Raw genomic sequence first — 49474 nt, 5'->3', positions numbered from 1 at the left:
TAGCGCGCTGGTTTGAAACACAATTTTAAAACGGTCCTCACTGTAAGAAGCTTGGTTACTTGTGGTTGCAAATGATGCTAAAAACGCTTGTGAAGTAGCAATTTCTGTTTGCGTGTTTAAGAAAGTATCTACTAAATATGGTGTTAAAGCTGTGTCAAAATTAGTCGTTTGAATTTTAAACGTATAATTTTTATTTGCGCCTAAACGCATAGTTTTCATCGCTAATTCATCTGAAGTAGTTACTGGTGCCGCTGCATCAATAGCTAGTTTAGTATTGTTTCTAAACCACGCAATGTTTTCACCTGCTGCTTCTAATTTTGTAGCATCACCAAGACCTAATTCGTTTGAGTACTCTGAACTAAAAACAGCTTTTGTAGCATCAATAGGATACCCGCCAATTGCCAATTCATTAGGATCATATAACGCTACCCCCAAACTAGGAGTATTTGCGGTTCTAAATACATTAGCACTAGTTGTCGCTTTATCTGCTTCTTCAAAGGTTAATATACCTGCACTTGAACCTGTATTCTTTACGAAAAACGCCTGACCAGGTTGAATGAATTGACCTACTGAGCCTCCACCACTATTACCTGTTGAAACATTATAAGCTACATAATTACCTCTCGCAGTTCCTGTTCCCATATTTGGAGCCCAGGCATAATAAGTTTCCTCAATACCTGTTTTAGTAACTAAATGCCAATCTACAGCACTTTGATAGGGGTTGCCCACTAAACTATGACCATTAGTAATTGTATTTGCTGTATTATTTATTGATGGTGTGCTGCCTGAACTTAAGGCAACAGTTCCTGTTTTTAAGGTTCCTGTAGCGCTTAATGTAATGGCTGCATTCATATTATCAGCTGAAGCTGAAGTGATGTTTGCAGGCGTTTTGTCTCCTCTAATTAAAACTCTATATCCTACTCCTGCAATTAAATTTGTATTATTGGTGTTGGCAATTGGTGTCCAACCGCTTACACCCTGTGCCGCTTGGTTGTCATAGGTATACATAGATGGGTTATTGGTTTCAGTAACATCAAAGCCGCCTGAAGCACCACTCGTACCCGTAATGTGTGTAGCCAATTGCCAGTTTTGTGAAATATTGTTGCTAGTGGTTACCGCCGGACTTAATAATCTAAAAGCGCGTTTGCCTAAAGGGATGTAACGTTCTACGGTAACACTGGTTGCACCCGCAAGGGTTCCTGTTGTTAATGGACCTAACATAGCTGTTCCTGTGGCATCTGATTTAAAGGTTACTGGTCTTGCTCCAAAATTAGCGGTTCCTGCTATAGTTAATACTTTACCTGGCGCAATATTTAATGTTCCTGTACCGCTTACTGTTAAACTTTTTCCTGCAGGAATAGTAACATCTACATCCATAACCGGTGCATTTGAACCGTTTGAAGAAATTAATACATCATCTGAAGAAGTTGGTACCGTACTTAATGACCAGTTACTTGCTGTGCTCCAAGAATTACTTGTGGTACCTGTCCAGGTGTTTGGAGTAAGTATTATTGAAATATTATCAACATATAAGTCCTCCATATCTGTATCAGAAAAAGCATTGAAGCCAAAATAATAAATACCGGTAGTGCTTGGAGTAAAATCTACAGTACTTGAAGGCGCCGAATTCGTTAATATATTAGTATGAGTTGCTAATGTTGTTGTCATACTAGCACTTGACGCAGCAACTCCATAAGCTACTTTTAAATTTTCTGGGTAAGAAGTTGTTGAACTACTACCATAATTATAGGAAATTCGATATGAAGTACCTGCCGTTAAATTAATTCCTGCTGTATAAAACCAAGCGTTAGCAGGATTATTGCCATTATATGAATAATTTAAACATTTAGTAGTAAAACCATATAATCCTGGACTGGCTGTTTTCCAATTATTACCTGTTCCTGCATTTTCAATACTGGTACAAATAGGTAACGCAGGAATAGTTACACTTTCAAAATCTTGAGAATAGGGTACTGAAACAGGATTACATTGTGTTGTAAAACTTGCACTTGCAGCCCAAGTACTTAAATCCCCAGAACCACAATTAGAACGTACCCACGAGTAATAAGTGGTACTTGCTGTTAATCCAGTAAAAGCATAATTAGTTCCTGACGACACATTGGCAGTTGGGCTTGTTCCAGCTATTGGCGCAGTATTCGTCGTACTGTAATAAACATCATAACCACTTGCTGGTGCAGATGCAGGAGCTGTCCAAGATAAATTTGCCGCCGAATTCGTGATTGAAGAAATTGAAAGTGATGTTGGAGCAGAACATGTTGGGGATAACTCTAACTTAAAATCGTCAAATGCTAAATAACTATAAGGAACATATGACGAAGTTATTCTAATTCCAAAATAATAAATACCCGAAGTTGAAGGAACAAAAGTTCTAGTAATTTGTGAATAATTAATAGCAGTAGTAGACGCTGTAGAACTGGTAATAAAAGAAGTCCCTAAAACTGTTTCACCTGAAGCTAATGCAGATGTATTATAAACTATGTCTCCTGTCCAACCACTGTAACCATCACCAACAAAATATGTACTAAAATCATAGGATACTCCTGCTGTTAATTGAAAACCAGGTGTCCAAATACGATCATTTGTACCTCCATACATACATCCAATATAATAATTTCCTGTTCTTGGGTCGTTATATGATGAAGTAGATGCACTTAGTGAACCCCAATTTATACCCGTTCCTTCTAGCCAACAGCTTGGAAATGTTGTTGTGCTTACGCTTGACAACCCTTCAAATCCTTCAGTCCAAGGCAAAGAGGAAACAGGATTACACGATGTTGTAAAACTAGCACTTGCTACCCATAAACTTACATCACCAGAACCACAATTAGAACGTACCCAAGAATAATAAGTGGTACTTGCTGTTAATCCACTAAACGCATAAGTTGTTCCTGAAGGCACATTGGCAGATGGGGTTGTCCCAGCAGTTGGCGCAGTATTCGTTGTGCTATAATACACATCATAACCACTTCCTGGAGCAGATGCAGGTGCTGTCCAAGATAATGAAGCACTATTGTTTGTAATAGATGATAAAACTAATGTGTTTGGAGATAAACAAGAGGGTATGGCTTCCACACTATAATTATCAAATGCTAAATAATAATCGCCACTTGTTCTATTTCCAGTAAGACGAATACGAATGTTTTGACCGACATAAGCACTTAAATTAAGTATATATTCTTGCCATCCAGCAACAGCATTGTTTGCAATAGTTTCAACATCTGTATAACTTGAGCCATTATCTGTAGAAATAGCGACGATAAAATTACCACTTCCACTTGCTGGAGGAGCATACGGAGAACTATAATTTGCTAATTTATACTTTACTACAAAACGGTAATTTGATGGCATTGAACCAATGATTGGCGTAGTAATAGCAGCTACAGGTTGAGTGCCATATAAATTTACATAGTAATAATTGGAGCTTAACGCTGGATTTACAGCTGTGATTGTTCCTACAGAACCAGCTGTTACTAGCCAGTTTGGAAAGGTAGCTACTCCTGTTGCGAAACCTTCTGACCAAGGTGTTGGAGAAATACTTGACGTTGACACTGAAATGGCGTTAGTGCCAGAAATTGCGCTGTAATAATAATCATAAGGAGCAGCACCACATCTTGTATATTCAAAAACTTTAACATAATAGGTAGTACCTAAAGTAAGACCTGTTACTGAAACGCTTGTTCCCGTTCCGTCATAGACAATTTGTTGGCCACTTCCTGTATAAACCGTATTTGCTGTATGCACTGCTGCACCTGTTGCATTTGAAGGATCAACGATGGCTGTATCGCTTAAATACACCACACGTCTGTTTCCGTTACCATTTACCCATGTAGTGGTAAAACCTGTATAACTAATTGAAGAAGCTACTGCATTGGTAACCTGTGTTACTGGATTAGCGGGCGGATTAATTGACACAGAGGGTGTTGCCGCAGCACCGCCACCATTAGCACACGTTACATTGCAACGGTAGTAAATAGTTGTACCTGCAAAAGCAGGTGGCGTATAAGTGGCTGTTGTTGCACCAGTACCAGTAGTAACATTAGCCCAAGTAGCATTATCTGTAGATTGCTCCCATTGAAACGTAATTCCAGTAACTCCTGAAGAAAAACCTGTATTCACTAGATTTGGTACGGTTGCACCGCTACACAAATATTGATTTGCTGTAGAAATAGTACCTGCTGTTGGCGTACCTGAACAAGGTGTTGGTGGTGCTTCAACTTTAATATCATCAACGTACATATTATTTCCATATGCACCAATTGCTTTAAAAATAACATATGTTGTAGCACTTGTTGTAGTAACATCATAAAAGTATTCATACCATCCATCTGAACCAACAGTAGGAGCTAAACTTCTTGATCTGTTTATTGTACCTAATAATGTAGCACCTGTTAAATTAGCACTAGTGTTTGTATAAATTTCAATTTTATCAGCATCAGTAGGATATCCATTATCTCTATACATCCAAAATGTTATACGTTTTGTTCCAGCAGTAGAAAAATCTAATACAGGCGTTATTAAAGATCTTACTCCTGTACCTGGACTAGAATATGAATTAAACATTGCCATACCTGTTCCTGAACGAGGAGAACATGTTGGATATGTTCCTGATGTAGCTCTTGTCCAAGTATTTGATCCTGAAGTAAGTAAATTAGTCCAACTAGAAGGCACGAATGTTGTCCCATCAAATGATTGATTAGCCAAATAGACCTGCCCCCAACCCATACTTGAAAAAAGTAAGATGAGTAAACAAGTAAGGTGTTTGATTGGTTTAATACAACTTATAGGATAGCTGTTTAAGTTACGCACTAGATTTTTAGTGCCTTTTTGTGTAATTGATTTTATCATAAATGCAATAAAATAGGTTAATAAATAGGGTATTGTTAGCTTTAAATTAATATAATCTACAATTTTACAATTAATTAATTTTATTTTTACATTATTTTCGATGAAGGGTTTATTTATTCGATGAAAAGCTGTTTAGGGGAGATAGGTGATGGGTGATGGGTGATGAATCAATTTAACAATTTGGAGATTTGAAGATTTGAAAATAAATTGGAATAACGAAGTTAAAATAATTTTTTTTTAGCGTATACCCTATACCTTTTTACCAAATAAAATAAAAAAACCGCCTCATATTGAGACGGTTTTTGTTATTTATTTAACCAGTTTTCTTTTATGAATTAGCCAATATGCTATTCCTATTGCTGTTATAAAAAGCAATGGTAAATAATCATCTACCGGAACGTCTTGTGTGTCATCTTGAAAAGGTTCTTGTGCTTGCAGTGTGAAAGTAACTAACACTAAAGCGATACTGTATATTATTTTTGCTGTATTTTTCATTTTGCTTCGTATTATTATTCTACAATCCATTTTACTTGTTTGGTTACGCCTTGTGAAGTAATGCTTACTAAATACACACCCTTACTTAAACTAGCACTTGGTGTTACCTGAATGGCATTTCCTTGGCTCATTACCGTTACCGGAATGTTTTGTCCTACAACATTGTATACTGAAACTGTTGCTTCTGTAATGCCATCAACATAGAAACTACCTCCTGCTTTTGCTGGGTTAGGATATAATTTGATGTTTTTTACAAAATCATCCGTAGTTAATGCGCTGGTTTGAAATACAATTTTAAAACGATCCTCACTGTAAGAAGCTTGGTTACTTGTCGTTGCAAATGATGCTAAATATGCTTGTGAAGTAGTAATTTCTGTTTGTGTGTTTAAGAAATTATCTACTAAATAAGGTGTTAAAGCTGTGTCAAAATTAGTAGTTTGAATTTTAAACGTATAATTTTTATTTGCTCCTAAACGCATAGTTTTCATCGCTAACTCATCTGATGTAGTTACTGGTGCCGCTGCATCAATGGCTAGTTTAGTATTGTTTCTAAACCATGCGATGTTTTCACCTGCTGCTTCTAATTTCGTAGCATCACCAAGTCCTAATTCGTTTGAGTAATCAGAACTAAAAACAGCTTTCGTTGCATCAATAGGATACGCTCCTATTGCTAGTTCGTTAGGATCATATAACGCTACCGCCAAAGTAGGAGTATTTGCGGTTCTAAATACATTAGCACTAGTTGTCGCTTTGTGCGCTTCTTCAAAGGTTAATGTACCTGCACTTGAACCTGTATTCTTTACGAAAAACGCTTGACCAGGTTGAATGAATTGACCTACTGAGCCTCCACCACTATTACCTGTTGAAACATTATAAGCTACATAATTACCTCTCGCAGCTCCTGTCCCCATGTTTGGAGCCCAGGCATAATACGTATCCTCAATACCCGTTTTAGTAACTAAATGCCAATCTACTGCGCTTTGGTATGGGTTGCCCACTAAACTATAACCATTAGTAACTGTGTTAGTTGTACTATTAATTGATGGTGTACTACTTGAACTTAAGGCAACGGTTCCTGTTTTTAAGGTTCCTGTAGCGCTTAATGTGATGGCAGCATTCATATCATTAGCTGAAGCTGAAGTGATATTTGCAGGCGTTTTGTCACCTCTAATTAAAACTCTATATCCTACTCCTGCAATTAAATTTGTATTATTGGTGTTGGGAATTGGTGTCCAACCGCTTACACCCTGTGCCGCTTGGTTGTCATAGGTAAACATCGACGGATTATTGGTTTCAGTAGCATCAAAGCCTAAACCAGTTGCACCTAAACCACCAGTAATATGGGTTTGTTCTTGCCAGTTGCCTGAAATAAACGTTGTGGTGGTTACCGCAGGGCTTAATAATCTGAATGCGCGTTTTCCTAATGGAATGTAGCGTTCTACTGTTACGTTGCCGGTTATTGCTCCAGTAATTGGTGGTACGTTTGCGGTTCCTGTTGATGATGATTTTAAAGTTAAGTTATCACCAGTAGTTAAAGTTCCACCAATTAGTGATAATCTATTTGTAACATTCACAGCGCCGCTCAACGAGGTGTTTCCGGTTACAACAAAATCTGTAAAAGTTCCAGCGCCGATAGTACTTCCTGCAATACCTAATCTAGAATTGCTATTTCTTAAATAAATGTTTGCATTAGTAACTGTTGTATAATCTGTGCTGTTAACACCCGTATCAGCACCATCTATTACTCTTCTTAAACCACCATCTACTAGTGGTGTTGAAGCAGGAGTACCTTCAGAAAAAGTTCCTCCAGTTAAAGTCCCATATCCAACAGCATCAATAATTGTATTGTCTGAAACGCGCTGTATGGCTATTTGACCACTCGCCCCGGCAAAACCTGCCGTAAAAGAACCATCTCTAGTTAAGTTACTAGTAAGACCTGTTGTTATAGTAGTATCTGGCGATAATAACCAAAAACTATATGGTGCTAAACTACCTGATAGAGTTGCTCCAGCGGTCCCTGAACTTCCAGAACTTGATTGGTATGATAATTTAAGAGTAGACAAATCGATGGTATTCCCTGTTTTATTAACTATTTCAACATATTCATTTGATCCACCTGAATAATCTGGACTAAACTGATTAATAACCACATCACCAACAGCAATATCTATTCTAATAGTTTTTACCCCCCCTGCAGTTGAAGGATTGTCTCCTAATTTGTTACCCGCTGATAAAGTAATATTTGTAAAAGGGGTAGACGTAATATTTATATTATTTCCTGGAGTAGCTCCAGACGCAACATCCACAGTTAGTAATAAGAAGCTAGTTCCAATATTTAACTTTTGTGTCAAACCTGAAAATGTTATAGTATTTCCAGTAGAAACAATCCCTTGTCCTGATCCTAGTTGTGTTGCACCCGATAAACTATTTACGGTATTGTACCAAAGTTTAAAACCATTTGCTGTTAAATCACTAGGTACATAAGTACCGGCAGTAGTTAAAGTTAAACTATTAATATCTGTTGCATTATCAGCAGTTACAAGACTTAATTGATATAATATTTGATTGTTTATATTATTAATAATGTTCCCAACCGTTGGACCCACCTGTGAAATAGTTACGTTTGGCGAAACAGTTGTGACTGTATGGTCATTTCCAGCAACTACTGGGTCAGCTCCTGTTTTGTTACCAGTTGCAAAAGTAATATTGTTAAATGCAGTTGAAGCAGTTGATAAAGTTCTTCCATTAACTGCATTGTACGCAACATCAGCAGTAAACCATAAATAACCAGTAACACCTGAATTAATGATTTGACTTAAACCTGAAAACGTAATAGTATTACCTGAAGCAACAATTGCTTGAGCCGAACCTAGCTGAGTAGCAGCGGAAAAAACATTGGAAGTGGTGTAATATAATTTAAAACTTGAAGCCACTAAGTCACTAATTTGATAGGTACCGCCAGTAGTAATTGTAACGCTATTTAAAGAGGCATTAGCAGTAGTAGCAGCCAAAGCAATCGAACCAAAAACTTGGTTGGTTGCATTCTGATTAATACCAGATGCTGTTGGGTGATTACTTGAAATAGCAATATTTGGTGTAACAGCAACAAATGTTTGTGCGCCTGATGCCGAAATGGAACCTGTTGGTGAACCTGAAGCAAAAGTAAACGTTGGGTTTGCAGCAATACTTACAGTTTGAGCGGCTGTAGCATTTGCATCAATATCTGCTGTTATCCAAAAATATCCTATATTACCATTTGTAATTGTTGTATTAAGAGAACTAAATGTAATTGTACCTGCTGAAGCTACACTTGGTTGAGTGGTTCCTATTTGGATTGCTGAACCAAATGTATTTGATGAAGCGTTGTACATTAATTTATAATTACTAACGTGTGAACTTGTAGAATAAGTTCCATCTGTTACTACTGTCATAGCATTTAAACTCGCATCTGCAACTGTAACTGCAGCTTGGAAATTTGATAATATATGTGATGTAGCCCCTTGATTTACATTACCTGCCGCTATCTGAGAAGGTGATGAGAGTGCAATAGATGGGGTTGCGGTAGATGCTGTTGTTCCATTAAGCTGAACATTAACTATATTTGAACCAACATCAAAGCCACCACTACCACTAGTTGCTGTGGCCCCATAACCATAAATACGAAAGGTTGTAGCTGTTGTTAAACTCGTTAACCCAGAAATAGTAATAGTATTCGATGTACCCAACGCAGCTGCAGTTGATATAGTTCCTAAGTCTGCAGCAAAAGCATCAGCTGAAGAGCGCAAGGTTAAACTTTTTGGTCCAGTCCCAGATTTATCCCATTGAAAAACAAAAGAGGTTGGTGTAAAACTAAAACCTGAATTTGGAGTAACAATAAATTGTATGTAATCATTTCCCGCTATAGCTTCTGACAAAGTATTACCTGCTGCAGTTGCAGTATTTCCAGTATTGAACCACCCGGTACCTCCAAATCTGTTTGAATTTGAAGCAGAAGTAATAGTCCCCTGAGTAAGGTTAGCTGCTGAAATATTTGCATTATTGAATATACTTGGTTCAGTTGTTTCAGTACCTGTATTCGCAAAAGTATTCCATTGAAGCAGTTGCCCCCAACTCACACCCATTCCCAACACCGTCACCACTAGTGCTAGCAGATTCTTCAACCGTATTGCCTTTTTTTCTGAGTTGCTTGATGCCAAAGGGATTAAAAAATTAAATGGTAGTATGTATTTCATAAAATTGTTGTTTAAAAAGTTATCTATTAGGGATTTATTATTCTTTTTCAAAAATAATAAAATAATCATCGATAAAAGCAAAAAAGTATTAACAAATTGTTAATAAATGTGGGAGTGTTGGGTGATGGATGATGGGTGTTGGGAGTGAGAAGTTTTTTAAACCACAAAGAACACTAGGAAGGCACTAGGAGCGCAAAGGTTTTTTTAATTAAACATATAAGGAAGTAGCCATGAAATATGGTAAAGTAGGTTGTAAGTCTGTTTTCGGTTGTCTGTTCTCTGTTGTCGGTTGTCAGTTATCACTTTTTACTTTTCACTCTTCCCTAATCCCTTTTCCCCTCTATAAAACGATCCACATCAAAAGGCATGGGAACTAGCGTGAAAAAAATAATTTGGACGTCCATACTAATAGTGCGATTTTCTGCATACCATTTGTTTATTCGTACTTTGTCTGGCCAGATGACCTCATCGTTGTAGTGTTGTGGGTGAGTTTGTTGCGCTAAGATGTGTTCTTCGTTGCGGTATTTTAAGGAAGCTAAACCGGTGATGCCTGGTTTTAGGTTTAAGATAATACGGTCTGCACCCTCTAATTTATCGGCATAGCCAGCTACATCTGGACGAGGTCCTACTAACGTCATTTCGCCTTTTAAAATATTAAGAAGTTGCGGAAGTTCGTCTAACTTGGTTTTTCGTAACATTCTTCCCCACAAGGAGGTTTTATTTGTTTTGACATGTAGGGTTCGTAACTTATAAATCAGAAATGATTTTCCGTATTGCCCTATTCGCTCTTGTGTAAAAAAACCATTTGATTGTGTGTCAATTGCTGTGATAGCTATCACTAAAAGTAAAAAAACAAAAGCAATTAACAGAATTACCATACTAGAAGTTTAACGGGTCTATTCTTGAGGTGTATGAATAAATTCGGGTACTAATTCGGTAAATGCTTCAATTAATTCCGCTTTATTTTCAAACGTGTTGTTGTTTAATTTGAATAAAAATTCCTCTACTTTTTCGTAACAAAATATTGGATCTTGTGCAATTAAGATTTTTGGATGATACGTAGGTAGCGTTTTTGAAGTATCAGCTAAGACTTCTTCATATAACTTTTCACCTGGACGTAAACCGGTATAGATAATGTCAATGTCGTCATAGGGTTCTTTTCCGCTTAAGCGAATCATTTTTTCTGCTAAATCTTTGATAAAAATGGGTCTACCCATATCAAAAATATAGATTTCACCCCCTGCTCCCATGGTTCCTGCTTCTAAAACTAACTTACAAGCTTCTGGAATGGTCATAAAGAAACGGTTAATTTCTGGATGCGTTACGGTTATGGGTCCGCCCTCCTTAATTTGTTTTTCGAATAAATTCACCACAGAACCGTTAGAACCTAACACATTACCAAAACGTGTGGTGATGATTTGTGTTTTATCTGAACTTTTTTGGTTATGAAAACGCGCCTGCACCATTATTTCTGCAATTCGTTTTGAAGCACCCATAACATTTGTTGGGTTCACAGCCTTATCCGTAGAAATGAAAACCAATCGGTTGGTTTTAAATTCTAAAGCAGCATCTAGTATATTTTTCGTGCCAAAAATATTTACTTTTACCGCTTGCATGAAATTAGTTTCTAAGACTGGAACGTGCTTGTATGCTGCAGCATGAAAAACAATATCGGGTTGGTATTTTTGGAACAGTTTTGTAACTTCTGCTTTATTGGTGACATCTACTAATTCATAGTTACAAATCAAGTTTGGAAAAGCTGCTGAAATGGTAAGTTGAATGGAATTCAACGGCGTTTCTGCTTGATCTAAAATAATAATTTGATTGGGATTAAAATTGGATAGTTGGTTGACAATTTCGCTTCCAATAGATCCAGCTCCTCCTGTTACTAATATGGTTTTACCATTAAATGTATTGATGACGCTTGGGTTGTTAATGCTTATTGTGTCGCGAAACATCAATTCATCAATGGTGTATTTTTTAAGGGATTTTAAAGTGTTTGCATTGGAATCAAATCCGCTCATTAATTTAGGGTTGTAGACATTAATTTTAAAGCGCAAACAATCATTTAATAATTCTACTTCTTCATTTTCTGGTAAATAATTCTTAATTAAAACCACATGTTTTATTTTGTTGTAACGTAAAATAGCAATGATTGAATTGGTTTTGGCTATAACGGGAATTCCCAATACTTTTTTATCGTTTAGGAATTTATTTTTGTCAATAAAAAACTGCAACTTGTATTGCGAATTATCATTAACAAATACTTCTGCCATTGCAATTGTAGTACTGTTAACTCCAATAAATACAATGTTTTCAATTACAGAGATTTCTTCGTTTCCGGTGAAATATTTAAAAAGTGTTTTAATTAAAATTCGGAAAGAAACTAATGAAAAAAAGATGAAAAGTGCGGAGAAAAAAACAGTTAATATTACAAACACGTGTTGCCCTTGTATAAAAAAATAACCGTAATCTAGTATAGCTATAGTGACGAAAGAAGAAAAAACTGCTTTGAAAATTCGGGCAGCATCCCCCACACTAGAGTAACGAATGATTCCTTTGTAGGTTCTAAAAATAAAGAAATAGAAACCATAGGTAAAAATTAAGAATGCTAGTCGAACTTGGACAGAAAAGGCATTGTGGAATTTTACCCCTATTTTCTTAAAAATAAAAAAGGAAATAGTGCCAATTATAAAAGAAATAACTATATCAATTAATAAAATAGACCATGAGGGTAAAAAACTAAGTTTTTTTAAATTTATGAAGGTTTTAATTTTAGATTGCATACTTGGGGAATTATTATACACAAAGTTATACTTTTTTTGACTAAAAAAAATATAAGATTGGTTTTTTTCAGTTCTTGTTGAAAATTTAAATACTTATATTTACCAAAATTTTAAATATGAATCGTTTTTTGGTTGTTTGTTTTGTGTTGTTTTTTAGTAATGTTTTTGGGCAACAACGGGTTCATGTGAATGCGGCTACTACGCTACTTGGCTTTCCTTCAGTAGGTTATGAAAAAGGCTTGGGCAAACGATTTAGCTTTCATATTGATGCTATTGGTTCCGTGTTCAATAGTTATAACGGTATGCCCTTGCGCTTTTTAATTGTTACCCCTGAAATTCGTTATTATTCGAAGCCCGAGCTAACCGGTTTTTATGTGGGAGGACATATTGGAGGAAGTACGTTTAATTTGCAAAAATATGGTTATGAAAATACTAATTATTATCAGAAAGGGTATAATTATATGGCCGGTATTAGTATTGGTTATGTGTATGCCATAACCGAGAAGTTTGCTTTAGAAGCTTTTGTAGGTGGTGGTACGATTCAAAGTTTTTATAAAGGATACGATAGCACAACTGGTGTGCGTTATGAAGATGCCGATAAATTTAATAAAAGTGGCGAATGGTTGCCTTATCGTGGTGGGGTGAATTTGATTTGGAAAATTTGAGGGTAATTAGTCAATGTGCCAATGAGCTAATGTGCCAATTAGTGAATTAGATATTTAGATTGTTAGATTGATGAAGTGGAAATTTGAGATTTACGATTTGGGATTTACGAAAAGCTAACGGCTGATTGCTGACAGCTTATGCTTTAACCGCAAAGTTCGCGAAGTTTTACGCCAAGCGCGCTATGAGAATTGTATAAAGCGTGTTTTGGATGTTGAAGTGTGACCATATAAGGCATATAAGGAAATATAAGAAAATGCTTCGCATTCAATAGCACAAATAAGCGATTTTAAAACATTGAGGCATTAAGAGCATTAAGATTTTATTTATTTCAAATTAAATAGTAATAATTGCTGAAAACTGAATGCTTTAACCGCAAGGTTCGCGAAGTTTTTCGCAAGGAACGCAAAGGGAATTAACTTATACGTGAGTTTTGAAATAAAAAATGAAATAGACAATAAAAAAACCGCCATCTGGCGGTTTTTTTATTGGTGTTTGAAAATAGTATGTATTGCTTTTTTTATTCGGGTGCGATCCTCATCAGTAAGATTAGAACCGGAAGGCAAACACAATCCCGTTTCAAAAAGTGTTTCGGCTACCTGCTTTCCGTAATACGGGTAGTTGAAGAAAATGGGTTGTAAATGCATGGGTTTCCACAACGGACGGGATTCAATATTTTCAGCATCTAAGGCTAACCTAAGTGTTTCTCTTGTGATGCCTTTGGTTTTGTTTTCGTCAATGGTAATGGCACTTAGCCAATAATTAGCATAATAGTCTTCAGTTGGAGAAGAAAATACTTCCACGCCTTCAACTCCTGCAAATACTTCTACATAAAAATCGTGCATTTGTCTTCGTAAGGCAACATGCTTGTCTAATACTTCCATTTGCCCTCGTCCAATACCTGCACAAATGTTGCTCATGCGGTAGTTGTAACCTATTTCACTATGTTGGTAATGCGGTGCGTTATCTCTAGCTTGTGTAGCATAGAAAATGGCTTTTTCTTTTAGTGCTTCCGTTTGCGTGACTATTGCTCCACCACCAGAAGTAGTAATGATTTTATTACCATTAAATGACAAAATACCAATATTTCCAAACGTACCACATTTTTGTCCTTTGTATGTGCTGCCTAATGCTTCTGCACTATCTTCAAGAATTGGAATTTGATACGTATCTGCTACGACTCTGATTGCTTCAATTTGATAAGGCACTCCGTATAAATGTACTGCAATAATCGCCTTTGGTTTCTTTCCTTTTTGGATTCGAGCTAAAATAGCTTCTTCTAATGCTACGGGACAAAGGTTCCAAGTTTGTGTTTCGCTATCTACAAAAACAGGTGTGGCACCAAGATATAAAATTGGGTTTGCCGATGCTGAAAATGTCATGCTTTGGCAAATTACTTCGTCACCCGGTTGTACACCTAATAAGATTAAACCTAAATGAATAGCAGCTGTGCCTGAACTTAATGCGCCTACGTGAGCATTATTCCCCAAATAGTTTTCTAAGTCTTGTTCTAATCCGTTTACGTTTGGACCTAAAGGCGCCACCCAATTGGCATCAAAGGCTTCTTGTATGTATTGTTGTTCGGTTCCTCCCATGTGTGGCGAGGAAAGCCATATTTTTGAGTTATTCATTTTCTATAGAATTATATTTTATAATTTTTCCAGGATTTCCAACAATCACAGCATAATCAGGAACATCATTTAGCACAACTGTTCCTGCGCCAATGGTTGCCCATTTTCCTATTTTAACACCTTGGATAATGGACGACCCAATTCCTATATGAGCGCCTTCTCCTATGGAAACATTTCCAGCCAAAGCGGCATTTGGTGATAGGTGTACAAAATTATCTAAAACACAATCATGTTCTATAACCGCGCCTGAATTAACGATACAATGTTTCCCTACTTTAACATTGGGATTTAAAATTGCACCCGCCATAATAACGGTGCCTTCTTCTATAGTTACATGAGTAGCTATAATTGATGTTGGATGAATTGCTGTTAGATAATTAGTGAATATTTGACTCACTATCTTTTGTCTTGTTTTATTATTCCCGATTGAAATAATTAAAGATTTATTATGAAAAAAATTTGTTTCTGGTGTCTTAATAACTGGAATGTTGAAAATTTTATCGACAATTGGTTTGTCATCAATAATACCTTCAATTACATCTAAATTTGATTTTTGAATGATATCAATTACCACTTTACAATGTCCGCTAGCTCCAAATAAATACATATTAGTTTCCTTTAAATGTTTCTGCTGAAACTGAATTTTCAGCGGTTATTCCTTCTCGTTTAAACACTTTTTTAATTGTTAAAAATAAAATTTTACAATCTAATACAAATGACATATTATCCACATACCATGTATCGTATTCAAATTTTTGTTGCCAACTGATAGAATTTCTTCCGTTTACTTGTGCCCAACCCGTAATACCTGGTTTTACCTCATGTCTTCTATTTTGCGATTCGTTATATAAGGGCAAATATTCGGGTAACAAAGGTCTTGGCCCTATCAAACTCATGTCTCCTTTTAGTACATTTAATAATTGTGGAATTTCGTCTAAAGAAGTCTTTCGGACAAAAGCACCAATTTTTGTTAATCGGTTTGCATCCGGAAGTAAATTTCCTTCATTATCTTTTTTATCGTTCATAGTTTTGAACTTTATTATTTTAAATATTTTGCCGTTTTTGCCCGGTCTTAGTTGAAAAAAGAACGGTTTTCCTTGATTTGCAATAATCAAAAGTAAAATAACTAGTAACAAAATTGGAAAAGATATACTAAAAACAACTAAAGAAAAGATGAAATCTATTAAGAATTTTAAATAACTTCTATACATTATGCTGCTTATTTTCAATTAACAAATTATTATATTCATTTAATAAAGCATCCCAAACTAATTGTTGTTCAAAACGAGATACTATTTTGTCTCTTGCATTACTAACTAATTGATTTCTCCATGATTTGTCATTGAGTATTTTGAGCATTGACTCAAATAAAGAATCAGCGTCTTTTAAAGGTATTATAGTTCCATTAATGCCTTCTTCAATAATTTCATTACAACCATTTATATTTGAAACTATGCTTGGCAATGCCATAGCTCCTGCCTGCATAACAACATTAGGAAATCCTTCCCGATAGCTAGGAAAAACCAAACAATTACTTACAGCAAAATAAGGGCGTACGTCTCTTTGAAAACCAACTGAAATAATATTTGAATTTTTATCGATTTCATTAATTGTATGTTTAAATAAAGGATCTAAATCAGGTTCAAGCCCGCCGACTAAAAGTAATTTTACATTACAATCTTTTATTTTAGAAAACGCATCAATTAATTCATTAATTCCTTTATCTCCTACCAATCGTCCAACAAAAACAAAAACAAAATCTGCTTTTTGAATGTTTAATTTAGTTCGTAATTCGCGCCTTTGTTCTTCTGAAATTCTTTCTGAATCGAAATAAGTTGTATCAATTCCATTAGAGCTTCCATTTGCAATAACTTTCATTTTTACAGATGATCCTAATTCTTGATTAACGATAAATTCATACAACCCTTTTGAATTAGGATAAACTTTTGTGGCACAAGCATAAGTAACTTTTTCAACAAAATTTAATACTTTGCGTTTCATTCCTGTAGCTTCCATTAAGGGCAATCCGGCAACTGTATGTAATCTGATAGGTACATTTGCCAACTTTGCGGCTAACATTGAAACTATACCCGCTTTAGGCGTATGGGAATGAACAATTATTGGTTTTTCTTTTTTAATTACTTTGTAAAGATGATATACAGAAAAAAAATCGTTAATTGGAGTAATTTTTCTACTCATTTCAATCTCAATTACTCTAATTTCTTCTTCTTTACTTACTTCGTGCAATGTACTGCCAGCGCTTGAAACTCCAATCACTTCAAATCCGTTGGTTGACATAAATTTGTGCTGCCCTTTCAATAATATTTTAAGAGATTCCGGTACTGTTGTAACTCGTAATAATTTAGGCTTCATACGTATTTTTATACCATTTTTGAAAACAATAATAGGTCCAAACTCTAAAAGTATTGTCCATTTTTGAACTCAAGTGATCTTCTACCATTTTTGAAATAACATCAAATTGAAATATATTTTGTTTGATGACAAATACTTTATCAATATACGATAATAATTCTGAACGCAACTCAGAACGTAACCAATCGCCAACAGGCACGCCAAACCCTTTTTTGGATTTATTTAAAAAATCTTTTGGAAAATAATCTTTAAACGCTTCTTTAAGTATGTGTTTTTTATCCCAACCATTTATAAGATAGGAATCTGGTAATTGATTGGTAAAATCCCAAAGTTTCTTATTTAAAAACGGCGCTCTACATTCTAATGAAGCCAACATACTAGTTCTATCCACTTTAACCAACATGTCTCCTTCCAAACTCAATTGTTTGTCAATGGCTCTAAAATTAGTTATTGAATTGTTTTTAGAATTTATTAAATTTTTATAATAATTTAAGGTTTTTGGTTTATAAACATTTGATTGTAATATATCTTTTATCTCAACTTCATTAAATCCTAACGAAATTATATTATAATAAAAATCACCTTCATAGTTTATTGACTTAAGCAATCTACTAGCTTTAAATCTAAGTCCTCTTGAATCCTGTTTAGTGCTTAACAATTTATTTACTATTTGCAAACTACTGGTATGCAATTTTTGTGGAATTAGGGACGTGTATTTTTGATTTAACCTACCCATGTAGTATTTATTATACCCTCCAAAAACCTCATCGCCGCCATCACCTGTTAAGGCTACTTTAACAAAATCTTTAGTTTTTTTTGACACCAAATAAGTAGCCAATGCAGAAGAATCGGCAAAAGGCTCATCAAAATTTAATATAATTTCGTCAATATTAGCTGTTAAATCTTTTTCAGAAATAATAAATTCGTGATGATTACTATTAATTAATTTTGATACCAAACGCGATTTGTCTGACTCATCAAATGATTTTTTTTCAAAGCCAACAGAAAAGGTGTCTATTTTTTTTTCTTGTTGTTGTGACAAACACAAAGACACTACAGAAGAATCTACACCACCCGATAAAAAAGTACCAAGCGGAACATCGGAGATAGCTCGTGTAAGCACACTGTTTTGAACTAAATCGTGTGTTGTTTTTGTTGCTTCTTTTTTTGATTGTATAGTAAACTTATTGATTGGCTTTTCAATTTCAACTATTAAATAAGAATTTTCATTACAATCCAATTCAATAAAATGATTGGCTTGTAATTTATGAATTCCTTCATAAATAGTAAACGGTGCTGGGATATATGTCAATTGAAAATATAATGACAAACCAGTTGTATCAATTTCTGGCTTGCTTGGTAATGTTGCTATTATCGATTTTAATTCGGAAGCCCATATAAAACCATCATTTGTTTGTGAATAATATAACGGCTTCTCTCCAAAAAAATCTCTAGCTATAAGGACTTTTCCAATAGTTTTATCATAAATACTAAAAGCAAACATTCCGTCTAACTTTCCAAAAGATTTCACGCCTTCTTTTTCATAGAGTTTTAAAATTACTTCTGTATCCGAATTAGTTTTAAAATTGCAGCCTTGTTCGATTAATTGCTCCTTTAGTACCTTATAATTATAAATTTCTCCATTAAAAACTATAACTTTAGATTGATCTTCTGAATAAATAGGTTGATTACCCGTGCTTAAATCGATTATAGACAGCCTACGCATACCCATCGCAATGCCAAAATGATCCTCCATAGCAACAAATTCGCCATCAGCATCTGGACCTCTATGAATAATTAAGTTATTCATTTTCTCCAATTGCTCCGCAATATTTTTACCCTTATTTATAGCTAAAAAACCATTAATTCCACACATTTATTTTAATTTTTAAATTTGATAATGATATAATTTATACCATCTAGTATAAACAAAAAATACTATAAAGAGAATAGGTAAACCCAAACTAAGCCATCGCGTTGTTAACTCTATATACCAAACTTTTGTTTCATGCGCTTCGTGAACTTTGTGTACTTTTATTTTATTACTTGAAACAATATTTATGTAATTATCAATACTGTTTTTTTTATACCCTAATTTTAAAAGCTTACTTCGAATCAAATAATGATTTTGAAAATTATTTAATTCAGAAGAACCAAAAGGTAAAACTATACCAAAGTCAGGGTCCAAAATAAGCCATTTTTGGTTAACAAATACCTCTGAAAAAACATGGCCCTCAAAACTTACAAAACGTGCATTGATGTTGTTTAATTTTGCTATGTCATTTATAACTCTAGCTTTTTGAGAACATACAGCGGCATCGCTAAGCACAATATATTTTGAATTTTGCGTATATAAAATTGTTTTTCCTTTAATAAAATGAAGAAGATACAAAAGCCAATTATGTTGAAACTTCAATGCAGCAGGAGCAACAGCATGTGGCAATGTTTTAAACACCACTTCATTGAGAGTATAAAAAAAATTAGCATCAACTTTTTTTATTTGCTGACGATTAATCAGGTTTAATAATGTATCTCGTGAATAAATCTGATAATTATAACCAGGGATATTTCCAGCTTGAACAGTTGACTTGGGTGGCAAAGAAATTCCAAAAATAGTTACCACCGTAAGACAAATTGAAAGTAAAAAAAACAAGTTAAAAATATTTTTCACAGAAATATATTCTTTAAGTTATTTGTTTTTTTCCAGCCAAGACTGGAACATTAAAATTACCCATAGTTGCTGTTGCCAATTTCTTTTACCAGATAAATGCTCCTCCCACTTTTTTCTAATCGGCTTCGGGTTAAAAAACCCTTCTTGCAAAAGTCTATCTTCATTTAATAATTTTTCCGCCCAATCCCTTAAATCACCTCGCAACCAAGTATCAATTGGGACGCCAAATCCCATTTTAGGTCGGTCAATTAGTTCTTTTGGAACATATTTATATAAAACCTCTCTTAAAACCCATTTGGTTTTATTGTCAAATATTTTGTAGTCTAAAGGCAAACTCCATGCAAACTGCATTACACTATGGTCAAGAAAAGGCACTCTAGTTTCTAATGAGGTTGCCATGGCAGCCCTATCCACTTTACATAAAATATCATCGGGCAAATAAGAAATTAAATCCATTGCCATCATCTTAGAAATGGGATCAAATTTATTAATTTGACTAGGTGCAGCTTCTTTTAATGCAAATACATCTTCGCCCCCAATTACAATACTAGAAGGTGTGTACCAAGAAGAAATTATTCGGTCATATAGTTCCAAATTACTAGAACTAGTTATAATCCCCATGGCTTTATGAATTTTATCTCCAATATTTCGTTTTTTATTAAAAGAGGCATCGAAAGATAAAATTTTAAAAAGAGAATTATATGTTTGAGGTGAAACGCTTGTAAGTAATTTGGAAATAATTTGCCTCAAACCAATTGGAAATATAGCTATTTTTTTCCATAAATTATTTGCAAATAAATAGCGATTATATCCACCAAATAACTCATCAGCGGCATCACCTGAAAGTGAAACCGTAACCGACTCACTGGCTAATTTTGAAACTAAATAGGTTGGTATTTGAGATGAATCAGCGAAAGGTTCATCATAAAAATAAGGTAATTGAGGTATAACATTCAAAGCATCTTTTTCAGTTACATATAGTTCCGTATGATCTGTTCCTATATGTTCTGCTACTTTCTTTGCATAATGCGCTTCATTATAACCATCTTCTTTAAACCCAATGGTATAGGTTTTAATGGGTGCGTCTGACAACGATTGCATTAAGGCTACTATTACAGAAGAATCAATTCCGCCTGATAAAAAAGCTCCTAAAGGCACATCGGCCATCATTTGTTTTTTTACCGCATTTGTCAATATACTATTTAATTGTTCAACCGCTTGATCTTTATTTCCAGTAAAAGGTTTTTCATAAGAATCCATCATCTGATTTAAAGAAGACCAATACACTGCTGGTTTTGAGTTTTTTGAATTTAAAGAAACCGTGAGAAATGATCCAGGAGATAATTTGTAAATATTTTTATAAATACTATATGGTGCGGTTACGTATGCATACTTAACATATAATCCTAGAGCGTTTCTATCAATTTCAGATTTGAAAAGCGGGTTTGATTTAATTGATTTTAACTCAGAACTAAAAAAAAAGGTGCTTTCTTGCCATCCATAAAACAATGGTTTTTCCCCAAATCTATCACGACCAATTGTTAGTTCATCTGTGTAACTATCCCAAAGAGAAAAAGCAAACATACCGGTTGTTTTTTTTAAAGTAGCCTCAATACCCCAAACTTCAAAACAATTAATTAGCGTTTCCGTGTCTGAACTACCCTTCCATACGATAGTAGTATTAGTAGTGGTACATAAAGACAATTCATTCCTCAGCTCAAGATGATTATAAATCTCACCATTTAAACAAATCGTATATCTACCCCCATTTGACGACATGGGTTGAGCACCAGTGGGCGATAAATCTACAATTGAAAGCCTTCTGTGCCCCAAATAAATTCCTTTCGTACTATCAACCCAAAATCCATTTGAATCAGGTCCTCTATGAATTATTTTATCTGTACTATCCTTAAGTACCTTAATAAGCTCTAATTCATTTGTATTAACGGAAGTTAAAAATCCATTTATTCCACACATATTATATTATTTTTTTATTCCAACTGCACACCAGAACGGGACAGTGTTATTAAATTTAATTTCGACCAAACCCGCTACATTCTGTATGATGAATAACAAAAATCTATGTTATTCGAAGTTTCCGTACACTCATCGAAAGCGTTTGAATGAAAAATACCGACAAATAATTCTGAATGTTCATTAGCTATCAAATCAGACGGATCAAATATTTCCCAATCATCACTAAAGCTACAGACCCTGCTTTTATTTGCATTTTGCTTTTTCATATTTGCCAATAATTTTTTGGGTCAATACATCAATACCATAATTTTCTTGAATTCTAATTTTTAAATAATTACCTAATTTTTTTCTATCATATTCAGGTAAATCAATTAAATATTTGAGAGCTGATGAAAGTTTATTAGAGTCTTTTATCGGAACAATAGATTTTTCACACGCTTCTCCAAGCATTAAAGCCGCATCTCCAACATCAGTTGAAACACATGGCAAACCAACACACATGGCTTCTGCAAGACTATTTGGAAATCCTTCAGAAATAGAGTGCAAACAATAAATGTCAGAATTAAATAAAATATTGTTAACATCAGACCTGTAACCCATTAATAGAATATTATCAACTTTTTGGGTAACCTCCTTGATTTTTTTTGTAAGAAAATCATTATTCCTATCAACACCTTCGCCAACCATAATGAAATAAACATTATCATAAAATTCTAATATTTGGCCTGCTGCCTCTATAAAGTTATTGTGGTCTTTAAAAGAATCATACCTAGCTACAGATGCAATAATAAGCGCGCCACTATCTTTAATTCTTTTAATCTCAATAGGTAAATTATTATTAGTAAAGGCATCAATTTCAGTAAAGTCATAACCATTAGGAATAACAGACATAATTTTACTGTTGTATCCCAAGGACTTGTGAGATTTTTTTGCAGATTCTGAAACACAAATAATTTCAACGGGTAATAAATATGAAAAAAATGCAGAGATTAAATTTATAAAATAAGTCATTGACATTTTATTCAATGAACTATGAGTTGAACGCAACGACCAAATTACTGGTGCTGAGAAAAATGATAATAAACCTGCAAAAACATTAGAATGATACATCCATGAATGAACTAATGATGGTTTAAATTTTCGAATTAAATTTAAATAAGTATAAACAGCTAAAGGAATACTAAATACATTTTTTATATTTAAACTTATCACTTGAATGCCTAATGACTCAAATTCTTTGAGCAACTTTCCTGGTGGAGTTAAAGTAACAATCTTAATATCAAAATCGTTTCTCTCATAAAGTTTAGTACATAAACGTAATAAAGACATTTCAGCTCCACCAACATTTAGACCAACAATTACGTGTAATATTCTCATTACGTTAGTATATTATATTATTGAATAATAACTTATTTAAAATTATGTTAGATAGTATTATATTTAAAATAATTTTTTTTACGACAACTCTTTTTTAAAAAACAAATTAAAAATCTTACTAATTCTTGGTATTCTTCTATCAATGTCAACAAACACAATGTTTTCAGAAATAGATAATGTATGAACAGCTTTAACGCTGTTGTCCCATTTAGGAAGAATAACATCACGTAAAGTCTCAGTATAAGATTCTTTATTTATTTCTACTATTTCATTAATATTAACCGAATAACCATATCTCTCAGAACAATCTTGTGATGGTCTGAATGTTTTATTAGCTAATTTAAATATTGCCCCAGCGTTCCTACTAAATTTGATATCGGAAGAGACCGGGTTGTTAACAAATTTTTTAAATTCACCCTCAAAGAGATTATCGGTGTAATACAAATTTAAATTAGATGAAGGTGAAGCGCCTAAAAAGGTAGATTCATTTACTAAAAGCCAAAAAACACCATCATGAATATGTAATACAGGATCTACAGCATGTATGTTATCAATTAATACTCTTTCTAATGTCCACTCGTATGGAAATTTTTGTGCTTTATACATCCTAATTTGATTTGCCTTCTGTGTTTCAGGAATCATATAGTATTCGCCGTTCAGAAAAAATACATTTGGAAAACTCATATGAAAAGATTCCTCTAAAATTTTTCCCTTGTAAATAACTTTTTTTGAAATTTTATTAATTTCAAGTAATGCGATTGTTCCTTTATTTTGGGAAAAAATAACCTCCTCAATAAACACGTATATTGTGTCATCATGTTCAATTACAAAAGGATCAGCAAAATATCTGTCAAATGGCGGAATAATTCTTTTGAAATTATATAGGTTTAAGTGAATATTGTCGTTGGTTTTAAGAAATTTATAGCACAATTGCCATTGTTCAAAATACCAAAATTTATATACTGCTAAATAAAAATATCCTACTAATAACTTAAATAATAATATAAATCCTTTTAAAAAAGTTGGTCTTTTAAAAATAGGATATGAATAAATGTCTATGTCTCTAGACTTACGAAGTTTGTCTATTTTAACTAAGTAATTTTCGATACCCAAAATCTTAAATTTTTCTAAATTATCCCATAACATACCAGCGGCATTTGCATACAAGGTAGAAATATTTGAAAAATAATTAATTTTATTGGTTTGAACTGAAACTTTATCTAAGACCAAACCTCCATCTAATACCTCAGATAATATCTGCAATGTAGCGGCGGTAGTGTTCTTTTTTTCAATAAATTCCCAAAAGCCAGCAGGTCCACCTCTACTGTCCTTTGTATCACCGTGATGTAAAGACCAAATTCCTAATTTAGGTAAATTTAGTATCCCGCCTTTTAATATTCTAAAGCCAAATCTTATAAATAAATCACATTCATGTTGGGCGATGTTATCAATATCCCCCGACTTAAACTCATCCGTAAATTTATTCTCTATTACTTCCACACGCAAAATGGGTGTTGAATTTAATGACAATTTAGATTCAATAGATAAATTTGAAAAGAGATTTACATAATCATTGTTTTTTATAATGTATTTATATATAAATTTATTAATAATCTTAATTAAGAAATAAGGGTAATATTTTATTTCAAAAAATCTATTTAATAAATTATTATTATCCGTTTGGCTTTTATTGTTTTTAAGCACAACTAATGATAAATTTAAACTGGAATCTTTAAGGATTCTATCAACTATTTCATTAACCCAAAGCGGCTGTTCAAAGCCATCAATTAAAATTCCGATTTTAATCATATTATTTTGATAAAAAAATTAGTTAAATTTTCAATTAATTAGAAAACTATTGTGCTAAAATATATAAAATGCTTTTTAATTGCAAAAATTAGGTTTTAATAGATTTCAATTTACCTATTAAAAAAAGTAAAACGCCTACCGCAGGTAAATGGTGTCGAATTGCTGTACCCCAATTACTAGTTCCTAAAGACCAAAGGACTTCCATAACGAAAAAACAAAATAATAGAAACCTTAAATCTGCATCAAATTTACTTCTTGTCTTTTTGTTAAAAACATATTTGATTGTGTAAAATAAAAATATAAATCGTAATGAATTTTCTACAAAAACTACAACATCAAAAAAGTTTTTTACACGCCAAGGAAATGGCTCAAGTAAATATTGTAAAAAGTTTGTGAAAAACCCTATAACAGGATTAGAAGTACCGAACAAAATTGGATAAGTTGAGTTTGCTTCTAAAGATCTTCCTATTTCATTAAATTTTTCAACACTTTCTGACAAACTTGATGAAGGTATGAGATATCCTTTAAACAAAGAACCAAAAAAAGTAAACAAAATTGAAAAAATTACAAAAACAAAAACCGATTTCTTAATAGTAAATTTACTTAATAGAAAATAAGCTAAAATTAAAATAGAAAAACCAATAAAAACATGATGAAGCAGACATAAAATAAATAATGAAATAAATAATTTAAAAAAAAATGAAACCTTACCAAATTTTATATAATTTATCCCAAAATAAACAACAAAAATTAAAAACAGCATTTGATATGCCTCCCTCATTGTGTCGCTTGCGTAAAAAAGAGAAGACGGCAAGAAACAGTATAAAAATAAATAAATTTTAACTTGTTTGTTACTAAATCCTAATAGAGTACAAACTTTTTTAAAATAAATTGCGCTTATTAGCCAAACAATCCAAGATAATAAAAACCCAACAATTCGAGAGTTACTAAAAATAGAATAAAAAAAACTTAACCAATAAGAATATATCCAACCAATGTAAAAATTATCAAAGTGGAAATTATTACTTAACTCATAAGCTAAATTATGGAAATCTGTAGAATCTGAGGGTGGCAGTATAACATTATCATTTAATAAAACCAAACTGACAAAAACCCTAATTACTAAAGAACCAAAAATTATTAAGAATAGTAGTGGTTTCATGCTAATGATTTTAATTTTAAAAGAATAATGATGTGACTATTTTAACAGATGTTTTTTGTTTGTTTCTAGGACAGTTTAACAACTTTAAGACAGTTAAACGTTTATAAAAGTATTTATCAATAATTTTCTTAGAGCTTATCAAATAGATTTAAAATCTGATTTGAATTTTTTGAATTTTAAGTAATTATATATGAAAAATAAAGAGTTTAAGAACAACAACATTACAAAAATGATATCTAATGAAAATAAATCTATACAAAAATACACTATTGCATATGATAAAATTGGGACAAATACACCGCTAACAGTAAGCAGTTCTTTTTTATTTAATCTACTAAGTACAGATATAGAATGATTAAAAACGTAAAAGAAATGGATTATAAAAATTAAAAAACTATTTGTAACATTTAAACTACGATTGAAAAATGGTCTAAATAGCGAGACATCCATATAAAATAAAAATAAATAAATAAGAATTAAAAATATAAAAATTAAATAAGATGTTATTAAATCTTTCTTCCAAATATTCAAAACATCGTGATGACTTTTTGAAAATAATAGTTTAGAATAAATTGGAGACTTTGAATACACTAAGAAAGTAGAAAACGAAAGAAACAATGCTGCTATTTGAAGCGTTACTCCTAATTTTCCAGAAAACAAAGCTCCCGTTTTATCGTAAAACAATGGAATCAATGCTTGCCAAGTAAAATAACCAAAAAGGGATTGAATAAATACATTAAAATGAAAAGGAAAAATCTCCTTAAAATATTGAAAAATAATTCTCTCACCAAAGATTAAAAATTTAAAAGTCCTCCACTTGAAAAATATAAAAATTACACTTGAAAAAAAAAGGGATGAATAAAAAAATAAAAGGGAATGTATTCCAAAATCACAAGTGATAAAAAAGAACAGACAACCAGTTGAAAATAAAAGCTGAATTGTTCTAAACAAGTATAAGTTATAAAAATCACCTATTCCTTCAAGAAACAACCAAAATAAATTAAGAAAAAAATTTAAAACAACAATAAAAGATATAGAAATTAGCAGATTAAATAATTGACTATCTTCTCTAAAATTTAATGAAAAAATTACTGAAATAAAAAGTAATATAAAACTAAGAATTGAATACCATTTTAAAAAAAAATAAAAATAGCCTCTAATTTTAGAAATTTTGTTACTTTGTAAATGGTCAGAAACGGTATTCTTATACTCTGTCCAATCCCTTAATATTACATTGCTCATTACGGGAATAATTCCTAAATCAACAAAAGATTGTAAAGCAACCAAACTTAAAATTAAATAATATTGTCCTTGCTCTTTAATTTCAAACAAATTAGTAACAATAAACAATACTATCAATCCAGAAAACACGGTGGTTAATCTATAGATAAAAACAACTAATGTGTTTTTATTGCTTAAAAAATTTATAAAGTTCAAATTATATACTGTTAAATGCCTCTTTTAAATGCAAACTTTTCTGGATTTGCTGTTTTAATTTTTTTGTGTTTCTTTACCACGTTGAGATATTTAAACGTTGGAGATAAAATTGGAGAAGTTAAAGAAAGAAATTGCAATGTTTTTATAAAAATTATAATTTTCAACTTATAATTGTCTCCGGGTTTTAAAACCTTACGAAAGTTTAAAACTGCAAAACTCCTAAAATCTTTAGTGTCTAATAAAAAATGCTTTAAAAAACCAAGAAATAAATAAAATCTTGTTACTTCTTTTAATCTAAGGGGTTTGTAGTCAGAATTTATGTATTCAGAAGAAAATATTTTTTGAAATGCAAGGATAATTTCAAGGCCTTCCTTAGAGTCCCAATACAATTGTGTGCCATGAACAGCCTGATTATAAAATGAAAAAGGAACAATTCTTGTTGGTAAAGAATTATAAGTTGAAAAAAAAAGGTGCAAATGTGGCCAAGGGATAATTTTATCTGTTTCTAGTTCAGACATTTTTTGTACTAGAAAAGTTGGTACTATATGCTTTCCTATAAAACCTAGAGAAATTAGGCCTTTTTTTTCTAAAATAGTACTAAATTGAATTTTATCATACGTTCCAACATTAGACAAATTAAAACAATCTTTACTGTTATCATTTTTAGAAATACCAATATTCCAGAAAAAATCTTCTTCTATTTTAAGTTGCTCAATTAAAGAGCTAAATTGATTAACATCAATGCCGTCGTCATCTCCGATAAGGAGCGTATATTTGCCTTTAGCAAGTTTAACTACTTCCTTAACATTCGCAGTACCTCCTTTATTATAGGGTTGCCTTATCGAATTAATAGTAAACAAACTGTCCCACTTTTTAATTACTTCACTGGTATCATCAGTTGAACAATTATCGGAAATACATATTTCTATGTCATGCCTGTTTACTTTCACCAATTCATGCAATTGCTGTAATAAATTATTGATATTGAGACTACGGTTAAAAGTGGGAATGCATATAGATACTATAAAACTCATTTAAATGCTTTTAAAAAATAATTACTATTATAAAATAATATAAGGTTGAAATTTACTAGTAGAAGAGGGTAATAAAATAACCTTTAATTCTACTATTTTTTTGAGTATTATAATCTTGAATCTATACTGCTTTTTGGAAGCACGCCTTTTACATCATACACAATTCCTTGAGGGGTTAGAGAACGTAAATCCATGTCTAAAAACAATTTATGTGCTACTGCTAAAACTACCGCGGTATATTTTTCAGAAGGTTTTTTATTTTTAATATCTATATCATACGTGCGCTTTACTTGTGCAGCATCGGCCCACGGGTCATAAATATCAACTTGAATATTTAGGTCTACTAACTCGTTGTAAATATCAATAACTCGGGTATTACGAATGTCTGGACAATCTTCTTTAAATGTAAAGCCAAGCAATAAAACTTTACGTTTTGTGTCATTTGTGTTTTGGCGTGTCATTAGTTTTAAAACTTCAGTAGCCACATATTTCCCCATCGAATCATTAATCCTTCTTCCAGCTAATATGATTTCGGGATGATATCCAACTTCTTGAGCTTTTTGAGCTAAGTAGTAAGGATCAACACCAATACAATGTCCGCCCACTAAACCAGGTTTAAAGTTGATAAAATTCCATTTAGTACTTGCTGCTTCCAATACCTCATGTGTATCAATCCCAATTAAATTGAAAATCTTACTAAGTTCGTTAACAAATGCAATATTGATGTCTCGTTGACTGTTTTCAATTACTTTGGCGGCTTCTGCTACTTTTATACTAGAAGCTTTAAATGTCCCTGCTGTTATTACTGATTTATATAATTCATCAATTACATTTGCAATTTCTGGAGTAGAGCCACTTGTAACTTTTAGTATATTGGTTACGGTATGCTCTTTATCGCCTGGATTAATTCGCTCTGGTGAATACCCACAAAAAAAATCAACATTATAAACTAATCCACTAATTTTTTCAAGTACTGGAACCATTTCGTCTTCAGTTACACCAGGATATACTGTTGATTCATAAATTACAATATCTCCTTTTTTGAGAAACTCTGCAATTGTTTCACTTGCCTTAATTAGCGGAGACAAAACGGGACGATTATGCTTGTCGGTGGGTGTAGGTACTGTAACTATATAAACATTACAATCGTTTAATATTTCTTTTTTTGTGGTTATGTGTAACCCAATTTCTTTAAAATTATCTGTATCTAAAACTGATTTCAAAAAATCGTCTTGGATTTCAAGTGTGCTATCATGGCCAGAATTTAATTCATTTATTCTCAAAGAATTTATGTCAAAGCCTATAACTTTATATTTTTCGGCAAATGCCACAGACAATGGAAGACCAACATAACCAAGTCCTATTATTCCGATTTTTTTTTCAATTTTATTCATATTAATTTTTAATTTTTAAAAACCAAACTAGTTAGATATTTTTCAATACTATTTAAACAGTAAAAAATTTATATTTCGTAGTTTATTTAATTGCATTAAAGCTGATTCTAAGTTTCACAAAAAAGCTCAATTTTATTAATTAGCATTAATTTTAAAAGATAATTTTAATTTAGATATTCTCTTATTACTTTTAAAATATAATCATAATGGGACTCATTTAAACCTGGCCAAACTCCCAACCAAAAAGATTGGTTCATAATTGTATCTGTGTTCGATAAATCACCAACTACTCGGTGTTTTATATTAGCATAAGCAGGTTGTCTTAATATATTACCTCCAAATAATAAACGAGTTCCTATTTTGTTTTTTTCTAAGTGCTGCACTAGCATATGTCTATCATTTGCATCACCATCGCGTAAAGTTAACAGGAAACCAAACCAAGATGGTTCAGCATGTTCTGTAACTTCAGGCAGAATAAACACATCTTCAAATTCTTTCATTTTATTATATAAAATATCGAAATTTTCTTTACGTTTTTTTACAAAAGCATCAATTTTACTAATTTGAGAAAGCCCAAAAGCGGCTTGCATATCGGTTACTTTTAAATTAAACCCAATATGAGAATAGGTATATTTATGATCATAACCATAAGGTAAAGTACCTAATTGTTGCCCAAAACGACAACCACAAGTATCGTCTTTACCGGGTTCGCAATAGCAATCACGTCCCCAATCACGGAAACTCTCGGCAATTTTAGCTAGGATTGGATTATTAATTAAAACGGCTCCTCCTTCTCCCATAGTGATGTGGTGGGCAGGATAAAATGAAAAAGTAGCTATATCGCCAAAAGTTCCTGTTTTTTGTCCTCTGTAGGTAGCGCCTAAAGAATCACAGTCATCTTCTACTACCCAAAGATTATACTTTTTAGCAACACGCATTACCTCATCTAAATTAAAAGGATTTCCTAATGAGTGTGCTATCATTATCGCTTTTGTTTTTGGACTAACTGCCGCCTCTATCATCTCAACTTTTACATTGTGAGTAGCAATATCTACATCAATAAATACTGGGATTGCTCCGTATTGAATAATGGGATTAACAGTAGTAGGAAAACCAGCGGCTACAGTAATTACCTCATCTCCAGGCTGAATGGCTCTTTCGCCTAATTTAGGTGATGTTAATGCATAGAAAGCAACCAAATTAGCAGATGATCCTGAGTTAACTAATAACGCTTTGTGTACTCCAAAATATTGGGCAAAATCATGCTCAAATTTATTAGCAAAACGACCTGCTGTTAACCAACCGTCTAAAGCGGCTTCTACTCCCATCAAAATATCTTCTTCATCCAATACTTTTCCTGTAACGGGTATGTAATTTTCTCCAGCAATTATATCTTTGCTCGAATTTTTTTTTGCGATTTCTCTTAAACTAGTTAAAAGATTGGCGTCTGTTAAATTTACTAGCATATTAACCTAATTTTTTTATTTTATCTGCATGCTTAATAGGGTGTAAGAAAAAGAAATTTGTTTCCACAGTGTCTTCATCTATTTTTTCTATAAGTTTTAGTTTATGATTTTTGTTGACATAGCATTTATATCCTAACTTATCAAAGAAAGTTATAATTTCATTTGGATGGTATCCGAATTTTGCCGCCCATTTTCGTAACATCTCAGAAAATACAATAGGTTTATATTTGTTTATGCTCTCTTCGCCGCCCAAAAATACCATTAGCTCTGCGCCTTCAACATCACATTTTATAAAATCAAGTTTAGAAATATTTTTCTCTTTAATAAAGTTGTCAATTGTATTGGTTTGACATTCTAATTTCAGCATGTTTTCATTCTCAGTAATATTTATAGAAGAAGACGCGCCTGTTACATTTGGTGAATAAAAAAAAGTTAGTGTTTCAATTTTGTTAGATAACGCAACATTATTTAAATGAATATTATTAACTTTGTTTAATTCTGTATTTCTCTTTACCTTATTAAAAGTTTCTGGAATAGGTTCAAAAGCATAAATTACACTATTTGGGTTTTTTTTAGATAAGTGATTTGAATACCAACCAATATTTGCGCCAATATCAAAAATAACATCATCACTATCTACTAATTTATAAAGCATTTCTGAATCTTCCTGTTCATACATATTAAAGTTAAATGCCTCTACAGGTGTAATGCGCTTATCTAAAACATCTATATAAAATTTTGCTCCACCAGGATGTAATTCAGTTTTTCGCGATGTAAAAATAACTTGTCCGTCTTCAATCTCTATTTTTGAAATTTCTGTATTTCTCAAATTTTCAGAAAAATCAAAAAGCACACTATGTAAATTATGCATTGAATTCACAAATTCAATTTTATTTATTTCGTTTTTTTTAAATTTAATTTTTGTTTCTTTTATGTTCATATTTTTTAAATTTTATTATTCAGATTTTAATAATTTATTCCATAAAATAGTTCTAGATATAGCTTCATCAATTGTAAATATTTCTTTAAAATTAAATTCTTTATTAATTTTATCAGTATTTGGCACTAATTTAGAAACACTTAAATAATTTTCTTTTGATGATTTAGAGAGTACTTCTATTTCAGAAGGCGAATGATTTTTTATCTTAAAAGCTAAATCATTTAAAGATATTGGAGTATTACTTCCTAGATTATAAATTTCCCCAATTTTACCATCAATTAATGATTTTAAAATACAATATGCCATATCGCTTGCATAAAGATAACTTCTTTCTGTCATCCCATTTCCTAAAATTCGAATCGGGCCTCCCAAAATAGCGTCTCGAATAAAGCTATTAATTGCCCATGGTTTTTCAATATCTTGATATGGTCCTATAAAAGCAAATGGTCTTAAAATAATTATAGGTAACCTTAAATTGTTTTTAAAATAAGAACATAAAGTTTCTGCTATTCTTTTAGACTCGGCGTAACAATTAGATACATTAAGCGCTTCAAAAGATCCAAAAGAATTTTCGGTTAATAGTTGTTCCGTTTCATTTTTTCCGTAAACTTGATGTGAACTTAAATGCACTATTTTTATTAAATCCTGAATTCGTGAAGCTGAATCTAATAAAGATTGTGTTCCTTTATAAAATGTTTCAATTGTTTTCAATGGATCAGAAACATGTTCCCTACTGTCTGGTGAACCTGCTGCATGTATAACATAATTTACATCACTTGGTAAATCGTGTAGATACCGCACATCTTGCTCTATTAAATTAATAAAAGATTTTTCTGCCAAGTGAGGAACTTCTTCTTTAAACTTAACAATATTTCGACCTAATAAATATAGTTTTATATTTAGATTGCTAGTGTAATTTATATAAGATACCATTTCTGAAATCCATTTACCAATAAAGCCCGTTCCACCTGTAACTAGAATTGATTTACCGTTTAAAACTGAAAAACACTCGATTTCTACACATGACTTTTTACAGTCATCAAAGACAATTTTATTTTTAGCTGAACTCATTATTTACGATTTCTTATTAAATCCATTACAACCTCTATAATAATATCTTCCTGACCTGCGACAATTTTTCTTTTTCCCAGCTCACGGTAAACATCCCTTGAATCTACTTCATATTCACTTGAAATTCTTGTAACGTGTTTTGAAAAACCAGAAAAAACGCCTGATAATCCACTAACGATACTGTCTGATTTAATGATTGGAACAGTAGTAACAACTTTTTCCTCCGCTACATCAGATGCATCAAGAATTTTAAACAAATCTATACCCGTTACATAATCCATTTTTTCTAAAACAGCAACCAAAACTTCAATTTGTGCGTTTCCAGCTCCAGCTCCAAAACCTCTAGCGGTTGCATCAAGCATTTTTGCTCCTGATTCAATTGCCATTATAGAATTGGCTATAGCCATCCCAAGATTATTGTGTGCATGGAAACCTACAGGAACTTTTAGCCCGTTCACTAAAGCCGATATTTTTTCTTGTACGTCCGAAGGCAAATATGCCCCTGCTGAATCCATAATTATTATTCCTTCTGCTCCATAAAGTTCCATTTTTTGGGCTTCTTCAACTAAAACTTCTGCAGATGCCATATGACTCATCATTAACACACCGAATGCTTCTTTACCTCTTTCTCTCACATATCCTAAATGACGTTGTGTAATATCGGCTTCCGTACAATGTGATGCTACTCTAATTACATCAACTCCAATATCGATAGCGTTAACCAAATCTCTCTTTATGGTAGCAAACCCTGGAATTACGTGAATTCCTAGCTTACTTTTACTAAGATGCTTTCGAGCGGTTTCAAGCATGTCTTTATCTGTTTCTTTGCTAAGACCAACTTGAAGTGAAGAGGCTCCTAAACCATTACCGTGACCAACCTCCACAATTGGAACACCTGCCTTATCCGCTGCCGCTGCATAAATAGCAATCTGTTCAATACTCAATTGATGTGCACAAGCATGATTGCCATCACGTAATGTAGAATCAGTTATTAATATTTGTTTAATCATGGTGTTTTATTTTATGTTTGAAATTTTTTTTGAATATTGTTCTGCAACTGCAATTGCTGCACAATTTATAATATCCAAATTACCTGCATATTTCGGCAAATAGTCGCCTAACCCTTGTGCTTTAACCATAATAACTATTCTTCCATTTTCAAAAACTGGCGGAACCAATAAACTATATCCGGGCACATATTCTTGTATTTTTTTTATCATTACGTCAATCTCTTTTTGTAGATAATCCATATCTGGATTTTCAACTTGCGCAAAGATGGTAGTCTGCATATCTATACATGGATTAGCAGGATTCAAATTTAAAATTGCTTTTGTTCTTGGAACATTAGAAAAATGTTTAATAGCATTTTCTGTTGTATCTACATATTCATCTAAATTTAGTCTAGTGGCCGGCCCAGCACTTCTGGAAGCAATACTAGAAACTACTTCGATATATTTTACGTTTTTTTGTGTTTTACCAATTACATGGGCAATAGGAATTGATGCCTGACCACCACAAGTAATCATATTTACATTTCTGTACTCTAAAACTTCATCTAAATTAACAGCTGGAATACAAAATACTCCAATTTTAGCAGGAGTCATATCTACAACTATCTTTCCTAATTTATCTATAATATCCCAATGAATTTTAGCGTCTTTAGCAGATGTAGCATCAAAAACTAAATCAATTAAATCTGAGTTTTTAACTATTGCATTTATACTTTCATCTGAAACCTTAACTCCCATCGCAATGGCTTTAGCCATACCCGGAGAAGATAAGTTTCTTCCAATAAACAAGACACATTCTAAGAATTCGGAACGTTGCGTTTTTATTAATAAATCAGTCCCTATATTTCCACTTCCTAATATTGCTACTCTAAGTTTTTTCATTTTTATAATTTATTTAGATTCAATCGCAACTGACTTAGGATGCAATCCGTTTAACATATTTTCTTTCAATTGTTCTCTTGAAATAAATGGAGATAAATCTTCTAAAGGAGGAGATATTAAACTCCCATCACTTTGAATCGCCAACCCTAATTTTGGAACAAATAATTGGTTGGGATGCATAAATACTTCACAAATTACTGGGCCATTTATTTCTTGAACCTGAGGAATTATATTTTCAAAATCTTCCCAAGTTCTAATTTGAAATGAAGGAATTCCGAAAGCTACAGCTAATGAACTAAAATTAGGACAAGTTACTCCAGAATTACTATCAACACCGGCTCTTCTTCCATTAAAAAGGGCATTTTGTGTGTGTTTAATCATTAAATAACCATCGTTATTAAAAATAAATAACTTAATAGGCAGTTTATAATGCACTATGGTTTGTAGTTCTTGAAGATTCATCATCATACCTCCATCACAATTTAAACACATTACCTCGCCTTTCCCTCTTGCAATCGAGGAACCAATAGCAGCAGGCAAACCATACCCCATCTCACCTAATCCCGTGGACGTCATCAATCTTTGTTTCTTGCCAATTTTCAGCACTTGATGTCCGCTTAAAAGTGCTGTCCCCATATCTGTGGTTATATGTTGATCTTCTTTTAAATGTGAATTTAATTTTTCCATAAATTTATATGAATTAATAAATCCATCTTTATCAGGATGATCTAAATCATTTACCCAAGGATAATCTAATTTATATTTATTGCAAATTTCAATCCAACTCGAATAATCTAAAGATTGATTCAAATTAATATTCAATAACCCACTTATAAAATCTTTGGCATCGGCATTTATTGAGAACTTATATCTTTCTTTATATTTATCTAATTCATATTTATCAATATCTACAACGGCAATATCTGCATCACGTGCTAATTCGCTTATATCATATCCTATCTGAGAAATTGCCATTCTGGTTCCAATACAAATCAATAGGTCACAATTCTGAAGTATAAAATTAGCGCAGCGTTGCCCATAGGTTCCAGCTCGTCCATAAACCAATGCGTGATGGGAGTCAATTGAGTCTATACCTGCCCATGTAACTAGTGAAGGAACATTAAATTTCTCCAATAAGGGCTCCAATAATTGTTCTGCATTTGCTAATCTTATACCATTTCCAAACCAAAACAGAGGACGTTTTGCTTTTTTCAATCCTTCCAAAATGGATTCTATGTTATTTGTTAATTCTTCATCGGAGTTCAAATTTAAATCAGGTAACTCTGAACTATTAAAACGCAACAAATCGTTTGAGGAAACATTTGTAGATTGTAAATTCAATGGTATATCAACCCAACATGGTCCAGGTCGTCCGTGTGCAGCTATCGCATAAGCCTTTTCTAACTCATATATAACCAAATTAGGGTTTAATGCTTGTGTCGCATATTTGGTAACTTTTTCAACCATAGCTGGACTATCATATCCTTGAACACCCCACATCCGAAGATTTTTGTGTGAATCAACAAATTTTGAATGTTCATTTCCAGAAATAATAATTCCCGGAATTGAATCTGCCCAAGCACTAACAACTCCTGTAATTCCATTTGTAGATCCAGCACCTGTTGTAAGTATAGCTGCGGTTACTTTACCATTTGTTCTGTAATACGTTTGCATCGCCATACAGGCAGCTTGTTCATGATGTACACAAATGATTTCAGTATACCCTTTTTTCTGTATGGAATCAAAAATATGAGCGTTACCTGCCCCTATAATTCCAAAAACGTGTTTTATTTCTTTTTCTTCTAAAAAATCTGCTATTAAATCTGAAACTTTCATACTATTTATTTATAACTTTCTATAGTCCTTTTAAAACCTTCTTGTACCGCAACCAAAGGACGCCAATTTAGTTCTCTAATTTTAGTAATATTTGGCGAGTTGCTTTTTAACGGACTCTTTAAATAATTGTTACTATTATTGATAACTTTTTTAATTACTTGTAATTTTTTGTGGGGATACAAATCAACTAATATGTTAGCTAATTTTAAAACGCTATATTCTTCCTCTGGATTACCTACATTATATGCTTCGCCATTTTTCCCTTCTAAAAGAACTTTAATAAATGCAATGGTTGCGTCTGACAAATAGCAAAAAGCCCTTACGGCAGCACCATCACTATGCATACAAATATTTTGGTTATTTAAAATGTCTGATACAAAATCTGCATAAACACGTCCATCATCTAACTTCATTCCTGGTCCATAAGTATGAAAAGGTCTAACAATTTTAATTGGAACATCAAACTGATGATGATAACTAACGCATATGTTTTCTCCCATTCTCTTACTTTCGGCATAACAAGATCTTACATTGGTTGGATTTACATAGCCAAAAGTATTTTCATCAATTGGAATTTGACTTACATCAAGCTCGCCATAAACTTCTCCAGAACTAAAAAATAAAAATGATTCAACTTTATTTTCTCTAGCTAGTTTAAGTAAATTAAATGTCCCTAAAACATTAGCACTTAATGTTCCTACAGGATCTATCCCATAGTATTTTGGGCTTGCTTGACTTGCTGCATGAATTATAAAATCTATTTTTGTGCTAAGTTGAATTGGATTTGAAACATCTTGAACAATAAATATTAAATTTGGATTTTCGGAATAAGCTTTAAATCTGATTTTAGCATTATCTATACTTCTCACCAAGGCAACAACTTTTACATTATTTGATGGATTTACAAAATTTAAATACAATAAAGTTTCTACCAAATAAGCAGGCAGAAAGCCATTAGCTCCAGATATTAAAATCGTTTTATTAAAGAATTTTGACCAATCAATATCTGAATTAAAAATAGTTCTCAAATCTTCCTTAATTATAGTATTTGAGTTCATATTTATGTTATAAAATTGTGTATTTGTAATGTAGTAAAATCATTTATTTTGTTTTTGTCTAAACTAAACATACTATACCAATCAATAGTTAAGTTTACTGCTTGTTTGGCATTCATTTTAGGCAACCAGTTCAGCTTTAATTTGGCTTTTGTGATATCTAATTTTAGCATACCTGCCTCGTGTGGCTGGCTTTCATCGTGTTCAACTTGATATTCTCCAGAACCCCAAGAAGCTGTGGCTAGTTTAACCATTTCTTCTACTGACAATGCATCTTCTGATTCTGGACCAAAATTATAAGCCTGCCCAAATTCAACAGGTTGATTTTCAAGATGCATACCTAAACTTAAGTATCCAATAACGGGCTCCAATACATGCTGCCAAGGGCGAATGGCATTCGGATTTCGAATAACGACCGTTTTATCGACCATCAATGAACGAACAATATCAGGAATTAATCTGTCTTTCGACCAATCTCCTCCTCCAATAACATTTCCTGCACGAGCCACGGCAATGCCCTTTAAATGTTTGTTATAGTTTACAAAATTAAAAAACGAATTACGATAGGAATCTATCAATAATTCTGCACAGGCTTTACTGGCGCTGTACGGATCGTAACCACCTAACTTATCATTTTCACGATATGGATAATCCCATTCATTGTTATGATACACTTTATCTGTAGTAATCAAAACTACACTACATTTTTTTTTTAATAAATTAACCCCATCCAAAACATTTGCCGTACCGATTACATTTACTTCAAAAGTTTCGGCTGGAATCTGATAAGACAACCGAACCAAAGGTTGTGCCGCCAAATGAAAAATAAAATCGGGTTGAAAAGCAACTATTTCAGATTCCAATCTTTTCTTATCTCTCAAATCCGCAATAACAGAGTGGCATAATTGTTCGCCCTCAATCAAATTAAATAAATCATTCGGGGTATGTGGCTCTAAAGCATAGCCTTTGATTTCTGCGCCTAATAAAGACAACGTCTTTAAAAGCCAAGCCCCTTTAAAACCAGTATGCCCGGTTAAGAAGACTTTTTTTCCTTTATAAGTGTTTTCTAATTGCTGAAAATTTACCACGTTTTCCATTGTGCGTTATCCGAGTTCCACATTTCTTCTAATTCAACACGGTCTCTCAATGCATCCATACATTTCCAAAAACCGTTATGCTTGTATGCTGATAACTGATTATCTGCAGCAATAACTTCCAAAGGTCCTTTTTCCCATTGAATATCGTCCATCTCACCATCTAAATATTTAAATATCCCTGGTTCTAAAACAAAAAAACCTCCATTTATCCACATCCCATCACCTACTGGTTTTTCAACAAAAGTACCTACTTCACCGGCTGTGTTAATTTCTAAATTTCCAAAACGGCCCGGTATTTGAACACTTGTCAATGTTGCTAATCGTCCATGGGCTTTATGAAACGCGAGCAATTCGTTAAAATTAACATTGGCAACTCCATCACCATAGGTTAACATAAATGTTTCGTCTTTTACATATTTTTGTACGCGTTTCAAGCGTCCTGCTGTATTGGTATTCAAACCCGTGTCAATCAACGTGATTTTAAATGACTCCGATTCTGTATAATGAACCTTTATGTTATTATTTGCTAATTCAATTGTTACGTCTGAATTGTGTAGGTAATAATTGTAAAAATATTCTTTAATATAGGTTGCTTTGTAGCCTAAACAAATAATAAAATCATTGTATCCAAAATGTTCATACATTTTAAGAATATGCCATAAAATGGGTTTGCCCCCAATTTCCACCATTGGCTTAGGCCTGGCTTCAGTTTCCTCCATTAAACGTGTACCAAAACCACCTGCAAAAATTACTACTTTCATTTTTATACTTCTTAAATTACTTCTAAACTAATATTGTTAGTCAAGGGATAACTGCAACATAGCAAAAAATCGTCTTGCGCTAAATCTTCTCTTTCTTTTGTTAATCCCAACATTTTTAACTGTCCTTCTTTTAATTTTGCTTTACAGGTATTGCAATTCCCTGTTTGACATGAATAAGGTATCTCTATATTATTATCTAAAGCAACATCTAAAACACTTTTGCCTTTTGGAACAAAAATTTCTGATTGTTGCCCTTGAAAATCGATAATTACTTTTGAATCTTCAACATCATAGAACTCTTTCGGGTCAATAACCATTTCGAATTCTTCAGTAAGTATAGCTGATAACGGAACAGATAAATTAATCAATGCGTTTTTAACCGTTTCTTTTAAACCACTTGGCCCACAAATGAAATGTAGACTTTCTTTGCAATTGATATTTTTAGATACCAGATCAGATACAAAACTAGAAGAAATTCTTCCCTTAAATCCTTCTTTTTCATCTATTGTATCCTCTTGACTATAAAAATTTGATAATTTGAAATTAGAATTATACTTTTCTTGTAGCTGAACCAATTGATCCAAAAATATAGTTGAGGTCTTATATTTATTACCATATACTAAATGAATTTTAGTATTGGGCTGAGTGTTCAATATTTCTTTAGTAAGAGAATACAACGGAGTAATTCCACTTCCAACACCCCATAAGTATATTTCTGTTTCTGGATTTATTGCATTATAAATAAAATCACCCATCGGCTCCATAACTTCAACTACATCCCCGGCTTTCAATTCTTCGTTAATATAATTAGAAACGATTCCGTTAGGTACTCTTTTTACGGTTGCCTGTAAAGCGGCATCTACTGATGGTGCTGATGAAAAAGAATAAGGGCGAGCATATTTTCTTCCATTAATTCTTAAAATTAAAGTAATGTATTGCCCCGCTTGGTATTTTATTTTTCGTAAACCCGGCTGTTTGAAACAAAGCGTAATGGTATCCTCCGTTTCTTTATGGATTTCTTGAATAGTTAAAGTATATTGTTTCAAAATATATTTAATAAATTATTTATCTATTCACTAAAAGAAATACTGTGTATACATAAATACTACATTTTTGTTAATTGATTTTTTGAAATTTACAACTCACTTATATGAAGTTTAGATTTTCAATATTAAAAACTCTAAAAAACGTGTAATAATTAAAAAAATAAAAGTACAAATATTAATTATTTTTTGTGGCAAATAAACCCGCTATAAGCAAACCTATGTAACCAAAACCAACAACTGCTATTTACTTTAAATTATGAAAGTACCAAGAAACCGCTTCTTTAATTCCAGCTTCTATTGAGAATTTAGGATTGTATTCTAAGTTATTTTTAGCTTTTTCAATACTGGCTAAAGAATGAGGGATATCTCCCGCTCTATTAGGTCCATATATTACCTCCACCTCAGCAATTTTTGGGTCAAACTGCGCCAAATTATCTTTTAATAATTGGACTAATTGAGTAAGGGTTGTTCTGTCTCCAAAAGCCGTATTGTAAACTGTATTTACAGCTTCAGGATTTTCAGTTAACATAGCCAATTCATTCATTTGAATAACATTGTCTATATAAGTGAAATCTCTAGAGTAATTTCCATCTCCATTAATCACAGGGCTTTCATAGTTCATAAACTGCATAACAAATTTAGGTATTACTGCGGCATATGCTCCATTTGGATCTTGTTTGCGACCAAATACATTGAAATAACGTAGTCCTATAGTCTCAATCCCATACGTTTTACTAAAAATTTCAGCGTACAATTCATTTACATATTTGGTGATGGCATATGGAGAAAGAGGTTTACCTATTACGTCTTCCACCTTTGGCAATCCCTGCGAATCTCCATAAGTTGAGGAGCTAGCAGCATAGATGAAACGCTTAACTTTAGCATCACGTGAGGCGGTCAACATATTTAAAAATCCTGAAACATTCACATCGTTTGTTGTAACAGGGTCATTTATAGAACGAGGTACAGAACCTAAAGCGGCTTGATGTAGAACATAATCAACTCCCTCAACTGCTTTTTGACAATCTTCAATATTCCTTATATCTCCTTCAATCAATGTGAAATTCGGATTATTTATAATAGAATCTAAATTATGCAAATGTCCTGTTGCAAAATTATCTAAACAGACAACTTTAAATTCTTTTTGAATAAAATAATCGCAAAGATTTGACCCTATAAAACCTGCTCCCCCTGTTATTAAAATTTTACTCATTTCACGAAATTAATTTAGTCTATTATTTCAACAACCAACTTGACGATTGAATTTTATCGCCCAACCCATCTAGTAATGTTATTCCCAATGTTTTACAAACTGGTGCTTCGGGTATGGAATTATTGTTTTGGTCGCCACCATTAGCAAATGCCAATTGGTAGTCATTATTTAATTGTTTGTGTATAAATTGTATGGTGGCACAAACGGTTCGGTCTTCATCTATAGATAGAAACACTTGGTCTACACTTTTAATGTTGGACACGATAAATACCCGCTCGTCTTCTTTTTGAAATTCTTTACTGCCTTTTAAAGCACGTTGTTTGTCGTTGTTGACAATTACAATAAGATAATTGCCTAACGCTTTGGCATTGTTGAAATATTCAATATGACCTTTGTGGATGGGGTTGAAATATCCGGAGACTATTATGGCTTTTTTCATTTTAGTTTTTTTGTTTCAGGTTTAATGTTTCAGGTTTTGCTGCGCTTTGTTCGGCTTTGACTCCTTTTTCCATCAGAAGCAGTAGTCAAGTATTCCTTGACAACTGAATCGGCTTGAAGTTCTTTTTCTTTAAAAACATTATTAATATGAAGACTAATATTTTGTTTGGTAGCCTCAAAAAGATGTGCCATCTGAGCTTGTGTAAGCCAAACGGTTTCATCTTCAATCCATACTTCTATAGATGATTCTAAATGATGATTAGGTTGGTATATTATTTTATCTTTAATCAATTGTTTTAAGTTAAGCTTTGTTTTATTCTGATGCAAATAGGTTCAAATTTTCAAATTGACGCATTATCAAATTGGCACATTGTGTAATTGTATAATTATTTTCCGTTGTTCTCGATACATTTTTTACAAAATAGCTTGGGCAATTTTATAAAAAACACTCGAAGTGACGATTTTGGAATTAGTTAATTAGCGGATTAGCGAATGAAGGAATGAGCGAACTTTGCTACTTTTCACTTTGCTACTTTGCTACTTTGCCACTTTTCACTTTTCACTTCTTAATATATTGAACAACGAATTTTCAAATCTTCAAATTGCCAAATTATCAAATTAACTACCCGAAATTTCTTTAAAAATCCTTCTTATTATCAATCCTAAAATGGTTAAAAAACCAGCTAAGATGCCGCCTAATATAATTCCTTTCGCTTTTCCGAATTTTTCTTTTGGTAACGGTAAAATAGGCTGATCGATGACTTGTATTAATGGAGTTTCTTTACGAAGGGTTACTTTGGCTAATTCAGTTTGTTTTACAATTTCGTTTAATATAGCGGTGTTGGCTTGCACATCTACTTGACGTCTGGCCGAAGGAACGCGTTTTACGTTTAGAGCCGGGTTTAATCCGAATGTGTTGTCATTTGCGACGGCTACACCTGTTATCGCGCCATTAAGTTCGCCACGAATGGAATCGGTTTGGCGTTCTAAGATATCCATATTTTCTTTAGCGCGTTTACTTTTGGTTTCTATATAGAAATTGGTAACGGTTTGCGTCAATGCTAAGTTAAACTGTTGCGCAAAATATTCGTTAGTGCCTTTCATAGTAATGGTTCCAATGGCTACCTTTTTATCTTTTTGTTCTACAACAAGGGCGTTTTTGGATAAATCCGAATAAATTACACCAAAAATGCTGTCTTGTGCTCTGGTAAATTTAGTTCTATCGGAATTAGGTAAAAATGTAAGGCTTTTTAAAGCAGGATTTTCATCCCAGTTTTCACGCCACTTCTTATCTTTTATGTACATTTCGGCTAAGGAAATGGTTTTGCTGTTTTGTAATACGGGTGCTAATAACGTTTGCTCTACCATAGCACGCGATTTAAATAATTCCATTAAGTTGGATCCTGAAAACGCCCCGCTATTGCTTCCTGCGCTTCCAAAATCTAATCCGAATGAACTGGCCAAACTTCCTAATCCACCTCCTGCGGGTTTTCCGTCTTCTAAAGCATAAGTGAGTGTGGCAGTATATACTGGTTTTTTGTAAAACGAGTAGCCCAAACCTAGAAGGGCGCCAACGATTCCGGCTAAAACAATTGTTTTCCATTTAGAAAGTAAAAAAACATACCATTCTTTTGCTTTAAGAAGGAGTTCTTTTAGGGTGATTTCGTCGTTTGGTGTTTCCATTTTTTCGGGTATTAGGTTAAAGGTTTTGTGCGTTAGGGTTTAGCTAATGCCCTTTTACTTTTTAGTTATACTTGTTTTTATTTTAACCGCAATGTTCGCAAGGATTTCGCAAAGGACCAAGTGAGTATTGGGTTGTTGTTATATCAGTTGACTGAGGCTCTTGAAGTCTACGTTTGATTAAGTAATACTGAACAATAAATATTGAATAACGAATTTTCAAATTAACTAATTAACTCCACGGCTTCGCCTGGTCAGTCCCATTTTTGGGCTAACAATTTTGGTTTATAAACCTATTTGGTTTACTTATTCTTGTTGAAAAACCAATACCCCATTGCCTTCATAATACTTGGTAATATGAAAGGTGATGGTTTTTTGTATTTCGATTTCAATTTTTGGTTTCAATTGTGCAAGGTACTTTTCGTCAACTACATCGCCTTCAATCACTACATCTATTTGGCCCGAATCGATGCCTTTTGCATAATCGCCAATTAAAAAAACACGGTTGATTGAACCAATTCTATCTACAATTGATTCAATAATATCATCTAACCCAATGTGTTTCCTTACTATTTGTTGTAATAATGAGAAAAACGGGTGTTGTTTGTTTGCTTTATAAATAACTTTTGATTCTTGCTCCTTGCGTATAATAAACCCTGCTTCGGACAGGTTGTTTAGTTCTTTACGAATGGAATTGGTGTTTTCGTGCATTTCGGTGGCCAATCCTCTCAAATAGCCGTCGTTTGCTGTATTAATGAAAAACTTCACTAATAAGCGCAACCTAGTTTTTGAAGTAATTAAATTTGCAAGCATGCAGAATTGGATTGAATAACAAAAGTACTCTTATTTTTTATATTTCAAATTATTTTTGAAAAAAATAGCAAAAAAAGTAAGGTTGCTAAACATCAGATTTCAAATATTGATTAAAGGATTTAATGTTTTGCTTTAATTCGCCTTTAGTAGCTTTGGAAAGGGCTACTTTTTTTACCAATTGATCCTTTTAGATTGCCTTTAAATAATAACGACGATAGATGATTTATTGCCAAAACTGATCCACTTTAAACAGGTTAAATCCTTAAATTTTAGGCTTACTTTTTTTATCAAGCTCCATTCTGCTTCTGGTATCAGGGTTTGAAAAATAGGGTTCAAATCTGCTGTTTTCATTTTGTAAATTTACTAATAAATATCTTTTGAAGTTAGGATATTATATCATTGATTTAAGTTCAACTTTGTTCATTTTTCCAATGTCAGTAAAATGCCTAAGGATTCCAATACCAATTGAATTTTAGAATTTGTGGTAGTTTTTATTACCCCTTCTTGACCTTTAAAAGGACCTGACGGAATAATTAATTTATCTCCGCGCTGCAGTGCTGTTTGAATTACTTTAGTATAATCTTGTGCAAGATACTCTTTCAATTGATCAATTTCAACTTGTCTAATAATAGCAGGTTGACCCAGCCAAAAGACATAACGCACCACACCTGATACTACAAAAACTTCATTGCGCCTAGGTTCGGTAATTTTCACGAATATGTAGGAAGGTAATACGGGAGTTGTCACTTTTTTCTTACGATCGCTCCACTGTTTAGTGGTGGTAACTGTAGGACAATACGCTTCTATACCTATAGATTCTAATTTATCGGCGACTTTCTTTTCGTTTCGAGGCTTTGTGTAAATAGCATACCAATTCATTTCGCAAATATACTCTATTCACTGAAATATTGTTCAAAAAGTCACTATTAAACCATTGAAATTTTCAATATAATTGGAATCTAAGCACCCTGTTTGACCTTAAGAAGTTTTTAGTATATTTGCAACATATAATTATTAGTATCGAACACATGAAGCGCATTATATTGGTTTGTTTTTTTAGTCTATTTGTTACAGTATCATTTGGACAAGAGTTTTTAAAAGGGTCTGATTTAAGTCAGGTCAGAGCCGCTCAATTTTCGGAGGCCCAAATTGCACAAATTGGCAAGGAACTCAAAGCCAACCAAATGACCATAGAACAAGCAGAACCCTTGGCCTTAGCCAAAGGGATGTCCGCCTCGGAATTCACACAGTTAAAAGTTAGATTACAATCCAATACGGTTGTGCCTACCGAAGTCAAAGAAGAACAGAAAAAAGCAGGTGCTGTAATTACTCAAGACGGAAGTGTATTGGCTGCTAAAAATGTAGTTGTTTTTGGATCCGAATTGTTTACCTCAAAAAGCTTATCCTTTGAACCCAATCAAAACATGCCAACTTCTTCCAACTATATTTTAGGGCCTGGAGACGAATTAGACATCAACATATATGGGGTTCAACAGTTTAATTTTACAGGATTAGTATCAAAAAATGGAACCATAAATATTCCAAATGTAGGTGAAGTGTTTGTGAGCGGTTTACCTTTTGAAGCCGTTAAAAGCAAACTGCAAAAACAAATTTCCAGAATTTATTCAACTGTTGCTTCTGGAAGCAGCAAAATTTCGGTAAGCGTTTCAAATTATCGTACTATTTTAGTTACTATAATAGGTGCACAACAATCGGGTAATTACAGATTGAGTGCCATGAGTTCGGTTTATAATGCTTTACATGTTGCAGGAGGTCCTAGCGATATTGGAAGTTACCGAAAAATAGAATTAATTAGAAATAATAAAATTATTCGCACCATTGATTTATATCGTTTTTTAACCAAAGGTGACCAAAGTGATAATGTTTCCCTTACGGATAATGATATGATTCGAATCCCAAGTTATGAAGCCCGAGTTACGCTAGAAGGAGAAATTAAAAGACCTGGTATTTTTGAAGTTGTAGCAACTGAAAATTTACAACAAATTATTACATATGCTTCAGGATTTACCGATAATGCTTATAAAAATAGAATTTTAGTCAAACAAAAAACAACCAGTGAGTTAAAGGTAACCGATTTAAATGAAAAAACATTTGCTAATTATATGCCTAAAGCAGGTGATTTAATTAGTGTAGATAAAATTTTAGATCGTTATGAAAATCGAGTACAAATAAAAGGAGCGGTTTATCGTCCTGGCGAATATAGTCTTTCTAACCAATCAGCAATGACCATCAAAGATTTGATTGCTAAAGCAGATGGACTTAAAGAAAATGTATATGTAAAGAAAGCTTCTCTTATTCGTCAAAAAGAAGATTTTACAAAAGAATATCTTAACATCAATTTACAAGATGTATTAAATGGTGATGCGTCTGCTAATCTCGTTTTGCAAAAAGAAGACGTGCTACTCATTTTTTATAATCAAGAACTTCTTGATACCTATAAAATATCAATTGATGGTGAAGTACGTAAACCCGGAACTTATAATTATGCAAACGGCATGACACTTTATGATTTATTACTTGAATCAGAGTATTTTACAGATGAAGCGGCGAGTAATGTGACTGTTTTTAGAAATAAAAAAGATGCTGTTTTTAACCCTAATGATAAGGAAAAAATAATTTCATTTGATTTGAATATAGATCCTAAAAACCCAGAACAAGCATCTGGATTTATTTTAGAAGCACAAGACCATGTTGTAGTTCGACGTATCGTAACATTTGAAACCCCTCAAATGGTAAAAGTTACTGGAGAGGTTTTATACCCTGGTGCCTATGCTATTGTAAAAAAAGAGGAACGTGTTTTAGATTTCATTACTAGAGCTGGAGGATTAACTGATGAAGCAGATGCTAATGCTATTAAAGTAATACGAAACAAATTAAATATTCCAATTGATTGGGAAGAAATTTCTAAAAAACCGGCAAGTTCACGCAACTTATTTTTAGAACTTAACGATTCTATTAGTATTCCTAAAAAGAAATTGACAGTAATTGTTTCTGGCAATGTTATGTTTTCTACAGAAGTGCCTTATAAAAAAGGGAAAGGTCTTAAATATTATTTAAGTAACTCTGGAGGTGTTAACGATAAAGGCTGGTTGAAGAAAGTTTATGTAGTTCATGCAAATGGCTCAGCAAGTACTTGTGGTTCCTTTTTAGGATTTAGAAGTTATCCAAAAGTGTTACCAGGTAGTGAAATTATTGTGCCAGAAAGACCAGAAAGACAAAAAACAAGTACGGGAGAAATTGTAGGAATTTCAAGTGTATTGGCCAGTTTAGCTGGAATACTATTAGCAGTATTTAGATAAAATCTGTTCAAAAACTTCTTATATAATTTAATTTATAAAAATTAATTATCTTTTATAAAGAAAAAGCCTTTACTAAGTAAAGGCTTTTTCTATTCTCTTCTAAGAATTAACTCCCAATTGCTTTATACACAAAACCTATTTTTTCCAATGCTTTTCTATCCAAAATATTTCGACCATCAAAAATGAATGCAGGTTTCAACATTTGATCATATATTTTTTGCCAATCATACGATTTAAACTCATCCCATTCTGTTAAAACAGCAATTGCATGTGCTTGATGACACGCTTCATAGGGATTATTAAAAACTTTTAGTTGTTTTTGATTCTCGTTAGGTAATCTTGAACCTAGATAATCTAGATCAGATAATATTTGTTTTTCATTTACTTTTGGATCAAAAACAGCAATATTTGCTTGTTCATTTAGCAAGTCATCTGCAACAAAAATAGCAGCTGATTCTCTTGTATCATTTGTATCTTTTTTGAAAGCCCAACCTAAAAAAGTTATTTTTTTACCCGCAACAGTATTATACAATGTAGTACTAATATTTTTTGCAAATCGTCTTTTTTGATGGTCATTCATGATTATTACTTGCTCCCAATAGTCGGCTACTTCATCAAGTCCATAAGATTTTGCAATATATACTAGGTTCAATATATCTTTTTGAAAACAAGATCCTCCAAAACCTACTGAAGCTTTCAAAAATTTTGGGCCAATTCTACTATCTAATCCAATTGCTTGAGCAACTTCATTCACATCGGCACCCGTTTTTTCACATAATTCGCTTAGTGCATTAATTGAAGAAACTCGTTGCGCTAAAAAAGCATTTGCTGTTAATTTAGATAATTCAGAAGACCATAAATTAGTTGTTATTATTTTGTTCTTTGGAACCCAATTTGAATAAACCTCAACTAATGATTGAATTGCCTTTTGTCCTTCTA

38 protein-coding genes are annotated in these 49474 nt (G+C 32.7%); 2 read left to right on the top strand and 36 right to left on the bottom strand.

Going from position 1 to position 49474, the window contains the following annotated elements; genetic code table 11:
• From ACIQZC_RS00190 to ACIQZC_RS00170, 5 genes are all read right to left on the bottom strand, one after another.
• Nucleotides 1-4866 (bottom strand): fibronectin type III domain-containing protein (locus ACIQZC_RS00190; protein ID WP_396137215.1); only part of this gene is annotated, 4866 nt, incomplete at its 3' end.
• 309 nt (nt 4867-5175) lie between these two features.
• On the bottom strand, nt 5176-5391 hold the full coding sequence (locus ACIQZC_RS00185) for a hypothetical protein (RefSeq protein ID WP_396137214.1): 216 nt from the start codon (nt 5389-5391) through the stop codon (nt 5176-5178).
• Nucleotides 5376-9593: a T9SS type A sorting domain-containing protein gene (locus ACIQZC_RS00180; protein WP_396137213.1), complete on the bottom strand. Its 4218-nt coding sequence runs from the start codon at nt 9591-9593 to the stop codon at nt 5376-5378. Before ACIQZC_RS00180 ends, ACIQZC_RS00185 begins: the two co-directional genes overlap by 16 nt.
• Nucleotides 9594-9916: 323 nt before the next feature.
• Nucleotides 9917-10471 (bottom strand): sugar transferase, encoded by a 555-nt coding sequence (locus ACIQZC_RS00175; protein WP_396137212.1) that lies wholly within the window; start codon nt 10469-10471, stop codon nt 9917-9919.
• Between the two features lie 18 nt (nt 10472-10489).
• Entirely contained in the window at nt 10490-12379 is a 1890-nt protein-coding gene (locus tag ACIQZC_RS00170) for a polysaccharide biosynthesis protein (RefSeq protein ID WP_396137211.1), read from the bottom strand.
• A 116-nt stretch (nt 12380-12495) separates the two neighbouring features.
• Here ACIQZC_RS00170 and ACIQZC_RS00165 point away from each other — a divergent pair, with 116 nt between their 5' ends.
• On the top strand, nt 12496-13044 hold the full coding sequence (locus tag ACIQZC_RS00165; protein WP_396137210.1) for a DUF3575 domain-containing protein: 549 nt from the start codon (nt 12496-12498) through the stop codon (nt 13042-13044).
• 483 nt (nt 13045-13527) lie between these two features.
• On the opposite strand, the gene ACIQZC_RS00160 is transcribed toward ACIQZC_RS00165, so the two are convergent.
• The 30 genes from ACIQZC_RS00160 to ACIQZC_RS00015 form a co-directional block, all read right to left on the bottom strand.
• On the bottom strand, nt 13528-14673 hold the full coding sequence (locus ACIQZC_RS00160; protein ID WP_396137209.1) for a DegT/DnrJ/EryC1/StrS family aminotransferase: 1146 nt from the start codon (nt 14671-14673) through the stop codon (nt 13528-13530).
• Nucleotides 14666-15280: an acetyltransferase gene (locus ACIQZC_RS00155; protein WP_396137208.1), complete on the bottom strand. Its 615-nt coding sequence runs from the start codon at nt 15278-15280 to the stop codon at nt 14666-14668. The genes ACIQZC_RS00160 and ACIQZC_RS00155 overlap by 8 nt, the downstream gene beginning before the upstream one ends.
• Before the next feature lies 1 nt (nt 15281).
• Nucleotides 15282-15884 (bottom strand): sugar transferase, encoded by a 603-nt coding sequence (locus tag ACIQZC_RS00150; RefSeq protein WP_396137207.1) that lies wholly within the window; start codon nt 15882-15884, stop codon nt 15282-15284.
• A complete protein-coding gene (locus ACIQZC_RS00145; RefSeq protein ID WP_396137206.1) occupies nt 15877-17046 on the bottom strand; it encodes a glycosyltransferase family 4 protein in 1170 nt (389 codons plus the stop codon). The genes ACIQZC_RS00150 and ACIQZC_RS00145 overlap by 8 nt, the downstream gene beginning before the upstream one ends.
• The gene (gene asnB, locus ACIQZC_RS00140; protein WP_396137205.1) at nt 17036-18922 is read right to left on the bottom strand and encodes an asparagine synthase (glutamine-hydrolyzing); all 1887 of its coding nucleotides are present in this window, start codon (nt 18920-18922) and stop codon (nt 17036-17038) included. Before asnB (ACIQZC_RS00140) ends, ACIQZC_RS00145 begins: the two co-directional genes overlap by 11 nt.
• 12 nt (nt 18923-18934) lie before the next feature.
• A complete protein-coding gene (locus ACIQZC_RS00135; RefSeq protein WP_396137204.1) occupies nt 18935-19717 on the bottom strand; it encodes a hypothetical protein in 783 nt (260 codons plus the stop codon).
• 18 nt (nt 19718-19735) lie between these two features.
• Nucleotides 19736-21694 carry an asparagine synthase (glutamine-hydrolyzing) gene (asnB, locus tag ACIQZC_RS00130; RefSeq protein WP_396137203.1) on the bottom strand — a complete coding sequence of 653 codons (1959 nt, stop codon included), beginning with the start codon at nt 21692-21694 and terminating at the stop codon, nt 19736-19738.
• A 243-nt stretch (nt 21695-21937) separates the two neighbouring features.
• The gene (locus ACIQZC_RS00125; protein WP_396137202.1) at nt 21938-23071 is read right to left on the bottom strand and encodes a glycosyltransferase; all 1134 of its coding nucleotides are present in this window, start codon (nt 23069-23071) and stop codon (nt 21938-21940) included.
• A gap of 78 nt (nt 23072-23149) precedes the next feature.
• A complete protein-coding gene (locus ACIQZC_RS00120; protein WP_396137201.1) occupies nt 23150-24880 on the bottom strand; it encodes a hypothetical protein in 1731 nt (576 codons plus the stop codon).
• A gap of 88 nt (nt 24881-24968) precedes the next feature.
• Nucleotides 24969-26042, bottom strand: a complete 1074-nt coding sequence (locus ACIQZC_RS00115) for a hypothetical protein (protein ID WP_396137200.1) — start codon at nt 26040-26042, stop codon at nt 24969-24971.
• 138 nt (nt 26043-26180) lie between these two features.
• Nucleotides 26181-27374, bottom strand: a complete 1194-nt coding sequence (locus ACIQZC_RS00110) for a hypothetical protein (protein WP_396137199.1) — start codon at nt 27372-27374, stop codon at nt 26181-26183.
• 116 nt (nt 27375-27490) lie between these two features.
• Nucleotides 27491-28513: a glycosyltransferase family 2 protein gene (locus ACIQZC_RS00105; protein WP_396137198.1), complete on the bottom strand. Its 1023-nt coding sequence runs from the start codon at nt 28511-28513 to the stop codon at nt 27491-27493.
• A 107-nt stretch (nt 28514-28620) separates the two neighbouring features.
• Nucleotides 28621-29907: a nucleotide sugar dehydrogenase gene (locus ACIQZC_RS00100; protein ID WP_396137197.1), complete on the bottom strand. Its 1287-nt coding sequence runs from the start codon at nt 29905-29907 to the stop codon at nt 28621-28623.
• Between the two features lie 164 nt (nt 29908-30071).
• A complete protein-coding gene (gene rfbH / locus ACIQZC_RS00095; RefSeq protein WP_396137196.1) occupies nt 30072-31373 on the bottom strand; it encodes a lipopolysaccharide biosynthesis protein RfbH in 1302 nt (433 codons plus the stop codon).
• A 1-nt stretch (nt 31374) separates the two neighbouring features.
• Nucleotides 31375-32313, bottom strand: a complete 939-nt coding sequence (locus ACIQZC_RS00090) for an FkbM family methyltransferase (protein ID WP_396137195.1) — start codon at nt 32311-32313, stop codon at nt 31375-31377.
• Nucleotides 32314-32328: 15 nt separating this feature from the next.
• Entirely contained in the window at nt 32329-33384 is a 1056-nt protein-coding gene (locus ACIQZC_RS00085; RefSeq protein ID WP_396137194.1) for an NAD-dependent epimerase/dehydratase family protein, read from the bottom strand.
• Complete coding sequence (gene dmpG, locus ACIQZC_RS00080) at nt 33384-34394, bottom strand: 4-hydroxy-2-oxovalerate aldolase (protein ID WP_396137193.1); 1011 nt, start codon at nt 34392-34394, stop codon at nt 33384-33386. The genes ACIQZC_RS00085 and dmpG overlap by 1 nt, the downstream gene beginning before the upstream one ends.
• Before the next feature lie 6 nt (nt 34395-34400).
• Nucleotides 34401-35276 (bottom strand): acetaldehyde dehydrogenase (acetylating), encoded by an 876-nt coding sequence (locus ACIQZC_RS00075; RefSeq protein WP_396137192.1) that lies wholly within the window; start codon nt 35274-35276, stop codon nt 34401-34403.
• Between the two features lie 9 nt (nt 35277-35285).
• Complete coding sequence (locus ACIQZC_RS00070; RefSeq protein WP_396137191.1) at nt 35286-37112, bottom strand: thiamine pyrophosphate-binding protein; 1827 nt, start codon at nt 37110-37112, stop codon at nt 35286-35288.
• Between the two features lie 5 nt (nt 37113-37117).
• On the bottom strand, nt 37118-38170 hold the full coding sequence (locus ACIQZC_RS00065) for an NAD-dependent epimerase/dehydratase family protein (protein ID WP_396137190.1): 1053 nt from the start codon (nt 38168-38170) through the stop codon (nt 37118-37120).
• Nucleotides 38171-38172: 2 nt separating this feature from the next.
• Complete coding sequence (gene rfbG / locus ACIQZC_RS00060) at nt 38173-39264, bottom strand: CDP-glucose 4,6-dehydratase (protein WP_396137189.1); 1092 nt, start codon at nt 39262-39264, stop codon at nt 38173-38175.
• The gene (gene rfbF, locus ACIQZC_RS00055; protein ID WP_396137188.1) at nt 39249-40025 is read right to left on the bottom strand and encodes a glucose-1-phosphate cytidylyltransferase; all 777 of its coding nucleotides are present in this window, start codon (nt 40023-40025) and stop codon (nt 39249-39251) included. The genes rfbG and rfbF overlap by 16 nt, the downstream gene beginning before the upstream one ends.
• Nucleotides 40026-40036: 11 nt before the next feature.
• Nucleotides 40037-41071, bottom strand: coding sequence for an FAD-binding oxidoreductase (locus ACIQZC_RS00050; protein WP_396137187.1), 1035 nt, complete (start codon nt 41069-41071; stop codon nt 40037-40039).
• Nucleotides 41072-41315: 244 nt separating this feature from the next.
• Complete coding sequence (locus ACIQZC_RS00045) at nt 41316-42284, bottom strand: SDR family oxidoreductase (protein WP_396137186.1); 969 nt, start codon at nt 42282-42284, stop codon at nt 41316-41318.
• 22 nt (nt 42285-42306) lie between these two features.
• A complete protein-coding gene (locus tag ACIQZC_RS00040; RefSeq protein WP_396137185.1) occupies nt 42307-42723 on the bottom strand; it encodes an adenylyltransferase/cytidyltransferase family protein in 417 nt (138 codons plus the stop codon).
• 29 nt (nt 42724-42752) lie between these two features.
• Nucleotides 42753-43013, bottom strand: coding sequence for a virulence protein (locus ACIQZC_RS00035; RefSeq protein ID WP_396137184.1), 261 nt, complete (start codon nt 43011-43013; stop codon nt 42753-42755).
• Nucleotides 43014-43340: 327 nt separating this feature from the next.
• A complete protein-coding gene (locus ACIQZC_RS00030; protein WP_396137183.1) occupies nt 43341-44405 on the bottom strand; it encodes a Wzz/FepE/Etk N-terminal domain-containing protein in 1065 nt (354 codons plus the stop codon).
• Between the two features lie 303 nt (nt 44406-44708).
• The gene (locus ACIQZC_RS00025) at nt 44709-45215 is read right to left on the bottom strand and encodes an ArsR family transcriptional regulator (RefSeq protein WP_396137182.1); all 507 of its coding nucleotides are present in this window, start codon (nt 45213-45215) and stop codon (nt 44709-44711) included.
• A gap of 198 nt (nt 45216-45413) precedes the next feature.
• Nucleotides 45414-45566, bottom strand: a complete 153-nt coding sequence (locus tag ACIQZC_RS00020; RefSeq protein ID WP_396137181.1) for a hypothetical protein — start codon at nt 45564-45566, stop codon at nt 45414-45416.
• A gap of 69 nt (nt 45567-45635) precedes the next feature.
• A complete protein-coding gene (locus ACIQZC_RS00015; RefSeq protein ID WP_396137180.1) occupies nt 45636-46094 on the bottom strand; it encodes a UpxY family transcription antiterminator in 459 nt (152 codons plus the stop codon).
• A 149-nt stretch (nt 46095-46243) separates the two neighbouring features.
• On the opposite strand from ACIQZC_RS00015, the gene ACIQZC_RS00010 reads away from it, so the two are divergent.
• Nucleotides 46244-48535, top strand: coding sequence for an SLBB domain-containing protein (locus ACIQZC_RS00010; protein WP_396137179.1), 2292 nt, complete (start codon nt 46244-46246; stop codon nt 48533-48535).
• Between the two features lie 106 nt (nt 48536-48641).
• Here the strand turns inward: ACIQZC_RS00010 and ACIQZC_RS00005 are convergent.
• Nucleotides 48642-49474 (bottom strand): nucleotide sugar dehydrogenase (locus ACIQZC_RS00005; RefSeq protein ID WP_396137178.1); only part of this gene is annotated, 833 nt, incomplete at its 5' end.

Source organism: Flavobacterium sp., from assembly GCF_044338735.1.
GTDB lineage: Bacteria > Bacteroidota > Bacteroidia > Flavobacteriales > Flavobacteriaceae > Flavobacterium.
Note: the sequence above shows the minus strand (reverse complement) of the source record. Positions and strands in the feature narration are given on the sequence as shown.

Excerpts from the sequence above, each read along its gene's own strand:
- ACIQZC_RS00185 (WP_396137214.1), bottom strand. The coding sequence starts at position 5,391 with ATGGATTGTAGAATAATAATACGAAGCAAAATGAAAAATACAGCAAAA.
- rfbG (WP_396137189.1), bottom strand. The coding sequence starts at position 39,264 with ATGGAAAACGTGGTAAATTTTCAGCAATTAGAAAACACTTATAAAGGA.
- ACIQZC_RS00045 (WP_396137186.1), bottom strand. The coding sequence starts at position 42,284 with ATGAGTAAAATTTTAATAACAGGGGGAGCAGGTTTTATAGGGTCAAAT.
- ACIQZC_RS00170 (WP_396137211.1), bottom strand. The coding sequence starts at position 12,379 with ATGCAATCTAAAATTAAAACCTTCATAAATTTAAAAAAACTTAGTTTT.
- ACIQZC_RS00065 (WP_396137190.1), bottom strand. The coding sequence starts at position 38,170 with ATGAACTCAAATACTATAATTAAGGAAGATTTGAGAACTATTTTTAAT.
- ACIQZC_RS00160 (WP_396137209.1), bottom strand. The coding sequence starts at position 14,673 with ATGAATAACTCAAAAATATGGCTTTCCTCGCCACACATGGGAGGAACC.
- ACIQZC_RS00125 (WP_396137202.1), bottom strand. The coding sequence starts at position 23,071 with ATGAGAATATTACACGTAATTGTTGGTCTAAATGTTGGTGGAGCTGAA.
- ACIQZC_RS00040 (WP_396137185.1), bottom strand. The coding sequence starts at position 42,723 with ATGAAAAAAGCCATAATAGTCTCCGGATATTTCAACCCCATCCACAAA.
- ACIQZC_RS00020 (WP_396137181.1), bottom strand. The coding sequence starts at position 45,566 with ATGAAAACAGCAGATTTGAACCCTATTTTTCAAACCCTGATACCAGAA.
- ACIQZC_RS00010 (WP_396137179.1), top strand. The coding sequence starts at position 46,244 with ATGAAGCGCATTATATTGGTTTGTTTTTTTAGTCTATTTGTTACAGTA.
- ACIQZC_RS00085 (WP_396137194.1), bottom strand. The coding sequence starts at position 33,384 with ATGAGTTCAGCTAAAAATAAAATTGTCTTTGATGACTGTAAAAAGTCA.
- ACIQZC_RS00100 (WP_396137197.1), bottom strand. The coding sequence starts at position 29,907 with ATGAATAAAATTGAAAAAAAAATCGGAATAATAGGACTTGGTTATGTT.
- ACIQZC_RS00145 (WP_396137206.1), bottom strand. The coding sequence starts at position 17,046 with ATGAAGCCTAAATTATTACGAGTTACAACAGTACCGGAATCTCTTAAA.
- ACIQZC_RS00075 (WP_396137192.1), bottom strand. The coding sequence starts at position 35,276 with ATGAAAAAACTTAGAGTAGCAATATTAGGAAGTGGAAATATAGGGACT.
- ACIQZC_RS00175 (WP_396137212.1), bottom strand. The coding sequence starts at position 10,471 with ATGGTAATTCTGTTAATTGCTTTTGTTTTTTTACTTTTAGTGATAGCT.
- ACIQZC_RS00070 (WP_396137191.1), bottom strand. The coding sequence starts at position 37,112 with ATGAAAGTTTCAGATTTAATAGCAGATTTTTTAGAAGAAAAAGAAATA.
- ACIQZC_RS00180 (WP_396137213.1), bottom strand. The coding sequence starts at position 9,593 with ATGAAATACATACTACCATTTAATTTTTTAATCCCTTTGGCATCAAGC.
- ACIQZC_RS00115 (WP_396137200.1), bottom strand. The coding sequence starts at position 26,042 with ATGAAACCACTACTATTCTTAATAATTTTTGGTTCTTTAGTAATTAGG.
- dmpG (WP_396137193.1), bottom strand. The coding sequence starts at position 34,394 with ATGATTAAACAAATATTAATAACTGATTCTACATTACGTGATGGCAAT.
- asnB (WP_396137203.1), bottom strand. The coding sequence starts at position 21,694 with ATGTGTGGAATAAATGGATTTTTAACTTCCGTTAATACAAATGAATTA.
- ACIQZC_RS00090 (WP_396137195.1), bottom strand. The coding sequence starts at position 32,313 with ATGAACATAAAAGAAACAAAAATTAAATTTAAAAAAAACGAAATAAAT.
- ACIQZC_RS00155 (WP_396137208.1), bottom strand. The coding sequence starts at position 15,280 with ATGTATTTATTTGGAGCTAGCGGACATTGTAAAGTGGTAATTGATATC.
- ACIQZC_RS00165 (WP_396137210.1), top strand. The coding sequence starts at position 12,496 with ATGAATCGTTTTTTGGTTGTTTGTTTTGTGTTGTTTTTTAGTAATGTT.
- rfbH (WP_396137196.1), bottom strand. The coding sequence starts at position 31,373 with ATGCTAGTAAATTTAACAGACGCCAATCTTTTAACTAGTTTAAGAGAA.
- asnB (WP_396137205.1), bottom strand. The coding sequence starts at position 18,922 with ATGTGTGGAATTAATGGTTTTTTAGCTATAAATAAGGGTAAAAATATT.
- ACIQZC_RS00015 (WP_396137180.1), bottom strand. The coding sequence starts at position 46,094 with ATGAATTGGTATGCTATTTACACAAAGCCTCGAAACGAAAAGAAAGTC.
- ACIQZC_RS00030 (WP_396137183.1), bottom strand. The coding sequence starts at position 44,405 with ATGGAAACACCAAACGACGAAATCACCCTAAAAGAACTCCTTCTTAAA.
- ACIQZC_RS00120 (WP_396137201.1), bottom strand. The coding sequence starts at position 24,880 with ATGATTAAAATCGGAATTTTAATTGATGGCTTTGAACAGCCGCTTTGG.
- rfbF (WP_396137188.1), bottom strand. The coding sequence starts at position 40,025 with ATGAAAGTAGTAATTTTTGCAGGTGGTTTTGGTACACGTTTAATGGAG.
- ACIQZC_RS00105 (WP_396137198.1), bottom strand. The coding sequence starts at position 28,513 with ATGAGTTTTATAGTATCTATATGCATTCCCACTTTTAACCGTAGTCTC.
- ACIQZC_RS00025 (WP_396137182.1), bottom strand. The coding sequence starts at position 45,215 with ATGCTTGCAAATTTAATTACTTCAAAAACTAGGTTGCGCTTATTAGTG.
- ACIQZC_RS00150 (WP_396137207.1), bottom strand. The coding sequence starts at position 15,884 with ATGTATAGAAGTTATTTAAAATTCTTAATAGATTTCATCTTTTCTTTA.